The organism is Sphingobium sp. TomTYG72 (genome assembly GCF_055394715.1).
This window is the reverse complement of sequence record NZ_AP027337.1, coordinates 295001-352671: the sequence shown is the minus strand read 5'-3', so window position 1 is coordinate 352671 and position 57671 is coordinate 295001. Positions and strand designations below refer to the sequence as shown.

The following is a 57671-nucleotide window of genomic DNA, read 5'->3' as shown; positions in this document are numbered from 1 at the left end:
TGCGCTGGGCGCATCCGTCCTGTCCAACTTGATCCGCAACGGCTTTCCCGGCGACATCCACCTCATCAATCCCAAGCGCGCCGAAATCGGCGGACGGCCATGCCTGCCCTCGGTCAATGCCCTGCCCGATAGCGTTGATGCCGCCGTCCTCGCCATCCCGCGCGCTGCGGTGCTCGATACGGTGAAGGCGCTGGCCGCACGCAATGTCGGCGCCGCCGTCATCTTTTCCGCCGGATTTGCCGAAGGCGGTGAGGAAGGTCTGGCGGAGCAGCGAGAGATTGGCCGAATCGCCGACCAGACCGGCATGGTCGTCGAAGGGCCAAACTGCCTTGGCATGACGAACTTCATTGATCGCGTACCGCTGACCTTCGTTGAAACCGACGCGAAGCGGCTGGGCGATCGTCCCGGCATTGGCGTCGTGTCGCAAAGCGGAGCGATGGCCTGCGTCCTGTGCACCACGCTCGCTTCGCGTGATTTGGGCCTTTCCTTCTCCATCTCGACCGGCAACGAAGCGGCATCAGGCGTCGAGGATTATGTCGATTACCTGCTGGAAGACAGTTCGACGCGCGTCATCGCCATGATCGTGGAACAGTTCCGCAAGCCCCAGCGCTTCCTGGCCGCCGCCCGCCGCGCCCGGGCACTGGGCAAGACCATCGTCCTCCTGCACCCGGGCCGGTCGGCCGCCGCGCGTGAGTCCGCCGCGACCCACACAGGGGCGATGGCGGGCGACTATCAGGTGATGCGGGTGAAGGTGGAACGGGCGGGCGTCATCCTGGCCGAGACGCTTGAGGAGCTGGGCGATATCGCCGAAATCGCGCTGCGCTGTCCAACCATCCCGGCGGGCGGCGTCGCGGTGCTGGGCGAAAGCGGCGCGTTCAAGGCGCTGACCCTTGACCTTTGCGAAACACTCGGCCTCGACCTGCCGCAGGTCAATGACGGCAACGCTCCAGCGCTGCGCGAGGCGCTGCCCGAGTTCGTGCCGGTCTCAAACCCGCTGGACCTGACGGCGCAGGGCCTCGTCGATCCCGACCTCTATCGCCGGACGCTGGCGGCGCTGTTCACCGACGACCGGTTCGGCAGCATCGTCGCGGGCATCATCCAGACCGATCCCGTGACCGTCGGCATCAAGCTGCCGCCCATCCTGTGCGCCGTTGACGAATTGCGGCCGGACAAGCCGATCATCTTCACCGGGCTGGACGAAGGCGCTCCGGTTCCGTCCAATTATCTTGATCAGTTGCGCGCGCTTGGCATCCCCTATTTCCCTTCGACCGAACGCGCCTTCCGCGCCCTTAAGCACCTCAACGACCATGCGCGTCGGGACTTCAGCGAAGCGCCGACCACCCCCCTGCTCGCCTCCGGCCTCGCCGGGCACAGCGGCGTCATCCCGGAATATCGCGCCAAGGCGATACTCGCCCCGCTCGGCATCCCGTTCCCCCGGGGCGCCTTCTTCACCAGCATCGACGACGCGCTTCGCGCTGCGCAAGCGGTCGGCTATCCGGTCGCGCTCAAGGCACAATCGGCCCGTCTAAGCCACAAGAGCGATGCGGGCGGCGTGGTGTTGAACCTCTCCAACGGCGACGAACTGCGCGCGGGCTGGGACCGGCTATATGCCGATGTCGCCGCCTATGATGCAACCATCGCGCTCGACGGCGTCCTGCTCGAAGCCATGGGCGAACGCGGCGTCGAACTTATCATCGGCGCGAAGAACGATCCAGACTGGGGGCCGGTCATCCTGTGCGGGTTCGGCGGGGTCACGGCGGAAATCCTCCAGGACGTGCGCCTGATCACCCCCGGCCTCTCGGTCGATGCCATCGCCGCTGAACTGCATAAGCTCAAGCAAGCGCCTCTGCTGCGCGGCTTTCGCGGATCGCCCGCGCTGGATGTGGAGGCAGCAGCGGGGATTATCCATAGGCTTGGCCGCATCCTTCTCGCCGAACCTTCAATTCGGGAGATCGATCTTAATCCGGTGATCGTCTATCCGCAGGGTAAAGGCGCGATCGCCCTCGACGCCCTTATGCTGACAGCTCCGGAAGGCGCCTGACCAAGGCAATAACCAGATCGACAATCATTTCAGGGGAGGTGAGGATGGCGCAGAACGGAACGGACATCAGGCAATTACTTGATGAAGCGCCCATGGGCCGCCTGCAAATCGCGGCTGTAGCGTTGTGCATCATGCTGAACGCGCTTGATGGCTTTGATGTGCTGGCGATCAGCTTCGCGTCACCCGGCATTGCCGCGGAGTGGGGCATTGATCGCGCCGCATTGGGCGTCGTGCTTTCGATGGAACTGATCGGCATGGCTGTGGGATCCGTGCTGCTCGGCGGCCTGGCTGATCGCATCGGCCGTCGGCCCACCATCCTGCTCTGCCTCGTGATCATGGCGACAGGTATGTTAGCCGCGACCTTTTCATTCAGCATTGTCTCCCTGTCGGTGATACGGCTTGTCACTGGCCTCGGCATTGGCGGCATGCTGGCTTGCACCAACGCCATCGTCGCAGAGCTTGCCAACGCGCGCACCCGCAGCCTGGCCGTTGCCCTCATGGCGGCGGGCTATCCGATCGGCGCGATCCTTGGCGGCTCGGCCGCTTCGATGCTGCTGATGTCGGGCGAATGGCGTGACATATTCCTTCTGGGAGGCGTCGTCACTGCAATCTTCTTGCCGCTGACGTTCCTGCTGCTCCCTGAATCGATCGGCTTCCTCCTTCAACGACGCCCGGCCAATGCGCTGGACCGGATCAATCAGCTGATGGGCCGGATGGGACACCACGCACTGGATGCTTTGCCACCTTCAAATGCAGCGGCACCCAAGGCGTCCTTTGCCGCGCTGTTCAGTCCCGGCCTCGCACGCACAACGGTGCTGCTGACGGCCGCCTATTTCTTTCACATCATGACCTTTTACTTCATTCTCAAATGGCTGCCCAAGATCGTCGTGGACATGGGTTATGCACCCTCGTCCGCTGGTGGCGTGCTAGTATGGGCCAATGTAGGCGGCTTGCTAGGCGCGCTTTCGCTCAGTGCCCTCAGTTGGCGACTGGATGTCCGCATATTGGTGATCGCCACCCTCTTACTGTCGATGGCAATGGTGACTGTCTTCGGACAGGGACAAGCCAGCCTTTTCGGCTTGGCCGTGGTAGCTGCGGCGGCGGGATATTTCACCAACGCGGCCGTCGTCGGCCTCTATGCCATCATTGCGCAATCTTTCCCAACGGCCGTCCGGGCAGGCGGCACGGGAATAGTGATCGGCCTCGGCCGTGGAGGAGCTGCTTTGGGTCCCATCCTTGCTGGTTTCCTTTTCACTCTCGATTTCAAGCTTCCCGCCGTGGCGCTGACCATGGCATCAGGATCGCTGATCGCAGCATGCGCTTTAGCCCTTCTCGTGACCGGAGGACGGCACAGCAATTCGTCCAAGGTTTACGAATGAACCGCTGTTCCCTTCATTGCCCGCCCGCCGCTCGCGCTCTTCTTTGACATCTTCATAAGGACGAAAGACTGCCCATGTCGCCACAGCGCTATTCCATGACGGCAATCGCGTTGCATTGGTCGATCGCGGCAGCCCTTAGCTTTCAACTCGTCCTGGGCTGGCAATTGTCCGGCATCGCGCCGGGGCTGGGCCAATTTGCCGCCTATCAGCTGCACAAGTCGATCGGGATCGCCATCCTGCTGCTCACCTTTCTGCGGGTTGGCATCCGCCTGGCCCACCCCCGCCCCCCGGCACTGGCGGATGATCGGATATCTGCGTTCGCGGCAAAGGTGACGCATCAATTGCTCTACGCCGTCATGCTCCTCGCCCCGCTCAGCGGCTGGGCGCTGGTCTCAACCAGCAAGCTGCAGGTGCCGACGCTGCTGTTCGGCACGATCGCCTGGCCGCATCTGCCAATCCCTCTTGGCCTCAATGGAATAGCCTATGACACACATCGCCTGGCCGCTTATGTCCTGGCCGGATTGGTCGTGCTGCATGTCGCTGGAGCTATTCGCCATCAATTCTACAAGCGTGAGGATCTGCTTGCTCGCATGATCCCGGGCTTGGCGCCGGGGCTTGCGCTGCTGGTTGCGCTAGGAACATTGGCATTGGCAGGTGTGGCATCATTCTTTCTTACCGGAACGCCCACCAGAGCCGTGGCGCAGCGGCAAGGAACGCCCGCGCCGATCAAGATAGCGCCGCCTTCACCCGGCTCCACCCCAGCGCAGCGGCCTGCCACGACCCCGATGGCCCCAAAAGCTACGCCGGTGCCCATGGCCAATTCACAACAACTTCCCTTGTCGCGGTGGCGCGTCGTGGGGCAGGGAAGGCTCGGCTTTATCGCCATGTGGAGCGGCGCGGCGGTGGACGGGTCCTTCCTTAACTGGAAATCGGACATCCGCTACAGCCCAGACGATCTGCCCGGCAGCGCAATCCTGGTGACGATCGACCTGTCCTCCGCCGTCACGGGCGACGCACAACGCGACGAAACGCTGCGAGGCCCCGATTATTTCGACATAGCGGCGCATCCGCATGCAGTATTCCGCGCCAAGGGTTTCCGGCCACGGGGCGGCGACCTGTACGAAGCCAGAGGCACGCTGGACCTGAACGGACGCCGCCGCCCGGTCACGCTACGCTTCACGCTGCGTCAGGATGGGGACACGGCCAGAGCCGAAGGCCGAGCAGATCTTGACCGGAACATGTTTGATGTCGGTTCAGCCACCGATGAAACGATCGCTGCGAAGGTCACGGTAAACTTCAGCTTAACCGCGCACCGTCAGGACCAGTGATGATGCGGGTTTCGAGGCAATTTCCAGGGAGCACTTTGTCATTCAGTTTGTCCAAGACAAAAAATTGCCGTTCTTTTCCTCGCGTCACGCCGCCTTTAGGCGCAAGCCGACCATCAACTGCCAATAAGGTGGTTATTCTATTCCTGACATTTGCAGACCCGCATCGAGGTGAACCTTAGTGACCCAGCGCAAATACGCCCTTGAGCAGCTTTCGGCACTGGAACTGGGACCGCTCAGCTTTGTCGAGGTCGCCGCACGGAGCGGCTATGACGGTATCGGCCTGTTTCTTGAGGGCCTGCCGGTCCCCCATGCCGCATCTTACAGCCTGGTGTCGGACCACCATCTGTTCGAGACATTCGCTCAAGCGATCAAGGACGCCGGTCTCTTCGTCCATGTCGTCGAGCCGTTCCTGATAACGCCCGACATCAGCCGCGAGGAACATCTGCGCAACCTCGACCTGGCGGCGCGCCTGGGTGCACGGGTCTGCGGGACGCTCGCCTTCGACGATAATGAGAGCCGCCGCAACGACCGGCTGGCGGAACTCGCGAATGAGGCTGGGAAGCGTGGCCTTGCATTGACCATAGAGCCCTATCTGGAATCGAGCTGGCAGACGCTGTCGCAAGCGGCGGCAGCGGCCGATGCGGCCGGAGATCACGCTGGCGTGACCCTTGACGTCCTCCATGTCATCCGTGGCGGTGAGCATTGGGAGGCGGTGCGGGCAATGGCTCCCACCAAGATCAAGACGATCCAGATCAGCGACGGCACATTGGCAAAGCCCGCAGACTGGCCCCTCGCGGCAGTAACCGACCGCGCGGTGCCGGGCGAGGGCGAATATGATCTGGCGGCGCTGGTGCCCTTGCTCCCGGCAGGCATCCCGATCGGCATCGAAGTGCCCTCGCTTGATCTGGCTGCGCGTATGCCCGCCGAAGAACGGGTGGCCTATCTGCTGCAAAAAACCCGCCAGATCATGGGCGACGCAGCCTGAACAGCGCCGGGTCTCACCGCATGGTGAGGCCTCCATCCACCGAAATGGTCTGGCCGTTGATCCATTCCCCATCGGTAGATGCCAGCATCGCGACCATGGCGGCGATGTCCTCGCTTCGCCCCAGCCTCGGCGCGGGCGTCTCGCTCTGGAACTGGGCCAGAAGCTCCGCAGGCGCATGGTCGCGCATCAGCGGCGTGATGATGTATCCCGGCAGGATCGCGTTGGCGCGGATATTCTCGCGGCCCCAGCGGTTCGCGACATGGCGCACCAGCGCGCCGATGCCAGCCTTGGCCATCGCATAATAGGGCCGCACCGTCTGACCCATGGTCGCCGCCGCCGACGAGCTATAGATCATGGCGCCGCCGCCCCGCGCGAGCAGATGGGGCAGCGCATGCCGGGTCGCCCGCGCCATCCCCTTGAGGTTCACGTCGAGCGTGCGGTCCATCACGGCATCCGTCGCGTCGATGATGTCGCTATCCTCCAGCAAAATCGCCTGATCGGCGAAATTGGCATGGAAAACATCGATCCCGCCAAATGCGACGATGGCCGTATCGCAGAGCGCCGCGAAGCTCGCATCGTCGGCCGCATCGAACAGCGCGCCGATCGCGCGCCCACCGCCGCGCCCAATATCGGCGGCGACCGCCTCCACCGCAGCTTCCTCGGACGGCGGGCCAGCGACGACTACGGATGCGCCCTCGCTAGCCAACCTTCTCGCCGTAACCTCGCCAATGCCGCGACTTGCGCCAGCGACGACCACGACCTTGCCTGATAGACGATGCAAAACGCCGTCCACCTGCTCCATCTTCTCTCCTTTACCGCGATGGCGTCATGAAATGGCCGGCGCGGCCAGTCCATGATCTTCGAAGAACGTCGGTGCGGTATAGAGCTTAGGACCGGCGAACGCGACAGCGTCCGGCGAATCCATCATCCATGCCACGGTGCGGCCGGTGTCCGCCGGTGTGTAGCTCGGCAATCCGCCGCCGAAGTTGAGGGCGGCGTCGCCATATTTGGCCGTCAGCGTCTCGGTGATGGTCAGCCCAGGCTGGATGTGAAAGCTGACGATGCCACGGTCGCGATATTCCAGATCGACAAACTCGGCGAGCTTGGAAAAGGCGGCTTTGCCCGCAGCATAGAGAAAACCCCATCCCCCTTCTTCGAGTTTGCGCTCGCACAGGGTGGTGCCAGCACCGCTGGTGATGAACACGATGCGCCCAGCCCCTTGCGACAACATCGGCTGCAACACTTTCTGGGTGATGTGCAGATGATTGATCATCAACCCCGCCATCGTCTGCTCCGCCTTCGTGGCATCAACCGCATCGATCGGCGCCATCAGATAGGGACTTTGGGCAAGCGCGTTGTTGAACAGGCCGTCGATCCGGCCCCATGTCTCCAGCACGGTATCGACCGCAGCGTCGATGCTGGTGCGGTCCAATATGTCCATCGGGACGCCGATGGCCCGGCCTCCCATAGCCTCGATTTCCCGCACCGTCGTTTCCAGGCTGCCGGGAAGGGCGATGGAAGCCGAGCCGGTCTCCTCTTCGGCCTTCCCTTCGCCTTCCTTGCGCGTCCGACCAGTCACCGCGACGGCGAACCCTCGGCGGGCAAGCTCGATCGCCGCCGCCTTCCCTATGCCGCGCGTGCCGCCCGTTACCAAAGCTACCTTGGTCATCATGCTCTCCCGTGCTTCAGCCAACGCGCAGTTCGGCGAGGTCTTCAGGCGACAGCCTGACCGCTGCGGCCTTGACGCTTTCGGCGATGCGGGCGGGGCTGGATGCGCCGAAAATGGGAATGGTCTGCTGCGGCTGATTGACCAGATAGGCCAGCACGACGTCGCTGACCGAAACGCCATAACGCTCGGCCACGCGCTTGGCGACCTCGAACCGCTGCTGGTTGGCGGGGTTGTCGTAAAAGCCCTTGAGGTGATCGGGAACCTGCCCCTTCTCCAGGAAGGAGAAGAAACCACGGCTCTGCGCGCAATAAGGAATAACGGTCAGGTCGCTGCCCTGAAGCGCGCCGCCATGATCCTCGAAATAGAGCTGATAGCCCTGCGCCGTCGCCGCTTCCTCGTTCGGCTTGGCCAGACCCCAGAAGGGTTCGACCGCAACAAAGCCAGCATTGCCCTTGGATTGCGCATAGGCATTCGCCTCGAGCACACGGGCTGCGGTCCAGTTGGACGCGCCGAAATAGCGGATCTTGCCCGCCTGCTGCGCCGCGATCAGCGTGTCGATGATGGGGCCGACCGGCGCTTCCGCATTGTCCATGTGCACCCAATAGAGATCGATCGTATCGACGCCCAGATGCTCCAGGCTCTCTGCAAGGTCACTGTTGATGTCGGCGGGCGTGACGCGGTTGCGATAATCGCCGACGCGCAGGTCGAAGAAGCCGCCCTTGGTGGCGATCACGAAGTCGGCGCGGTTGCGCCCCTTCAGCCATGCGCCAATCGCCCGCTCGCTCGCCCCCTTGGGCGCGTCGGGAATCCAGTCGCCATAGGACCGGGCGGTGTCGATGAAATTGCCGCCCAGTTCCACGAACTTATCCAGAATGGCGTTGGCTCCCGCCTGATCGATGGCAGTGCCGAGCATGTTCGTGCCGTAGCACAAACGGCTAACGGACAGGTCGGTCTTGGCGAGCTTGACCTTCGACAGCATGATTATTCTCCAACTTGGCAACAAAGTAAAAATTGCCGGGGTCGAAACCCTGGGGCGGCGACGCGCGATCAGCCGAACGAACGGCTGATCTGGATACGATGGCCATCGGGATCGGCGATCACATGGCCCTTGCTGTTCTTGTAATAGTTCTTGGCGCGCGGATGCCCCCATATCATCTGCTGCATCTGCGCCTGCACGCGTTCGTTGAAGTCATCACGGGCGGCTTCTGTCGCCGCGTCGACAAGCTCGCCGCGCGCCGGTCCGGGCGTAACGAGCACCGCGCGGGCCAGGTAGGCATCCTCGGCAAGCGGCAATGAAGGCCGCCAGCTGACTGCGGCAGAATTTTGATCGGGCTCGTCACCGGCATTGCTCTCACTCGTCCCTCATGCTGCCCTCCAGAAAGGCAGCGCGAAAACCTTTATAACGACGAATTATCGAGATATTGTCGAAAAAGCAATGACACTAGCGACAACGATGGATTAAAGGACGTCTGTTTAGTTGGAGAGGAACCCCAAGAATGCCGACAGCATCGGATTATGTGATCCGCCCGGTCGCGGAACCCCGCCTGATCGACAATGTATATTCCGACGATCAATATGCTCGCCTGATGAAGTTGATCCGCGAACAGGGTCCGTGGAAGATGATCCTGGCGCTCCATTTCAAGAGCCCGGAAGAAGTGGTCGCGACCACGTCTGGCGCCGTACCTGAAGGCGTGGAACTGACCTGGGACATGTTCCTGTCACCCTACTTTCGCGGCTATCTCGCACAGGCCAGCGTCAGCCTGTATCCAGAGATGGACGACCTGTTTTACAATCCGAAGCATCTGGCGCAGATCCGCTCCTACTGGAACGCGCAATATGCGATCCCGGACAATATGAACTTCGTCATGCAGGGTCCGGCCGAGTCCTCCGATCCTGGGCATCTGGACGCCGCCGCATTCCGTGGCATTTCGCAGAACGACACGCCGATCTGGCTAATGAACACGATGGCGAAGTCCGGCCTGTTCCAGAAATGGTCGCTCAAGAAGGGTCAGGTCGTCGCGTGGTTCTATCCCGGCTCTATCGGCGGCGGCTTCACTTACTGGCCCGAAGGCCCGCAGGCCGCGCCCAAGCGGATCGCACAACCGATGTGGAACCAGGCCGTCGTCGCGCAGAACGAGATGATGTTCCACCGTGGCGAATCCTGCGGTCCACTCGACAGGCGCCGTCCGCAGGGCCTCAGCATCGACTCGATGCTGTATCCGGACCCGGACGCCGAAAACGCCTGGCTGATCAAGACAGGCGACACGGTGATCCAGAAAGTCCCCGCGAGCGAATCGCGTCTGATGGTCCACTGGGGCGGCAACGTCTTCCAGGATATGGACGAGATGAAGATGGTGCTGGAACATAAGGACGATCTGACCCAAGATCAGGTGTTCGACATGTTCATCAAGGATTTGCGGGCGAAAGGACTTCAGTTCGAGACCCCGTCTGAACCGCTTCACGACAAGGCTTTCATCAGCATGCTGACGCGTACCTATGACGTTGGTATGCCGCGTATGTATCCCGCCGAAGCGCCCCGTCCGCATCAGGATCGCCTCGCGGCTTGAACATAAGCAGGCCAGAGACAGACGATGGAAGGGCGGTCATTTGATCGCCCTTCCTCTTTTTTGCGCCTGACCCTTCTCGCCTCAGTCGCCAGCCGCAGCGAATATGTCCTCGATCAGTCTGCTGTCGATCGTCTCGCCACGATCGGCAGCCACTCTTTCGAGAAATTGCACGATGCTGCGCTGCCAGACTGGCGCGCGTGCGGCGAAGATAGCTTTTTCGCTTGCAAGAAGGGGGACCTCGCCCGCCCGGGTATCCAGCACCTTGAGCGCGGCCTGTTCAAAAGAATGCCCCACCTGCTCAAGCGCCCTGATCTGTAACAGGATGACCGCTGCGCCAATGACAATCTCACCCATCTGACGATGGACCATGAGAGCCTCGGCTACCGTGAATCCGGAAGCGGTCATTTTTTCGAGCCACGCCTCGGTGCGGTCAATTTCCACTTCCGCGCCCAGGCCACCTGTAAGGAAATGGGCCAGCAGCTTGCCGGGGCCGGTCAGCGTCTTATGGAGGGCGATTGCAGCCTCCGCGACAAAGGCGAACCAGGGCTGCCCTGTGTCCGTAGCCTGAACGTCTTCCTGCACCAGTTGAGCCGCCACGAGGCGAACGAGATCGTCGCGGGTCGCGATATAGCCATAAAGAACCGTTCCATTGACCCCCAGCCGCTTTGCAACCGCAGTCATGGTCAGATTTTCCAGGCCTATCTCCTTCGCGACCTGCACAATCTGGGAGAGGGTCAGGCGTCGGGGCCGACCCAGCGGTCTATTGGCGCGAGCTTTGTGGTCCACCTTCATACCCCTGCGATGTCAGCAAACGACGAGCACTTCAAGACAGGGAAACATCAACATTTTCGAGAGTATGTCGAAAAACGTTGATAAGTGGATCGCTATTGTCATAAATGCTGGCAAAATCCGGCGAAGAGATTGGGGCTGCCAATCCCGCCATCTTCGTCGTGCTTGGAGAGTGTGCAGTAACATGAAATCCGTTGAAAATCCCGGCGTGAGCGCGCGCCCCCATGCACAACAAGGCCAGCGTTACAGATTGACATGCTCGACCGGCGTGACCGCAACAGCCTCACGCCTGTCCGACATCTCTCACCAGCTGCCATCAGGAACATCTGTGCTCGTTGCCGAGGTTTGTCACGGCGATGGGCGTGCCAGGATCAGCAGTCCCGCTGGGTGGCTCGACAGCGATCTGCTGGAACCCATCGGCCCTGCCCGCCCTCGCAAGCGCGCATTCGAGCAATTTCGTCAGAACCATCTGGAAATCGCCCCCGGCGATCAGCACGGGCTGGATTTCCCGATATCTCTCGACATGGTTTGGGAGTTCGGCCCCGAGTTCCTGACGAAGGCTTTTCGATCGGCGGGCACAATCTCGCCCGACAATGCTGTCACGCAGATCGTCTCCATCCAGCCGCTGGACGTTCCGGGCGCTTCGGGAAATGCCATCCTCACGGTCTCCTATGCAAAGGCGGAACCCGGCATCGAGAACGATCTGTTCATCAAATTCCCGCCTAAGGATGTCGAGTTCAAATATAGCCTCGCGCATATGGCGCACGGCGAAGTGACAATGCTGCAATTTGCGCGCGAGCGTAACTTGCCCGTCCGCGTCCCCTATCTCTACTTTGGCGATTATTCCTCGCTGACCAACAATTACATACTCATCACCGAACGACTGCGATTCGGCGAAGGCGCCATCGAACCTGCTTATCGCAAGGGCTTCGACCATGAGGTGCCGCATATCGAGGAACATTACCGCACCCTGGCAAAGGCGATGGCGAGCCTCACCGCCGCTCACAAAACCGGGGCGCTCGGGAATGAGCTCGAAAGCGTCTTTCCCTTCAAGGGAGCGGCACGCGATTACAGTTTTCTTGAGGACCCGACCCCCAAGATCGATCGCCTGATCGACTTTATCGGCCGCATCGCTCCGCAACTATTTGCCGCCGAGGCGTCCAATCCCGCCTTCCTGAAAACCTTTCGCGAAGACCTGCTGTACGGTTTCGCGCACAAGGACGCCGTGTTGGCTTACCTGCACGGAAAGGTTGATTATACGGGGATGTGCCATCCCAATCTGAACATCGACAATGCGTGGTTCTGGCGCGATGCCGATGGTACGTTGCAGGCCGGATTATTCGATTGGGCTGGCGCCGGGCAGATGAGCATGGCGCAAGCCATGAGCGGCATGTTGATGATGCAGATTCCAGAAAAGCACATCGACATCGTGGCCGACGCCCACCGGACATATATTGATGAATATCATCGCCTCGGCGGTCCTCGACTTGATTATGATGAGCTTCATTTCCAATACAAGGCGTCGCTGTTCTCCACGGCCCTCTATGTCATTGTCGCATGGGTGTCCGACTACTTCTTTGAACGGCTGACGGAAGAAGAGTATCGCGGCATTGCCAACCGCTTTGATGATCGGATCGTCCAAAATGGCCTATATCAGGGCACGGTGTGGATCGATTGCATGCTGCGCGAATGGCTCCAGCCGGTCACGCCGGGCGACGTTTGCCGTAGCATCGTAACACGGAAAGCAAAGGGAACGGGTGTCGACGGGAAAGAGGCGATAACGCCAGCTTAAAAAAGGCGCGGCCCAGTAGGATCGTTCGCCATGGAGTATATCCCAACCCTTCTTTCGCAGAAATTTCCCAATGGCGGAGGCTCAGGTCGCCGAATGGCCCTTCCCTTCGCCGATGGACGTTTCCGTCTTCGCCTTACCGGCTATCGTGGACATCGCGCACGGGATAACTGACGTCCGCAGCTTTATGCAGACGGGATCAAGTCTGCGATTCAGGAACACGAATGGTAATGCCGTCCATTTGCTGATTTAGAATCAACTGGCAAGTCAGGCGGCTGTTCGGCCGCACGTCGATACAGCCCTCCAGCATCTCCTTTTCCAGTTCAGAGGGCGGCGGCAAGCGGGACACCCAATCTTCCGCGACATAGCCATGACAGGTCGCGCAGGCGAGCGCTCCGCCGCATTCACCAACGATACCGGGGATGTAGTGATGTGTAGCGCACCGCATCACGCTTTCGCCGGGTTCAGCGGCGACCAGATGTTCGTTTCCCTGCGGATCGACAAACTTGATCTTCATTATTCTTCCCCTTTCATGCCGCGCCGTAGGGTTGAACCCACAATTCCCTGGGACCCCGAAGCACCGCGCTTACAAATTCGACCTCCTTGCCGGGAGACAGGCGAATGTCGGGAAAGCGCTCAAGGACGACCCGCAGCGCCACCTCCAGTTCGCGCCGGGCGAGATGCATGCCCACGCAGAAATGCCTGCCCCGCCCAAAGCTGATCAGTTCGCGATTGTCGCGGAACGGATCGAACCGGCGCGGGTCCTGGAATATTTTCGGATCGCTGTTGGCCGCCGTGATGCCGAACAAGACCCAGTCACCCTTGCTGATCTGCGCACCGCTAAGGTCCACGTCTGCGGACGCCATTCGCGGCAATAGGGCCGTTGGCGGCTGCCAGCGTAGTCCTTCCGTCACGATTGCCGCGCGCTCCGCTTCGCCTTTCAAAGCAAGGCTGCGCAGGCTGGGGTCTGCCAGGACACAGGCGAACAGGCTCCCTCCGGCTTTGTAGGTGGTGTCTGACCCAGCCGGGAAAAGTAAGCGGAAGAGGGACAGGATACGCTCATTGTCGAGCTTTTCCCCCTGAAATTCAGCCGCGATGAGCATCGATACGAAGTCATCGCCGGTCTGCCGCCGACGCTCCTCGATGATCGCCTCCATATAGGCGTCGAAGCCTGCCTTGGCTTCCATCGACCCTTGCGGATCCCAGGGATAATCGATCAGCTTGACGGCCCACCGCAAAAGCAGGCTTTCGTCACTGACGGGAATGCTCAACAACCGGGTGATGACCGAAAAGGGGAACAGCCGCGTGAATGCCTCCACGAATTCGACCTCCCGTTGCCCTTCGATGCGGTCGAGCAGTTCGTGCGCTACGGGCTCGATCAGGTTTTCGACATAGCTGCGGGTACGCGCGGGGAGAAAGGAAGGGGCGACCATTGCGCGGGTCACGCGATGCTCCTCCCCCGTCAGCGCCAGCAAATTGCGGCCCATGGGAATTTCGGTCATGGCGAGATACCCGTCGCTGGGATCGAAATGCACCTCGTCGGTGAACGCGCGATTCAGTTCGGCGTGGTCCAATATGAGCCAGGTCGGCGCGCCATGGTTCTTGACGGAAACCACAGCCCCATAGGCCCGTAGCTCTTCGAGGATGTCGTGCAGGTTCGGAAGCTCATCATAGGCGAAGTCGATGTGCGGCATCAGGGGCGCAGGGGCAGGCATCCATTCTCTCCATCCGAAACGGCCATGTCGTTCCGTCCGGAGTGCCCTAAAGCGCTATACGCCGCCATTCTGCCTCCAAATGGAGACAGTTCACAACAAGCCCCTAAGTTCAGACAAGGCTGGCAAGACTGCTGAGCAGCAGACGGACAAGTTCTGTCTGCCGCGTTGTCCCCGTTTTCGTGAGCGCGCGCTTGCAGTAAGTACGGGCCGTCGTGACGGTCACGCCAAGGAGGGATGCGGCTTCACCGATGCTGTGGCCATTGGTGAGCAATATCGCGAGCCGCGCCTCTGCTTTGCTGAGGCCAAAGTGGTCAGACACGTAATCGACTGCCGTCGCTGGCAGGGATTGGGCGTCGCGTTTCAGATAAACGACAAAGGCGATTTCGGAGCCGCTTTTCTGCCCGGCCAACCCTTCGGCAGAACGGATGATCAGGCTGACCGAAGACAAGCCGTCCTGTCCGGCAATAGCGTGCGCGGCGGGTGTTGGCGCGCTTCCAAGCTGCCGCAGGGCGTTGACGAACTCCTGTTGCGCCGAACCCGACAGACAAAGCCTGCGGCCGAGGCGACGGACCGAAGACTGCCCGGCGAGAATAGCTTCCGCCTCGGCATTGATCTCCAGGATTTCCCCTTGATGATCGAGCATCACAATGCCCACAGCCAGCGCCGACACGCCATGGGCGTAGATCGCCGACTGATCCTCCAGCTGGCGCAATCGCCGCTGCATCAGAACCGCGCGCGAAAGATGTGGAAGAAACTGACGAACCGACGCCATTTCGGGCGCCGAGAATGGCCCGGTGGCGCCGCCGCGGGAGCCGTTTAGCCAGACATCCGTGCCGCCATATCGCCCGACAAAGGCGAAATAAGCATGTTCGATGTCGAGTGGGCGGCACAGCTCGCGATAATAGTCCGACGCCCTGAAGGTCTGCCGGTCTATCAACGCCTCCAGCTGACGCACCTCTCCACCGGGGATGCCGCCATAGTAGACCGGATCTTTCCATTGATAGATCCGCCGATAGGCCTCGGTAGGCCTATCAGGATCGCGGTCGTTCTCCGGGCAGGCCGAATCTGTGTATATCGCGCTGCAACCCCCGCCATTGATCGGCGTGAACTTCAGCATCAACCGATGAGCCCCGGTTAGACGGCGCAGCTTCGGCAGAGCGGCCGCCCAGGGCCGATCGGCCAAAGGGCCATCATAGATCGCGCTGATCAGGTCGTCGTGCATGCCCTTATCCTTGGATCGCCGCTTCAGGCCAAGAACGCCCTTATATGCCGATGCCAAGTCCCGGGGAATTGCTTTGCTTATCTAATGTCGCGCTTGGCTTATCCAATGAGCGAGAGGGACGGGCCAAGAGCCGCCAGCCAGACGACAGGAGGGCCAGGCGTGAAAGCGCGGAGCGGTCACCCGTGCGCGCAAGCATCAAGGGGTGAGCAAACGCCGACGCATCGGTCGGCGTCTGGCGAACAAATCCTGAGCATAATGCCGCTCGGGCACTGAGCGGGGCGGCTCAAATTACCAGCCGGTGAAAGCGGTCAATCCACCATCGACGACGAGCTCGGTGCCCGTGATGTAGCGCGCCTCATCGGAGCATAGGAAAAGCACTGCGTTCGCGATGTCCCAGGCGTCCCCCATGCGGCCCATCGGCACCTGTGCATTGCGCTTCGCCACCATACTCTCATAGTCACCGCCGTTATAGCGTTCAGCGAGCCGCTTTACGAGCGGGGTGAGCATCAGTCCGGGCGTGACACAGTTCAAGCGCACGCCCTGGGCAGCAAAGGCGACCGCCGTCACCTTGGTGAACTGAACGAGGCCCGCCTTGGCTGCGGCATAGCCGACCTGATCCTTGCCCACCCAGCGCAGTCCAGCGACCGAGGAAATGTTGACAATGGAGCCGCCGACCTCCGTCATCGCGGGAATCGCTGCCTTGGATGTCAGAAACGCACTGGTCAGGTTAAGGTCAAGCTGTGCCTTCCAAACATCCTCGTCCATCGTCACGGGATTGCCCGGCTCCGACCGACCGACATTGTTTATCAAGATATCGAGCCGACCGAACCGCGCAACACAATCGGCAATGATCGCGTCAACATCGGCTTTGCGCGTGACGTCACACACAGCGACATGCATCGTGCCGCCTTCGCCCTCCACAATGGCTCGCGTCTCTTCCGCCGCCTCAAGCGTCAGATCGACGCCATAGATCGTCGCCCCCTGCCGGGCGAGCAGAGCGGCGATCGCCTTACCATTGCCCCATCCGGGCGCAAAGGATCCGCATCCCGTCACGATGGCTACACGCCCGTCGAGTCTCAGCATGTCATCCTCACCAAAAGTCGCCGGGGTAAAGAGACGTTGATTATACCTGTGTCAATCAGCACCGTTGCCAATCAACCCGTCAACGGCGTAGGGCGGCTGAAAATAAAGGAGCCATGGTGAATACAGGATCGCGTATCATTCTGATCAGCGCACTGGCGCAGTCGCCTGGTCCCGCTATGGCAGCGATGCGGGAAGAATGGCCGGATGCGACGGCAACAAACCTCATCGACGATTCCCTCGCCAGTGATTTTGCCGCAATAGGATCGATAACTCCGGATATTTACGACCGCTTCCTGACGCTCGGCCGCTACGCCGCCGCCTCGCATAACGGCACGGTACGCACGGCGGGGCTGCTGTTCACCTGCTCCGCCTTTCGGCCAGCTATCGAAAGGGTCAAGGCCGACCTGTCCATTCCCGTCGTCACGCCCAATGAGGGCGCATTCGACGAAGCGCTGGCGCTCTGCCGGGGACGGGAAGAAGGCGGACGCATCGGTCTGCTGCTTACTTTTCAGGGATCGGTGGCGCCGCTGACCGGCGAAATTCATGCGATGGCGGACGCTCTTGGCCAGGCGCGTCCCCAGATCGTCCCGTCGGTCGCGGAGGGTGCGCTGGAGGCGCTTCAGGCGGGCGACAGCGATCTGCACGACCGGCTGAGCGTGGCCGCCGCCGAGGCTTTACCGTCCGTCGATGTGGTCGTGATCGGGCAGTTCTCAATGGCCCGCGCTGCCCCGCTTATAACGGCATGCCGCCGCGAGCCGGTGCTGACCACGCCCCATATGGCCGCGCGCAAGCTGAAGCGCCTAGTGGAGGCGGCGTCCATATCTTCATGATCCCCAACAACGGCGGGGGTTCAGATGCGAAGAATTTTGATAGCTCGACGCCCGCGCTTCAAGGGGTTTCGACCGTCTGTCCGTGCCGCTTTCAAATCACTCCATCTATCATCTGTCTGGCGAAGCGCGGCATGAGTGGGAGCATAGCATCGTGGGCATGGAGAGGTGCCGCTGGTCGATCACCTTCCGCTCGCTTTCGGCCAAGGGCATCCTGATGGGACGTGCCGGTTCAGCCGACGTTCCCGCCTGACCCTTGTTCCAACCAAATCCGCGCCCATATCCCTATTATCGTCAACAACGGAAAGGAGGTGGTCTGATGTCTCATTGTCACATGCCGGTCATGGCAGAAACGAAGAGTCTGACCGCCGCTGCGGGGGTCCGCCTCTTCTGAGCGCGTCCAATCGGCTGACAATGGAAAGGCCGTCCGGGATCAACCGGGCGGCCTTTTACCTTGGCGGCGTCTGAAAGCCTTCAGTCGCTTGTGATCGCCAACCTCTCGAGCGCAATTCGTCTGATCCGTCTTCGCTTTAGCCTGAGGCTTGTTCCCGCCGCCATCGAACCAATTGAGCCGCAGAACGTCTAACTGCTCAGAGCCATGAAAATCGCGACCTATAATGTGAACGGCGTCAACGGGCGTCTCCCGCTACTGTTGCGATGGCTCGAACAGGCCGCGCCTGACATCCTGTGCCTGCAGGAATTGAAGGCGCCGCAGGAGAATTTCCCGGAGCAGGCAATCCGGAACGCGGGATATGACGCGGTATGGCACGGGCAAAGCCGATGGAATGGTGTCGCGATCTTGAGCCGGGTCGGGACCATTCATGAAACCCGGCGCGGCTTGCCCGGCGATCCTGAAGATGCGCAAAGCCGCTATATCGAAGCGGCTGTGAACGGCGTCCTTATCGCCTGCCTATACCTTCCAAACGGCAACCCCCGTCCCGGCACCAAATTCGACTTCAAACTTCGATGGTTCGAGCGGCTACACACGCATTTGGCCTCGCTGATCGAACTCGATGCCCCGGTGATCGTGACAGGCGATTATAATGTGATGCCGACCGATCTCGACGTCTATGCTCCCGATCGCTGGCGCGATGACGCGTTGTTCGCGCCCGAAGTCCGCGCCGCCTATCAGCGCCTGCTCGATCAGGGATGGAGTGACGCGATCCGGCAACTGCATCCGGACGAGGTCATCTACAGCTTCTGGAAATATTGGCGTGGCGCATTTGAACGCAATGCCGGGCTACGGATCGATCATGCGCTGCTAAACCCGGTAGCCGCTCGCAAGCTGGTCGCTGCCGAAGTCGATACCCGGCCCCGCGCATGGGAAAAGACAAGCGATCATGCGCCGGTCGTGATCACGCTGGATATCGGGCAGGGGGAGACATGACCCGGCCAACTGCTACCTCAGACGAAGATCAGCCGATCCTCCTTCCATTGCCGATGGAAGCGCGTCTGGTTGCCGAACTGCCCGTGCCGCCCGGCTGGCAATATGAACCCAAATGGGATGGTTTTCGCGCTGTGGTCGGCCGTGATGGAACGCGCGCCGCCATACGCTCCAAGTCCGGAAAGTCGTTGGCCCGGTTCTTCCCGGAAATTGTTGAAGCTCTGCTGGCGACGGCTGAGCGCCGCTATATTCTCGACGGCGAGTTGATCCTCCCTCTGAATGGCACGCTTTCCTTCGATGCGCTTCAGCAGCGGCTGCATCCAGCGGAAAGCAGGATTCAGCGTTTGTCACGAGAGACCCCGGCGCAGCTCATGCTCTTCGACTGTCTGGCGCTAGGCAACAGCGAACTTATGGATGCGCCTTTGCAGGATCGCCGCACTGCCTTGGTGCGCTTTCACGCCAGGAATGGGACAGGGATGCTGCGGCTGTCGCCAGCGAGCGACCGGATAGAGGATGCGACGCGCTGGCTAGAACGGAGCGGCGGTGCGCTGGACGGGATCATCGCCAAACCGCTCGACCTGCCCTATCGCTCCGGCGAGCGCGCTATGATGAAGATGAAGAACTACCGGAGTGCTGACTGCGTCGTCGGCGGCTTTCGTCGAACTAGGGACGGGCAAGGCGCTGCTTCATTGCTGCTGGGGCTTTATGATGAGACAGGCGCGCTGCACCATGTCGGTTTCACCTCCAGCTTCAAGGCCAGCGAGCGTTCGCTTCTTTTGCAGCAGCTCGAACCGTTCGCAGGCGGGCCGGGCTTCACGGGCAAGGCACCGGGTGGACCCAGCCGCTGGAACCGGGGCGAGGAAAGCGCATGGGAACCGCTGCGTCCGGAATTGGTAGTGGAAGTGAATTATGATCAAGTGACCGCAGGCCGCTTCCGCCACGGCACGCGCTTTCTGCGCTGGCGTCCGGACAAAGCTGCGGATCAATGCTCATGCGATCAGTTGCAAGCAGAGCTGCGGCCTGCCGAGGTCGATCAGCTGTTGAAAGGCTGACTCACGCGCTGCTGCGCCCGCAGCGCTATGCTGCCATCCTGCCCAGCGAAGAACTATGCCCGCTACTAGTAGAACCGGACGGTCAGATGCCCGGGATCGCGCAACTCAACTCACGAAATCAGCCACTCTTCTGACTAGGTGTTTGGTCCCGACATTCGGTCGAGGACGGTGTCGCACCTGCTCAATATCGACGAGACACTGGCGGTGAAGGTGGCCGATGGCCTTGGCCTGCCTCTGCCCGATCCGGCCGTGGCCGCGCGCAAGCCTATCACGGACCTGCCGCCCTCCGACAAGCTCAGCATCGTCAAAAATGGTCCGAAGAGTTTTCGCGGTCGAAAGCTGGGCGTCCTGCTGAGCGACGGAGCGGACGCAAAATTGCTCAAGGCGCTGATCGATGCAGTGGAGGCAGAAGGCGCCATCTTCGAGATCATCGCCCCGAAGATTGGCGGGGTAACCCTGTCCGATGGGACGCGGATAGCTGACAAGCACAAAATTGACGGTGGGCCGTCGGTGCTGTTCGATGCCGTCGCCATCATCGTGTCCGCTGAGGGGGCAGCGCTGCTGTCGCTCGACGCGGCAGCCAAGGATTTCGTCACCGACGCTTTTGCCCATTGCAAATTCATCGGGATCAGTGCTGAGGCAGAGGCGATTTTCGCTAAGGCGGGTATAGCCGACGATCTGGACGAGGCTTGCCTGCCGATCGGCACTGCCGACGACGCCCGCACCTTCATCGCGGCGTGCCGCACGCTTCGCCTCTGGCGACGTGAACTGAAGGTGGACCTTGACGCCCACCCTCAAGCATAAAGCACCGCGGCGCAGTCTTAGGGCTTGATGAAAATGTTGAATCGGGATGGGGACCCACGTGAGCAGGTGAACCGACCCTTTGTCGCCGTTCAAAGGTAGAACGCAGCGCCCTAACAGCGGCCCCTCCCCTCACCGGATTTTGCATGATCATCTTTCACAAGGGGGCAGCCGATGGTGGCACATGTTCGGTACGAACAGCAGATGACCGTTGACAACTTTGCTCGCTGGCTGGCTCTGTGGCAGCAGGCCAGCAGCGAGTTGCTCTCCTCCGCCGCAGGCGCAGCCTTTCAGGAGAAGGCGGAGCGGATCGCCAAAAGCCTCCAACTCGGCATCCAGTTCTGCCGCGAAAGGAATGAAGGATGATCAAGCACCTTCCTGACGGTGTGACGCCATATAAACGCACCCCAACCTTCACTGAGGAGAATATCCCGGCGGGTCTTCTGAATGACCATCAAACCAAAGAAGGCACCTGGGGCCTGATCTGCGTGGAGGAAGGCCAATTGCGCTATGTCGTGACTGATCCGCGCAGGACGCCAGCAGAGACAAAGTTGAGCAAAGATGCGCCCCCCGGCATTGTCGAACCAACAATTCTTCACCGGATCGAGCCACTCGGCACCGTTCGCTTCCATGTCGAATTTTTCAGGCTGGAGCGCTGATTTGCGTAAGCGGGGTCTGACGGCCGCCTTGCGCCGCGCCCGTTCGCCGGGATGATTGCCGCTCTTTGAACGGGGTGGCTGGTGTCGGACGAGATCGAGGATTCAGCGAGCGGTGCAGCGACTACTCATACGAGCGGTCGTATGAGTAGTCGGATAGAGATCGTTAGCCGGGTGTCGGGTCGGCGGCGGTGGACGGTGGAGCAGAAGCTGGCCGTCCTGCGGGATGCATTTGGCCCCGAGGGTTGCGTGCGCTCGGCCTGTGAACGTCATGATGTCGGCAGCGGATCGATCTACACATGGCGGCGACAGGCAATGTCTGGCGAGCTTGCCGGGGTGCGCAAGCCGATCGAGCCTGCCTTTGCGGAGGTGCAGATCTGCGACCAGCTAGCCTTGCCTGCGCCGGCGGTCGCGGCGCGCAGCGTCGGCGTGATCGGCATCGAGCTGCCGTCGGGCATCAGGGTGAGTGTGGACGCCACGGTAGATGCCGATGCCCTGTCGCGGGTAATCGGCGTTCTGACGCAATGATCCCGCTGCCGCCCTCAACGCGGATATTCCTGGCCTGCGGGGCGACGGACATGCGCAAGGGCTTTGACGGCCTGGCCGTGATGGCGCAGCAGGTTCTGGAGCAGAGCCCGCATTCCGGTGCGCTGTTCGCCTTTCGAGGGAAGCGCGGTGATCTGGTGAAGCTGCTCTGGTATGACGGTCAGGGCATGTGCCTTTTCTCCAAACGGATGGACCGTGGCCGGTTCGTGTGGCCATCGACCAAGACCGGGTCGGTGGTGATGACCGCGGCCCAGCTTTCCATGTTATTGGAAGGCATTGACTGGCGACGGCCGGAGCGCACTTTTACCCCTTCGCTCGCGGGATAAAGCGCCCATTTTCCGGCACTTTTTCTGGCATTGCAGCCCCTGATCCGCTATAGGATCGCAGTGTCGGACGCAGGCCTTTCCACCGCTGACAAAGACGCTCGGATCGCCGAGCTCGAAGCTGCTTTGGCGGCCGCCCACGCCGATATTTCTGCCCGCGACATCTTGATCGACACGCTGCGCGTGCAGATCGCGCGCCTCAAGCGGATGCAGTTCGGCAAGTCGTCCGAGAAGCTCGATACCCAGATCGCACAGCTTGAGCTGGCCCTTGAAGAACTCGAAGGCGAGGCGATCGTCGCCGCCGCGCGTCGGGCCGATCCGGCAGAGGTTGATCGGCCGTCGCCTGTTCGTGCGCTACCCGCTCATCTGCCGCGGGAGGAACAGCGGATCGAGCCCGAACAGGGCAGTTGCACCTGTCCAGATTGCGGCGGAGCGCTGCGGCCTCTGGGGCAGGATAGCGACGAGATGCTCGATGCCGTGCCAGTGCAATGGCGTGTCGTTCGGACCATCCGGCCCAAGTATAGCTGCCGGTCCTGCGAGAAGATCGTGCAGGCGCCCGCGCCGGTAAAAGCCATTGCCCGGGGCAAGGCGACCTTCGGCACGCTGGCTCACGTCGTCGTCTCCAAGTTCGATCATCATCTGCCGCTGTACCGGCAGGCCGAGATCATGGCGGCACAGGGCATCGAGATCGACCGCTCGACGCTCGCAGGCTGGGTGGGACAGGCATCCGTGCTGCTCGACCCGATCATCAGTCGTATCCGAGAGGTCGGCCTCACCGCCTCGAAGATTCATACCGACGATACGCCGGTTCCCATGCTTGATCCGGGGCGGGGCAAGACGGCGACCGGTAGGCTTTGGGCGTATGCCATCGACGATCGGGGTTCTGGCGCCACGACCCCGCCGCTGGTCTGGTATGAGTTCACCACCGATCGCACCGGTGCGCATCCCCAGCGGCAGCTGGCCAACTTCACGGGCTATCTCCAGGCCGACGGCTATGCCGGTTATGACAAGCTCTACAACACCAACCGCGTCACCGAGGTTGCTTGCTGGGCGCATTTCCGGCGGAAGATATTCGACATCCACGCCTCCAAGCCGACGCCGCTCACCACCGACCTGCTGGAACGTATCGGCCAACTCTATGAGATTGAGGCAGAGGTTCGAGGCCAGCAACCCGAGATCCGCCGACGAAGCCGGCACGACCGCACTAAGCCGTTGATCGATGATCTGCGGCAAGCAATTGATGATGCCCTGCGCCGCCTCTCGCCCAAGTCCGAGATGGCGAAAGCGATAGCCTATGGTCGCAAGCGCTGGGTGGCGCTCACGCGCTTCCTCGATGATGGGCGTCTGGAGATCGATAACAACATCGCGGAGCGTGCCATGCGGTGCGTGGCCCTGGGCCGTAAAAACTGGCTGTTCGCCGGCTCAAAGGCGGGCGGCGATCGGGCGGCGGCCATCTACTCCGTCATCGAAACCGCAAAGCTCAATGGCCTCGAACCGCAGACTTATATCGCAGATGTCATCGCCAAGATCGCTGGCGACTGGCCTGCTGCCCGCTGGGATGAACTCCTGCCCTGGAACTGGCGGCCAGATCAGCAACCGATCGCCGAAGCCGCCTGATCTGCGGCCTCCAGCCCACGCTTACTGATTTGCCGCCCATAGTGCTGCGCGACTGCTCGCTGAAACGACTCTTATGAGAGGTTTGGCGATGGATTCTCTCCAGCAGTAGACGTTCAGCTTACTTCGCGGCCGTCACAGGACTGGTCATTCATCGCTTTAAATCGAACTGCGTCAAAGTCACTGTCGACCAGCTCGTGGACCAACAGCGATGAACGACCACTATCACCAACCGCTTCACCCGCTCTTTTCACTACTCACTGTGCGCAGCCCATTCGCCTATGTTGGTTTCCTGACCGATCAGCGCCAGTCCATGGGCGATCGACGTCAGTTCATTGCCCGAGGCGATGCGATTAGCTGGGAAACGCTCTTCAAAAATGCGTCGTACCGCAGGGATTAGCGAGGAACCGCCGGTAAGAAAAATATGATCTATCCGTCCGGCTGAAAGACCCGCCTTGGCAAGCGTCTCGTCCACTGTCGCGCCGATGCGGTCGAGATCCGGAGCGATCCACTTCTCGAAATCGGTGCGGCTGACGTCCGCCTCCACATACACGCCGGCGCTATCAAAATGAAAATGTGCATGCTCTTGGGTCGAGAGTGTCCGCTTCAATTGGGCAACCGCGTTATAGAGGGGGTAGCCAAGCTCATTTTCCACAACGGCGATCATTCGACATATTGCAGCGGGATCGGTCGCAGCTCGCTTCAGCTTCTGCAATTCAGCGAGCGTACGGCGATTATGCATCAGCGCAAGGCGAGCCCAGTCCCCAAAATCGGCGAAATGGCCCGCTGGTATCTCCAGCGTCTTGCCCATGGACGCATATGTGCCGCCTTTACCCAGCATGGGGAGTACCAACTTGTCCATGATGCGATAGTCGAAACGATCGCCCGCTATGCCGATCCCGGCGGACCCAAGCGGTATGCAGCGTTGCGCCGTGCCCGGCGCCTCGATCCGCACAACGGAAAAATCGCTCGTACCGCCCCCGAAGTCGGCGACCAGCAAGGTTGCGGGTTCAGTGAGCCGCGCGGCGAAGCTGAAAGCCGCCCCCAGTGGTTCGTAAACATAATGCACTTCCCGCTCGAGGGCCGCGAACATGAGGTCGTAGCGCTGGCGAGCGAGCCTGTTGTCCGGCCGTTGCCCTGCATAGCGAACCGGGCGGCCAACAACGACGCGCGGCGGCAACAGCTTCAGTGCATCGGCCGCACGTGCCCGCAGCCGCTCCAGAAAAACATGGCCCAGCTCCTCGAAGCGCAATCGCTTGTCGAAAATGGTTGCATGCTCGAACGCCCTGCTTGCAGCGACGGACTTGAAGGATTGCAGGAAACGGCTGCCTTGAGGGAAATCCAGAAACTCGGCGATGGCCCATGGTCCTGCTTCCCGCGCAATGCCGCCCGGCACGCCGCTATCCTCCCAGAAGCAAAGCGCGGAGCGAAAGATGGGGCCGGAATTGCCGGGCGCCGGGTAATCGACCAACCTTGCGCCACCGTCAGTATTGCCCAATGCCACAACGGAATTGGTTGTTCCAAAGTCGATCCCGATTGAACAAGCACGCGAAGTCATGTCATTTCCATGTAATTTGGCGGAAGGTCACCTTGACCGGTGGGGCGGGCGCCTATCACAGGCATGGGCGCGCGGTGCAACCTTTACGATATCCCGGCCGAGTTGTTATCGCTCCGCACATCACCTCAAATCGGCCATGATCGCGCGAACTGCGATGGCATTGCCGATTGAAGCGCTCGTAACGGGCTTTCCCGTTGGAGAGATCACTACGCCACCCATTTTAAGGGCAGCGGTCGGCCAAAAGAATATCGGCCGTGATGACCATTGTTCCCGCCGTCACCCGCGCGGCGATCCAGTCGTCCGCCGCGTCGAAGCCGTCACTGACCACCGTGCGGCTGATCAGCGGATGACCGGATATCCGCAAGGAATCTGGATCATCGGGAAACCACATTCATGCAGCATTGCAAGTCATTGTCCGCCACGCTCGGCCTGGGCAAGGCGCCGTCCGGTGATTACCGTCTGGATGATGAACAGCAGGATCAGGATCATCCCGACCGCCCCCACAAAGACATCGAAGCCCGACACCGCGCCAAAGATGCCGGGACCGGACCCAAGCGCCATCATCATCAGGGTCAGGGCAATCAGCACCAATCGCAATTCCGTGGGACCAGCGGCTAGATAGGACAGCTTGAACTCTCCTAGAACACGGGCGGAAAGATAGGCGTGGATCGAAAGCAACAGATAACCGGCCAGCGCCACCAGCGCGACATCCATGGTCACGAAGGGGCTAAGGCCAATGCCTGCAAGGATCAGCAATGTCGCCAGACCATCGCAGCTGTGATCGATAAAATAACCGTAGGAAGGACGTTCGATATGGCGATAACGCGCGATGCTGCCATCCATCGAGTCCCCGAACCATTGGACGACATAGCCGACGATGGCAAGGAGCAGCCAGGAGGCCCCCACACTGCTGGCGACATACCCCAGGAAGGTCATGAGTGCGCCAACCATGCCAAGTGAGGTCAGGCGATCAGGCGTCACCCACTGCGGCATTCGGCCGCATAGCCAGTTGAGCAATCGCCGTTCTTTGGCGGCTAACCAATTTTCCTGAATTCTCGAAAGCGAAGGCACAGTCTGTGATTGGATTTTCATACGATCTTATGAAGCCATGCCTTTCGATGAGCAACGTCCGAAATACCGGCAAATCAGATTATGTGACAATGGGGCGAACAGCGAGTGGGTGAACGGGTAGCTTGTGGCGGTTAGGCAACGACTTTTGTAATGATCACCTGGTCAGAACAGATGACTGGCACCGACATATTTCTGCCTCAGACCCCTTGGCGCCACTCAGCCGACGATTATCGATCCCTAGGTGCAGACGCGGGGCTTTTCCGCAATGGATGCCCAACCTGCCGTCATGAGGTCTACCGTTCAGCGCGAACTAAGGCCGATCGACATTCAGAGCATGGTGATCCATGCGTCGAGCCCAGGTGTCGCTAAAGATGGCGAGGGCATGCGCGCTTGCGAACCTCCCCCGCCAGCCGACATGTTCGAAAGATTTCCGGCGTCGGTAGCAATCAATCAATAGCCTGATGGGTGGATGCCACAATCGATCGCCGCCCGATCGCTATTTCTGCCGCCGCGACTGGCAGGCATTTGCCCATGCTTATAGAGTCTGCCTGTTGAGTCTGAGAGCATTGGTGACGACGCTGACGGATGACAGCGCCATCGCGGCCGCCGCAATCATGGGTGAAAGCAGGATGCCGAATAGTGGGTAGAGCAGGCCCGCCGCGATCGGGATACCGGCAGCATTGTAGATGAAGGCGAAGACGAGGTTTTGCCGAATGTTCGACATGGTCGCCCGGCTAAGGAGCCGGGCGCGGACGATGCCGTTGAGATCGCCCTTGAGCAAGGTCACGCCTGCGCTCTCGATGGCGACATCCGTTCCAGAGCCCATGGCAATGCCGACATCGGCGGCGGCAAGGGCTGGAGCATCGTTCACGCCGTCACCGGCCATGGCGACCACCCGGCCTTCGCGCTTGAGCTTGGCGATGACCGCGTTCTTTTGATCGGGCAGCACGTCCGCCTCGACCTCGTCGATGCCCAGACGGGCCGCCACCGCCTGCGCCGTGGTCTTGTTGTCGCCCGTCAGCATCACCACGCGGATTCCCTCATCGCGCAGTGCGGCGAGTGCTTCCGGGGTCGTCTGCTTGACGGGATCTGCGATGGCAATAATCCCTGCCGCTTCGCCGTCGATACCAACGAAGATCGCGGTCGCGCCGTCCCTCCGCAGATCGTCGGCGGCAGCGGCGAGCGCACTGGTATCGACGCCCTGATCATCAAGAAAGGTCGCGTTACCAAGGACAATCCTGCGCCCTTCGACGATGCCGGTCGCTCCGCGTCCGGTCGGAGAATCGAACGTGCTGACCTGAGGCAAGGCCATCGACCGAGCGCGGGCGGCTTCGACAATGGCAAGAGCAAGCGGATGCTCCGAAGCCCGTTCGACCGAGGCGGCGAAGCGTAGTAACTCGGCCTCCATCTGGCCCGCAGTCGACACTATCGCAATCACGGCCGGGCGCCCTTCCGTAAGCGTGCCGGTCTTGTCGACGACCAGTGTGTCGACCTTCTCCATATGCTCCAGCGCCTCGGCATTCTTGATGAGGACGCCCAGGCCCGCGCCTCGGCCCACGCCCACCATGATAGACATCGGGGTTGCCAGACCCAGCGCACAGGGGCAGGCGATAATGAGCACCGCGACCGCCGCGACGAGACCGTAGGCGAAGCGCGGCTCCGGCCCCCAGATACCCCAACCGGCAAAAGCAAGGACGGCGACGGCGATGACGACCGGCACGAACCAGCCCGAAACCTGATCGGCCATGCGCTGAATCGGCGCGCGCGAGCGCTGTGCCTCGGCGACCATCTGCACGATGCGAGCCAGCATCGTGTCGCGGCCAACCTTGGTCGCCACGACGACAAGCGCGCCGGTCTGGTTGAGTGTACCGCCGATGACGCTGTCGCCCTTGGCCTTGGTGACCGGCATGGATTCTCCCGTCACCATGGACTCGTCGAGTGATGAACGTCCGTCCTCGACAGTCCCATCTACGGGCACCTTTTCGCCCGGTCGTACCCGAAATCGGTCGCCAACGCCGACGAGATCGAGACTGACCTCCTCGTCCTCGCCATTTGCGAGCAGACGGCGGGCCGTCTTGGGGGCAAGGCGGAGGAGTGCCTTGATCGCACCTGAGGTTCGCTCGCGCGCGCGCAGTTCAAGAAGCTGGCCGAGCAGGACGAGGACAGTGATCACCGCCGCTGCCTCGAAATACACAGCCACCGTGCCATCGGCGTTGCGGAAGGCTGGAGGGAACAGTTCAGGGGTAAGTGCGGCGACCATGCTGTAAGCCCATGCGACACCCGTGCCCATGGCAATCAGGGTGAACATGTTCAGGTTGCGGGTCTTGAGCGAGGCCCAGCCCCGCGTGAAAAACGGCCATCCGGCCCACAGCACGACGGGCGTCGCCAGCACCAGCTGGATCCATGTTGAAACCGGCATGGGCACGAAATGATGAAGAGCGGGAAACAGATGCCCGCCCATTTCCAGCACGAACACGGGAAAGGCGAGGATGAGGCCAATCCAGAAGCGACGTGTCATGTCAGCCAGCTCCGGACTGGGGTCACTCTCCGCACGCGCCATTTCCGGTTCGAGAGCCATGCCGCAGATCGGACAGGCGCCGGGATGATCCTGTCGCACTTCCGGGTGCATCGGGCAGGTCCAGATCGTGCCCTCAGGGTTTGCGTTCGGGACGGGCGGCGCTTCGCCAATATAGCGCAGGGGATCGGCCGCGAACTTTGCCTGGCACTTGCTGCTGCAAAAATAGAAAGTCTTGCCGCCATGCTCGGCGCGATGCGCCGTGCCATGCGGATCGACCATCATACCGCAGACGGGATCGCGCACGTCCTGCTCCACCTTGGAGGCGTGATGATCGTGACGGGCATGGTCCATCTCAGTTCCTCGTCTGATCTGTCCCTGCTGCTCGACAGCGTGTTGACGTCAATAAGCCAAGGCGGGGGCTTTGAATGCTTAAAATAGGGCGGTCGCGTTGGGCGCGCGCTACGGTACGATACTTATATCGCGCGCATGGCTGACGGTCGATGAGCGCCGCATTTCAATTTCGCGAGGACAGGAAGATGAAACATTCGGCGGAGGGATGCTCATGCTCCCACGACGGCCACGTCGGCTTTCGCTCAGCAGGCCGATCCGCAGGCAGATGATCAACCCGCCGCGCAGGCAACCCTGTCAGAGAAACCTGTTCCGAACGCGCCTGCGCGAAGATCAACCTCGTTCACCGCACGACACGACCCTATACCCCGCAAACCAATGGCATGGTCGAACGCTTCAACGGCCGCATCGCCAGCGAAGTGATGGGCATCAACGTCGCCGGCCATGCTGATCTGGAAATCCTGCTGACCGGCTTCAACCGTGCCTACAATCGGCGACGACAGCGCGTGCTCCTCGGCAGCTCACCATGCCAGAAGGTAGAGGAGCGGATCGGCCTTATGCCCGCGCTCGCCAATCCTCTTTACAAGCCGACGGCACCGGACGATCTTATGACCAAAGTCGACGACATACTATATTACGCCAATGATGTGTCGCAACCAGACAGCTAGCAGAAGGGTGTCATCTATATCCGGCGCTTACAGCCGGTCGAAGCAATGATAATGATTATGTTAGTCGAAACACCGGCTGTCCATGTAAACTGTGTCCACCCTCAGAGGACATTTGTGGTTCGCTCGTGCAATGACCTATTTCAGAACGTCACCTTTAGAATGGCGAGGGCCGTCAATCCTGGCAAGGCGCCTCTATTTCCGTGACGATATGCCACTGGTTCTCAGCCTTGACCACGACGTAGTTCCAGCCAGGCTTAATGCAGGCGGTGACGGAGTGGCCATCACCATCGGTTATCGACCAGCGCGCCTGCAGCAGCACAGTGTTCCGGCCCAAGGCTACTGCCTTGACATTGGCAAGGTGGCTATTCTTCCAGCCAGCCTTGGTCCAGGGTTCCACATATTCGGTATAAAGGGCTGCTTCTAAATCGCCGCGATTTAGTATCCGGGCCTCGTTCCCCCGGATGAACTGTACCTGGGCAAGATAGTGACCGTAGAAATTCGGGCTGCCGCTAACGAAATCCGCCGCGTAGACCCGCTCGTACCACCGGTTTGCCTCGTCAGCGAGAGAAGATGGAGTCTGTGCCGCGGCCTCGCCCGTAACGGCGACCAGTGCGGAAACGGCAATAGTAAGCAATGCTGTTCTCATTCTTACCCTCAGGGATGATGTTCCGATGTTAGTGAAGCGCCTTGAGATAGCAGATCGCGGCTGCCCGGGCGGCCGCATCCTTGACCCCACCAAATGCCATGCGCGTACCGCTCACGAAGGTTTGCGGATTGGCCAAGAAGGAGTCGAGAGTCTTCTCGTCCCATGTTATACCTTTCGCCTTCAGCGCAGGCGAATAGGCGAACCCTTCCATCGAAGCCGCTTTGCGGCCGACAACATCCCACAGATCGGGACCGGTCATATTAGGCTGGCCCTTCTGAAGGCTGTGGCACACCTCACACTGGATGACAGTGGTCTTGGCCAGTGCCTGATCGCACTCGGGATCAAGCTTTACCTCCTTTGGTAGCGGAGGCGCAGCATCCTGGCTTGCGACACTGCCGCCTGAGCTTTCCGATTCTGAATGGCTAGCCTGCTTCGGCTGCCCGCCGCAGCCGCCCAAGGCTAGTGCGACAGTCATGGCGGTTACCGCGATGCGGTAATGAGCAATCTTCATCCTTCTTCCTTTTCCGTCCGTCAGGCCTTGACCAGGTCCTTCGCGATCTGCTGACCGGTGCTGACACCCATCTCGATACCGCCGTCCATCCAACCGCGCCACATGGTCGCAATATCAGAGGTGGCAAAATGGATATTGCCCTCAGGCTTCTGCAGTTCTGGTATCAGTGCGAACTGATGCGGTCGCAGCGTGCACCATGTCCCCTTCGAGAATGGATCGAACGCCCACTGGTAGCCAAAGGTCGCCTCCAGCTCGAGATCAGGAATGAAGGTGCGCAGCATGGTCTGGACCGCCTCGAGATTATTGACATCGAAGCTGCCATCAAGGCCATAGGACAGCAGTGTCGTCCCCTCCGGCCCGGACTTTTCAGTATACCCATATTGCAGCGGTCCGAAACTGTCATCGGCGGTAAGAAAGATATTGCCCAGTTCGGCCTTGGTCTTAACGTGAAGCTTGTTGCCGTTGCCGACATGCCGTTCCTTCGACGTCTTCAGCTTAACTTCGGCAAGGGCGGGTTCAAATTCGAAATCGGCCCATGTATTAAGCGGAGCGGCAAGGACCACCTTACGGGCAGTCAAGGTCTGCCCTTCCTCGGTAGTGACCTTTACCCTGTCCCCTTTCTGCTCGATCCGCTTGACCGGGGTACTCAATTTCACTTCGGTTTTGCCGTCGTTGATCATTGCGTCGATGAGCGAGATAGTACCCTTCTCAAACTTGTAACGGGAGGTGGCATTGTTGAAATCGGTCGAATTGCTGCCGAGGTTAGCCCACCAGCGGAGCATTTCGAGAAAGCCGCCCTCATTGCACTTGGCATGAGACATGGCCGACCAGATGGCGTTCACATTGATGCGGACATCCTCATCCAATCCCATCTGGTTCAACCGGTCCTGGATCGAAAGGTTCTGATAGGGCTTCCACTTGTCGTTGAAGAAGGTGTCATAGGGCCGTTCGAATACCTCGCGAGACATGCCGCAATAATCGGTCAGCGCCCTATCGACCTTGGGCCAGAGGGTGGCGATGTCCGCCTCAACTGCCTTCCCGTTCTTGAGGTAGATCCACCGTTCGGGAGCGACAGCCGCTGGCGTGTCAATAATCGGCAGCTGGTAACGGTTTACTTCCGCCCAGATATGCGGTTGCAGCCAGTAGAGATAGTTAGCGCCGAGTTCCACTTTCTCGTCGCCGAACGGGGCAAAGAAGGTGCGTCCGCCAAGGCGGTTGCGGGCTTCAAGTAGTATAGTTTTAAGACCTGCCTTGGAGGTTTCGCGAGCGGCGCTGACACCAGCCATGCCGCCCCCCACGACTATAACGTCGTAGTCCGAACCACCGCCGCCATTGACGGCAGAGCAGCCCGATAGGGCGACTGACGTGGCAACAGTGGCGACAGAAACACTAGCGATGAAATCCCGGCGGGAAACGGTTTCAGCGGTTTCCGCTGCGGCAATGGATCTGCTTCTCGCCTTTTTGAACTTGATCACTGCCTTCTCCGATTGATGCCCACTTCAAGTCAGGACGGCAGCCTTAGCCCACTTCTGCCAGCTGTAATGGCCCCGCCTTTACACTGAAGTGTGATCTGATGTGACGAAGCATCAATACCTCTTTGAGGGTATTGTAAAGCAGGCGCTCAGCCCTGAATTTCAATTCCTGCCTCGCGGAAAGAGGCCTGGGGCGCAGAAGCCTAAAATTCAGAAAAAATAGTTCTGTGGGGAAAATTATGAGAAAGTCATATTTCTGTCAAGGTGCGGCATTTTGCGCGTTCTTCATGTCCGGCATCTCGCCGCTTTATGCCCAGGAGGTGGATACATCTTCCGGGCTGGGGGATATAGTCGTCACCGCTCAGAAGCGCGCGCAATCCGTGCAGGATGTTGGCATTTCGATCTCCGCTTTTTCCGGTCAGGACATCGCACAGATGGGCTGGTCCAGCTCGGAAAATATCGCTGCGCAGACTCCTGGCCTGGTCGCCACGTCCTTTTCCGGCGGCGGTTCCACCGGCCTCTTCTCGATCCGTGGCATTTCGCAGAACGACTTCGCGGACCATCAGGAAGCACCGAGTGCCGTCTATGTGGACGGGGTCTATATGGCGCTAACCGGCTCGGCAACGGCGGAAATGTTCGACGTCGATCATGTCGAGGTGTTGCGCGGCCCGCAGGGCACGCTGTTCGGCAGAAACGCGACCGGCGGGCTCGTCCATATCGTCACTAAGGACCCGACGCGAGAGTTCGAGGGTTATACCGATATCACGCTCGCCAAATATGGGCAGATGCGCTTCGAAGGAGCACTTTCCGGACCGTTGTCCGACACGGTGCGCGCGCGGATCGCCTTTGTATCGAACAAATCCGATGGTTATTTCAAGCATTCAGGAACCGGACTGGCAACCAACGCTGGTGAGATTTTCGGTGAATTTCCTGAAAAGGCAAAGGCGACCAAGGCAGACAGATTTCGCAATTTCGATAATCAAAACATCCGCGCGAAGGTGGATTGGGACGTCACCGATGCCGTGACCGCTGGTTTCACCTTCAACTATGGCAGGGTCAACAATGTCGGAAACGCGTATGACACTGTGCCTACGCCAAACGGTGTCATCGACCTCAACGCCACGGACTTTTTCGGCTCTCCTTTCGATCCGAAAATCAACTCGGAAGCTCCAAATATTCGCGGTTTCGTTGATAAGGAATCCTATTCCTACACTGGCGACCTAACCTATACTGCAGATGACTGGAATCTGACCGCTATCGTCAATTATTCTAAGAGTAAAAAGTCATATCTCGAAGATGATGATGGAGGTCCGTATAATATTGCTGCGTTCGGAACGGATCAGGATGCTAATACGTTTAGCGCCGAAGTCCGTGCCAATGGAAAGTCTGACAGTTTTACATGGACAGCCGGACTATATTACCTGGTTATAGATGGTAATTATTTTGGAACTTTCCAGTTTCCTGGCGTGACAGGGGCGACAGACAGTGTTACCGGCGATCCGATTCCCGGCTATGGTTATGGCATTGATCTCGACTATGGACTCAAGACGAAGGCTTTCGCTGCCTTCGCCCAGGGAGAATATGAGTTGACCGATCAACTCAAGCTGATCCTCGGCCTGCGTTGGACGGATGACCGCAAGCAATATAATATCAAGGCCAACTGCGTCGATATTCCCGGTGGCCTTAGCACCTGCGCGGATGTCACCATCCCTGGGTCGCTGCTGGCCGAAACGGATCGCTCCCATCTCAAGCTGAACAGCAGTTTCTTCACCTGGAAGGGCCAGCTCGAATATTCGCCCAATCGGAATCTGATGTTCTATCTCGGTTATAACCGAGGGGTGAAGGCGGGCAGCTTCACAGCGCCTCTCGACGGCCTGCTCAGTGTTTCAGAGCTGCCGTTCAAGCCTGAGACGCTGGATGCCTATGAAGTGGGCATGAAAGCTGATCTCATCGATGGCGTGATGCGCCTCAACATGAGCGGCTTCTATTACGACTACAAGAACTATCAGGGCTTCATCTTTACTGGCCTTTCCTCAATCGTGAAGAATTTCCCCGCGACGATCTACGGCGGCGAAGCGGAACTGACCATTCGTCCGTTGGACGGTCTAGAAACCCGGTTTGGCGTCGCGGCGATGTCTGCGAGTGTCAAGGATGTCGAGGTGGCACCGGGAACATTCGCCAAGCAGCATATGATCCTCGCGCCCGATCTTACCGCCAATTGGCTGTTGCGCTACGAGCAACCGGTCGCCAATGGCACCCTGTCGTTCCAGTATGATGGCTCTTATACAAGCCGCCAACATTACAACACAATCAACGGACCACTGGTTAGCGGCAAGGGGTATGCGCTGATGAACGCGCGCGTCGGCTACAAATTCCCGCTGGGGAATAAGGATGCCGAAGTGTCCTTGTTTGTACAGAACCTCGCTAACAAGAAGAATCAGACCTACGCTTTCGACTTGACGTCCTTTTTTGGCAACACCATTCAGGTCTATGGTCCCCCGCGCATCTTTGGCGGCACGGTACGCGTGAATTTCTGACCCTGCCACCATGGCTCCCGGTTCCGGTGGTAAGCATCGTGACCGGGAGTCGAGTGGATCTGCGGACGGCTATTTGCCGGGCTCAGAGACGGTTTCGAAATTCGGCGGTAGGCACTCGCCGTCGGGCATCCCCCCCATCTAGAGCATGATCCGATCAGATTGAATCGAATCATGCTCTATTTGTCTTTGTTTTCCGCATTTTCCGGGCCAGCAGATGATGCCATCTGCTTCGAAAATGCTCTAGCACGCCGCCAGTTCCTCCTCACGTTGCAAACTTGGATAGCATCACTTCTACCATCTGAAGGGTATTGTGAGGTACGAGAGAGGTCGAGATAATGGCCTGTTCGGCCAGGTGGGGCACCGCCGACATGCAGTCAGACCAGGAGTTTCCATGAACGAAGAGTTGCAGGCGAAGGTTCGTCCAAAGCCGACATGGGCGATCCTGCCCGATGACTGGAGCCTTCTCTTCGTATGCTTTGCTTTTTCGCAAGCTATCGGCCTGATCACCTATTGGGTGCTGCCACTGCTGGCAGGCTCGCTCATGGCTGGATTGCACCTTAGTGCAACGCAGGTCGGATTTCTGGGAACAATTGAATTTTCCGGCCTATTTTTGAGTTCCCTTGCGCTTGCCCCTTTCATGGATCGCGGCATTCGACGACAGGCCGCCTGGGCGAGCGTCATCATAGTCATCAGCATCAATTTACTCTGTGGGACACTCGAACTCGACATGACCAGTTTTGCGGTCCTGCGGTTCATTGCCGGGCTGGGCGCCGGTATCGCCCTGACAATTGGCAATGCCTCGATCGCGAACGGCGTGAACCCGGAAAAACTGTCGGGACATCTTACCCTGCTGCTGGTCGGATTCATGATGATCCTGATGCCGACCTTTGCCTTCATCAGCGAACATTATGGCCATCGGGGCGTGTTTTTAGCGCTGGCCGGAACGGTTGCGCTTGGGGCGCTCGCCACACCCTTCGTGCCACGCAGGCCGAATGAAGAGGCAGCGGCTATGGCCGACGCGGAACAGGGCGGACCACATGTATTGCTGGGCCTCAACGGTATCATGCTGATGCTGGTTGCGTTGTTTTTCGGCCTGAGAGACACGCTGCCATGGCTCGTCGCCGAGCAGATCGGCACCAAGACTGGAATGAGCCTCCAGCAGATAGGTACACTATTCTCGGTCATGTATGGTATCAGCATCATTGGTCCGGTCATGCAGTTGTTCCTATCGCGAACCATGCCGCCGAAATTTCTGCTGGCGCTTTCGCTCGTTGTCGCCGGGTTGTTCCTGTGGCTCTTCACCCTCGCCAATGGAAGTGCGATCCAGTTTAGCATCGGCATCGTCGCCTGGGCGACGATATACTTCATGGCTTATGCCCAGCTTTATGCGGTGGCGGCGCTGGTCGATAGAAAAGGCAGGCTGGCGTCAGCGCTCGGCGGGGCGTTCATCGGCGGCATCGCTATCGCGCCCTTTATTGGCGGTTATCTCAATGACATGGGCGGATATGATGCGATCGGCTATGCCGAGATCGGCCTGACCCTCCTGATGGCGATCTTCGCCATGACCATGGTTTCGCGCGGAGGCCTGGCTTGGGGGGCGTCGGACAGAGGAAGGAAGGCCGCGATTCCAGCCTGTCCTCACGACGTGTGTGCCGATCGGCAGTAAAGGATCGGGGAAGAAACGCCATCAATCCTGGCGAGACGCCTCCACACTGTGGCGGTAGTCACTGGTCACCAGTCTTGACCTGGTAAGGGGGGCGCAGAGCCAGCCATTGATGTTGTCGGCATTATTTGTCCAGACTTGGTTGGAACGAGCAGCCTTGCCGTGACGGAAAGCGCGCAAGCCTCAAGCAACTTCTGGAGGACCAAAAGCGTAATGGGGACCCTTATCACCAGATCTTGGCCGTGAGCGCCCGGCTGCGCCCTGCTCGGCGGCGAGATTGCGGTTGCGTGGTGGCGATTTACAACGCAGCCCGTCCACGATGCTCGCGAGATCCTCGCTGCTGGGTTGAGCCCCACCCGATGTCGAATGCGCTGATCCCGTTGGGCAACCGCGCCACATCATCCGCCGTCAAATCCGGCAGCGCGCGGCGATCGAACGCGCGCTGAATCGTCGCCCGCCAGATGTGACCAACCGGGGCCGAATGGAGAGCCCTCCCCCTCCTGATCGCAATTGCTACGCCCGACGCTGAGCAGCCGCGCACCGGAGCGGTCGATTCATCCTCGACAACGATCGCCACCAACCCCGACGCGCGCAGTCGGCTCTGTCGCAAAAATTTGGCAATGGGACAACGGGATGGCCGAACGCCCCGGGGGGAGATGGAAAGACATTGTTTCGAGGGCGGCATCCGCGCGGATCATGCCACGATCTACCGTCGGGTGAAGCATTATGCGCTGCGGTTTGCTCGTGCGACCAGGCGACCGACAAGCGATCGGCGATATAGGTAGCGAGTTCGGGTTTTCGCGCAATCTTATCGCCGCGAACGCGGCGCTCGCGGGCCAGGTTTTGCGCGACGGTGGGGAAATAACCTCGAAACAGCGGATGCTCATCCAGGTGCCGGGTGCGCTTGAACTCGCGAGAAATCGTCGACGGATGACGGCGGAGCGCTGCTGCAACCTCCCGCACGAACCGACCGGTCGCCACCAAACGATAAACGTCGCGCCGCTCGTCCAAACCCAGATGCTGATAGCTGTTCATCATGTGCCTTCCTGGAAAGGGGATCAAACCCCTATAAAACCTAGGATTTCGCACTTCGAAATAGAATCCACCGGCAAATAGAGCGCTCGATCGATAAAGGCGTGACCCCGTGCCGACACATAGGCGGCGAACACGCCAATCTGGCAGTTCGTGTCTTGCTCGCCGACCCGATTTGTTGACGCGCAACACCACAGGATGCCTTGCCCTGCTTGAGGAATCCGGTCTCATCAATGACCAGAACTCCGTCCTGTGTGTCGAGGTTCTCGACAACAAACTCCCGCACAATGTCGCGAAGCCCGTCCGCGTCCCAGCGCCCGGCACAAATAGCCTGATTCGCCAAGGCCTCGGATCACCCGCCGCCTCAGCGCGCATCCAACCCGTCTTACGACGCTCGTCGCTCAGCAGGAAAACGCTGACGCTGCAACTCGTTACTGCGTGAACAAGCCGCGCATACGACCCTTCACGTCGCGAAGCGACGGTGCCCACAGCTCCAGCGTGGTCTCAATCGATGCATCCGTCATCCACGGCCTCCTTACAATGGAGACCCTTTGATTCAGAGTTTCAATCGATATGCAACTGTAATGCGAGCCTTTCTGTAATTTCTTTCACGAACTAAGACAAAATCGGGATTTCACTTCTCGCCGCCGAACGCTTCGGCGTCAGCATAAGGGAACCACCAGAAATCATGGGATGAGCAGGACGGGTCGATCATCACCATCTTAGAATGCCGGAACTGGTCCAGGCCTTCCGCTCCTAGCTGGCCACCCATGCCGGAGATCTTGCGGCCGCCGAACGGCGCGGCGTTATTGTCCATCAGTGGCGCGTTGATCCAGGTCATGCCGCTTTCAAGCTCTTCGATGGCGCGATGCGTTTCGCCAAGGTCCGTGGTGTAGACCGTCGATCCCAGACCATATTCCGAACGATTGGCGAGCGTGAGGGCTTCGTCGAAATCAGCGACGCGGCAAATGGACATCACCGGGCCGAAGCTTTCGACGTTCAGGATTTCCGCGTCCGGCTGGACGTCCGTCAAGACCGTGGGTTCGACGAAATAGCCCGCGTTGAGGTGAGACGGACGCGCGCCGCCTGTCGCCACCTTGGCCCCTGCCTTGATCGCACGGGAGACAAGTCCTTCGTAGCGACTCCGCTCGCGCTCCGACACCATCGGCCCCATATCGACCTTGTCCAGGCCGTTGCCGATACGAATCTTTCGCGTCAGCCCGACCACCTTGTCGATGAAGGCCTGGTGGATGTCCTGATGGATATAAAAGCGCTCGCCCGATGTGCAGACCTGACCCGCATTGAGATTGGCGGCGAAGACGGCGGCGCGCGCAGCAATATCAAGATTCGCCGACGGCATGACGATGAACGGGTCGTTGCCTGACGTTTCGATCAGAGCCTTTTTGAAATTTTCGGCGCACCCCTTCGCGACGGCCCGGCCCGCGCCCACGCTGCCAGTGAAAGCGATGCCATGAATGTCCTTATGTGCCACCATCGCCGTACCGACGCGGACGCCGCCCGTGATCATACCGATCAGGCCAGCCGGGAGGTGCGGCATCATCGTCTTGAGGAAAAGGATCGAGGAGACTGACGTGTGGTCGGACGGCTTCAGGATCACGGCATTCCCGGCGCCCAGCGCCGCCGCCGCTTCCCAGGAAAAGAGGCAGTAAGGGAAATTGAAGGCCATGATGATGCCGACGACGCCGAGCGGATGCTTGGTGACGAGGTTCATATGACCGGCCACGACCGGCCCGACGACGCGGCCATGATCATGACGGGACACTTCGGCATAGTAACGGAACGCCCATACGGACCATGTGACCTCGTCAAAGGCTTCCTTGTAAGGCTTGCCCATTTCGCGGGTCATCGATTCAGCCAGCAACGGCCGGTTGTCCTCGATCGCCTGTGCGACCTTATGAAGCGCTTCGGTACGCTCCAGCGCCGAAAGCTTGAGCCATGCGCGTTGCGCCTGCATGGCGCTGGCGACCGCCTGATCGAGTTCGGCGTCGGTCGCGTCCGATACGCTCGCAACCACTTGTTCCGTGGCGGGATCGATCACGTCAAGCGCGGTCGTGGAAGCACTTCGCCGCAGCTCTCCGTTCACCAGGATATGGTTGCTATAGTCGGCAAATGGCTTGAACCCAGACATCAGAATGCTCCCAGAAAGACTATGGTAAAGTTCAGTTGCGCGTCGCTCTCGCGCGCCCGGTCAAGCTCCAAGCCAACCCCCACCGACGGCATAGGTGTAGCCTGTGCAGTATGATGAGGCGCCGGACGCCAGGAAGAGAGCCGCGCCTCGCCGTTCCTGCGGCGGGCGTAGCGCTTTATCGGCGGACGAGCCAACAGTTCGGCCTGGAGTCGGCGAACGTCTGGCGACATTAACCGGGGCTATCGAATCTGCCCGGATGCCATCGGGAGCGAGCATGGCGCCCAGCGGGCGCGCAAGCTGCACGACCCCGCCCGTCGTCGCCGCGTAGCCGATGGAGCCTCCGCCACGATCCTTCATCACCTTGGCCGCCGCCAGAGATCGGCAGAATAAACAATCGCGCCAGCGTGAGACAGGGCGGTGCCAAGCTCAAAGCCGATGCCGCGCGCGCGCCCCGTTACGAGAGCAACTCTCCTTTTGAGCTTGAACAAATCCATCATGTTCACGCGCCACCTGGCCTTCTAACTTCCAAAGTTATGAAAACTCTGTTCTTTTTTAAAAGTGCACGCTTTTCTTCAAAGCAGCGAAAATTACGACAGCCGCTGGAAGACGACTTCCTTCAATAACTGGAAAACAACTATACCCTAATTCGCCCGTTGGTGCCGGTGGCGACCTTGATCGGCAATACCTCTGCGAGGGTATAAACGAAGCCCTGCCGTCAAGGCCAACTCCGCGGTCTCCAAAACACGAAAGGAAAAATCACCAGTTCAACCCTCGCCCCGCAACGCTTCCATTGCTATGGATTGTTTTAGCCTCCTGGCTGCCGCAGCACCGCGTTGCGGAGGCGGTGCAAGCAAAACCAGGTTCCGGTCAGTATGAGCGGCGTCGCGACGGACACGATCGCCGAAGCGTGCAGAGCAGGCGCGAAGGGCTCTATCCCTTCAAGCATATGCCCCAGCAGCGACACGCTATAATAGCTGATGGCGACCACAGACAATCCCTCGACCAGTTGTTGAAGCCTCAGCGTCATGCTGGCGTTTCGTTCGAGCGAGGTCAGAAGTCTGGCATTCTGATTTTCGATCCGCGTTTCGATCCGGGTCCTCAGCAAATTGGAAAGATGGGCAGCGACATTGGCGATCTGGTGCGACCGTTTAGTGAAGCTCGCACATGTGCGCACCGCCGGAAGAAAGCGGCGCTGGGTGAAATCAATGAGCGACTGACACCCCCTTATCGGTCGGGGAGCCAGTTCGGCCAGCCGCTCATCAACCAGTTGAGCGTATGCTGCGGTCGCGCTCATTCTATAGTTTGTTGCGCCAGCGACGGCGCCGATCTCCAACGAAAGCTGACACAACTCGTCCAGCAGATCGTCATCACGGACCTCCGGATGACTCAGCATCTGGCCAAGCTCCCCCAATTTGGCTTCGGCTTCGAGCAGCAATCGCGATTGCGCTTGGGCCACCGGCAAGCCCATAAGGGCCAGATTGCGGTAGTTCCCCAGTTCCTGAAAACGCTGCACGGTACGTGTGAGGTCGCCATCACTGGCGCCGTTTGCGGCCACCAGAAGCCTGCCATATCCTTCAGGCCCGATACGAAAATCGGACCAGATACGAATACCGTCGCCTACATGGCAGGATACCAGTTCATCGCCAAAGAACGCCATATCCTCCAAGCGGGTCTGAGCCTTCTCCTCATCTTCGACGATCTCGATCCTGGTTGCGCGTATCGCCGCCCCCGGCAATTTTTCCATTTGCGAAACAGCATGGTCCGTCGAGTCCGCTTGGCCGGAGTCTATAAAAAGAGTGATAGTGCTTGCTTCGCTGTGACGCTCCCAGGTGTAAGCTATCCCGTCATGCAGCGTTCCTGAAACATGGCTGGCGCCGGGGAGACAAGCTGGCTTCCCACTGAATTGAGCGACGAAATCGCGTTCCTGCGCCCGATCACCTTCATCTAGAATGTTGAGTATCTGCACGATCTCCATCGACGCTGAAAGCCGTGGCCAGCGCCGCAAATGCATTTCTCCGACGACCCGCTTGCGGAACTCATGTTCTCTCACGCTCCCCGTCCCCTCACTTGGCCATCCTCTTCAAACACCTTTCTCGAAACGGCGCATCCGCAGATTTTTGCTGTTCATCCCACTAGATAGAAGGGTGGCGGGCTTGACCCGCGTCCTAAATCAGTTCTGGACGCTCAGGCCCGCCACTCTTTCGCCGTGACAGACCTATAGCTGACGCGGGATGGCCATGCTCCTACCCTCATCGGAGTAGTTACCCAGTCGCAGACTTCACCTTCGACCATTGCTGCCCCTGAGAAATGCGGCCTGCGAGACGTTGGGTTACGAGAGACGGATGCCACACTTCTATCTGATGGTGGCCAAGAGCAGCCGCCTTTTCGGTTGGCGCACCCTCTAGGTGGCCCGTGCTCGCCCCAGCCGCGCCCGCATATACTACCCCGAGCGGGGTATTGTTACACCAGTCCGTCATCAGCACAATGCCATCTACACAATAGATTTCTTCCTGATGGGTGCGTCGTTCCAATAGCGGATAAACAGTTTGCCGGACATTCAAACGCTCCGATCAAAATTTAAAGACCTGCTGCCGGGTGATGACTTGATGGACCGGCAACCTCTTCACATGCGCATGTGAATACCTCTGCGCACTCGCCATATCGCAGACATCTGGAGTGTTTTTCGTGACGTCATATCCGAGTTCCGCCGAAGTCGTAATCATCGGTGGCGGCATCGCAGGATGCTCCATAGCGTACCATTTGACCAAATTAGGCATTTCCGACGTAGTGCTGTGCGAGCGCAAGCAACTGACCTGTGGCACGACCTGGCATGCGGCGGGATTGGTCACACAACTCCGCGCAAATCGAAGGATGACGGAGCTTGCCTATTATACGGGGCAGTTGTTCGGGCAGCTGGAGGCCGAAACGGGCATGGCCACCGGCTATATGCAACGGGGTTCGCTGCGCCTTGCCAAAACGCCCGAACGGCTTGAAGAGCTTGCCCGCGGCGCATCGATGGGGCGCAATTTCGGTTTGCCTGTCGAACCCGTAACCCCCGGCCAGATCAAGGAGCGCTGGTCGCCAGTAAACATCGACGGCATCGTCGGCGGATTCTGGTTCCCCAATGACGGTCAGGTCAACCCCATCGACGTAACGATGGCCTATGCCAAAGGCGCGCGCATGGGCGGCGCCAAGATCCTTGAGCAATGCTTGGTCAAGAACATCATCGTCGAAGGCGGCAAGGCTGTCGGCGTCATGACAGAGCAAGGTGAAATCCGGGCGAAGAAGGTCGTCATCACCGGCGGCATGTGGTCGCGCGATCTGGCGGCGCAAATCGGCGTAAGCCTTCCCCTGCATGCCGCAGAGCATTTCTACATCGTCACCGAGGCTATCCCGGAACTTCCCCGCAACCTGCCTGTCATGTTCGTCACCGATGAGCATGCCTATTATAAGGAAGATGCGGGCAAGCTCCTGCTCGGCTGCTTTGAACCTAACGCCAAGCCTTGGGGAATGGACGGCATCTCGCCCGATTTCTGCTTCGACACGCTGCCCGAAGATTTCGACCATTTCGAGCCGATCCTGGAACTCGCGGTAAACCGTGTGCCACTGCTGGCCAATGCGGGTATCCAGCTGTTTTTCAACGGACCTGAGAGCTTTACCCCCGACGACCGTTACCTGCTTGGCGAAACGCCCGAGGTGCGCGGCCTGTTCACCGCTTGCGGCTTCAACTCGGTAGGCATCTTGTCATCGGGCGGCGTCGGCAAGGTTCTTGCGGACTGGATCAATGACGGCATGCCGCCGGTCGAGCTGGTCGATGTCGATGTCCGTCGCACGGTCTCATTCCAGACGAACAAGAAATATCTCCACGACCGGACGACGGAAACACTGGGCGCCATGTACAACATGCATTGGCCCAACCTGCAGATGGAGACCGCGCGCAACGTGCGCCGCAGCCCCTTCCACGATCGCCTGATCGCCAAGGGCGCATGGATGACCGAAATGAACGGCTATGAACGGCCCGGCTTCTTCGGCGGCACAGGAACGGCGCCAAAAGTAGAATATTCCTATCATAAGCCAAGCTGGTTCGACGACACTGCTGCCGAATGCCGCAACACGGCGGAGAATGTGTCGGTCTTCGACCTCAGCTGCTATGTCAAATATCTGATGGAGGGCCGCGACGCTCTCAAGGTTCTCAACCGGCTTTCCGCCAATGAGATCGACGTGCCCGTCGGCAAGCTGGTCTATACCCAATGGCTCAATCCCAAGGGCGGTATCGAGGCCGACGTCACCATCACGCGCCTGTCCGAAACATCCTTCATGATCGTCACGATCGCTGCGTCCCAGCGCCGCGACATGGCCTGGCTGAAGCGGCATATCCCGGATGACGCGCATGCCCATGTGGTCGACATCACGTCTGGATTGCCGATGCTGGCCGTGATGGGACCCAAGTCACGCGAGCTGCTGCAGAAGATTTCGCCCGCCGACTTCTCCAACGAAGCCTTTCCCTTCGGCACCAGTCTGGAAATCGACCTTGGCTACGCGAAAGTCCGCGCCAGCCGCGTCACCTTTGTCGGCGAACTGGGTTGGGAACTCTACATGCCGGCCGAATTCGCCCAGCATGTGTATGATGTCCTTGTCGAAGCGGGAACGGAGTTTGGACTTCGCGACGCTGGCTTCTTCGCCCTCAATTCCCTCCGCATGGAAAAGGGGTATCGCCACTGGGCGCACGACATCGGCGAGGAGGATACGCCACTGGAAGGCGGCCTGGGTTTCGCGGTCGCGCTGGACAAGCCGGGCGGGTTCATCGGCCGAGATGTGCTTCTGCGTCAGAAGGAAGCAGGCAAGCTCACCAAACGCCTCGTCCAGTTCAAGCTGAAGGACCCGGACGCCCCCTTCGTCTTCCACAACGAGCCGCTGTGGATCGGTGACCGAATAGTCGGCGACATCTCTTCGGGCGCTTATGGCCATCGCATCGGGGCTTCGCTGGGGATGGGTTATGTCCATCACGAAGATGGCGTCGACAAGGCGTTTCTGGAAGGGAGCAGCTTCGAGGTCGAGATCGCATGGAAACGGCATGAGGTGGAGGCGCAGTTGGGGCCTTGGTATGATCCAAAGGGCCTGCGCATCAAGGCTTGAGCCGCCAAAGCCACCTTTCTCACATCAGCAGTTGCATCTTGAAGGCGCTTAGCGTCGCCGGGAGGATATCATGCGCATTCTCGTTCCCGTGAAGCGGGTCATAGATTTCAATGTAAGGCCCAGGGTCAAGGCGGACGGAAGCGGCGTTGACCTTGCCAACGTCAAGATGGCCATGAATCCCTTCGATGAAATCGCCCTTGAGGAAGCGATCCGCCTCAAGGAATCGGGTCAGGCAGCCGAGGTCATCGCCGTGTCCATCGGCCCCGCCAAGGCGCAGGACACGTTGCGCACGGCGCTGGCCATGGGGGCGGACCGCGCCATCCTTGTCGAGACCGACACGGACGTCGAACCACTCGCCGTCGCGAAGATTCTGAAAGAGATCGTGGCGGAGACCGACCCGGGTCTCGTCATCCTCGGAAAACAGGCGATCGACGACGATGCAAATCAGACGGGGCAGATGCTCGCGGGACTCATGAACCGGCCGCAGGGCGTCTTTGCAAGCCGGATCAGCGTCGATGGCGACGCAATCGATGTGACGCGGGAGATCGACGGTGGCCAGGAAACGGTAAGGCTGTCCCTGCCAGCGATCATCACTGCCGATCTCAGGCTGAACGATCCGCGCTATGCCTCGCTTCCCAACATCATGAAGGCGAAAAAACAGCCTGTCACGATCAAGAGTCCCGCGGACTACGGGGTGGATTGCACGCCACGCATCAAGACCCTGAAGCTGGCCGAGCCGCCAGCCCGCTCCGCCGGTATCAAAGTCGCCGATACGGACGCTCTGGCTGTCAAAATCAAGGAAATGGGAGTTGCCTGAGATGAGAACTCTCCTTTTGGTCGAGCATGATAATGGCGCGGTAAAGGACGCTACCCTGTCCGCCGTCACGGCCGCTGCCAAACTCGGCCCCGTCGACCTGCTGGTGACCGGATTTGCGTGCCGTGCCGTGGCAGAAGCCGCCGCACGGATCGCGGGCGTCGATAAAATCCTTCTCGCTGATGCCCCCTGTTACGAGCACGCGCTGCCGGAAAATGTCGCGCCGCTGGTGGCAGCCCTTATGACCAACCGTGACGCGTTTCTCGCCCCGGCGACAAGCATGGGGAAGAATGTAGCCCCGCGCGTCGCCGCGCTGCTCGATGTCATGCAGATTTCGGAGATCCTCTCCGTGGAAGGCGAAAAAAGCTTCACCCGCGCGATCTACGCCGGAAATGTCATCGCGACCGTCCAATCCACAGATCCCAAGCTGGTGATCACCGTGCGGGGTTCGGCCTTTCCCATGGCGTCCGCGACAGGCGGTTCCGCCGCGATCGAAGAGGTTTCCATCGGGGCCGACGCAGGTCTATCGACTTTTGTCGGTGCGGAAATCGCAAAGCTGGAACGCCCTGAACTGACCTCCGCCAAGATCGTGGTTTCCGGCGGCCGCGCGCTCAAGGATGCGCAGACCTTCGAACAGATCATCATGCCATTGGCCGACAAGCTGGGTGCAGGCGTGGGCGCCAGCCGCGCCGCCGTCGACGCGGGTTATGCCCCCAACGACTATCAGGTGGGGCAAACGGGCAAGATCGTTGCTCCCGAACTTTATATCGCGGTCGGCATATCGGGCGCGATCCAGCATCTGGCTGGCATGAAGGACAGCAAGACCATCATCGCCATCAATCAGGACGAGGACGCGCCGATTTTTCAGGTCGCCGATATCGGGCTCGTCGCCGATCTTTTCACCGCCGTCCCTGAACTGACCGCGAAGCTGTGAAGCCCACGGCGCGCAACTGGGCATAGAATTTTGGAGAAGAATGTGACGACCGATATCCTCACCGTATCCTGTCCGTCAAAGCGCGGGATCGTGGCCGCCATTTCCAGCTATCTGGCGAGCCAGGGATGCAGCATCTCGGATTCCTCGCAATTCGATGATGTGGAAACCGGCACCTTCTTCATGCGGGTCAGCTTCGTCTCCGAAGAGGGCAAGTCGCTTTCGGAAATCGCGGAGGGCTTCTCCCCGATCGGCGCAGAGTGGAATATGAATTTCGAATTTCATGATTCCACAGTCAGAATGAAGGTCATCCTGATGGTGTCCCGCTTTGGACATTGCCTGAACGACATTCTGTATCGCTGGAAGATCGGCATGCTGCCGATCGACATCGTGGGCGTCATCTCCAACCATTTCGATTATCAGCATCTTGTACTCAGTCACGATCTGCCGTTCCACCATATCAAGGTGACCAAGGATAATAAGGCTGAGGCGGAAGCCGAACTGATGGCAATCGTCGAGCGCACGCAAGCCGATCTCATCGTCCTTGCCCGCTATATGCAGGTGCTTTCGGACGAACTGTGCCGCAGGATGCCGGGCCGGGTCATCAACATCCATCACAGCTTCCTGCCCGGATTCAAGGGTGCGAAGCCCTATCACCAGGCCCACAAGCGCGGCGTGAAACTCATCGGTGCCACCGCCCATTACGTTACTGCGGAACTGGATGAAGGCCCGATCATCGAACAGGAAACCATAGCCGTCACGCATGCGCAGAGCGCGGACGATTATGTATCCATCGGACGGGATGTGGAGAGCCGCACATTGGCCCGCGCGATCCACGCTCACATACATCATCGCGTATTCGTGAACGGCGACCGGACGATCGTTTTTCCCGCCAGTCCGGACAGTTACGCCGCCGATCGCGTGGGCTGAAATCACCGTCGGCACCCGGCTGTCCACAACACCCGAATGACAAGGCTGACCATGGCGAAGATCATTGACGGCAAAATGATGGCCGATGGCATTCTAGAGACCGTTCGCCACGACGTGGACGCCTTTCGGACACGCTGTGGCATCGCGCCCACCTTGGCGGTCATTCTGGTGGGTGATGATCCGGCGAGCCATGTCTATGTCTCGCGCAAGTTGAAGGCATCCAAGCGGGTCGGCATAACGTCGATCGAGCGGCGCCTGCCGAGCGAAACGACCCAGGATGCCCTTCTGGCGGAGATCGATGCGCTGAACATCGATCCCACCGTGCATGGCATATTGGTCCAGCTACCGCTGCCGCAGCATATTGACGCAAGCGTGGTGCTGGACCGCATTTGCCCATCGAAGGACGTGGACGGCTTCCATCCCGTGAATGTCGGCCGACTGTCTACGGGTACTCACGGACTGATCCCCTGCACGCCGCTCGGTTGTCTTCTTCTGCTTGAAAGCGTGGTGCAAGATTTTTGCGGCCTCAAGGCTGTCGTCATCGGAAAGTCCAACATCGTCGGCAAGCCTGTCGCCCTGCTTTTGCTGGAAAGAGAATGCACCGTCACCGTCACGCACATCAACACGCGTAATCTGCCGTCCATCGTTTCAACCGCCGACATCGTGATCGTGGCCGCGGGCAGTCCCGGCCTGGTGCGCGGCGGCTGGGTCAAGCCCGGAGCGATCGTGATAGACATCGGCATCAACAAGATTGTCGACAAGGATGGCCGGAGCATAATCGTGGGTGATGCGGTGACTTCAGAGCTGGATCATGCCGCCGCCGTCACCCCTGTGCCGGGCGGCGTCGGACCCATGACCATCGCATGCCTGCTTTCGAATACAGTCCGCGCAGCCAACATGATGACGGCTGGTTCGTCACCGGATGTTCAAGGGGCCATATCCGTCCCTCGCGTGGCCTAGAGCATTTTCGAAGCAGATGGCATCATCTGCTGGCTCGGAAAATGCGGAAAACAAAAGACAAATAGAGCATGAGCGCGCAGGTCAGTCAGTTGCTGCGGGGCACCTGCCCATATTGAAGCAACGGATCGGCATCCAGGCCGACATTCACTTCCCCAACCACGTCGATGAACAGCGAAAACAGTTCCGCCATCGAACTGATATCCAGCTTGGCGTATATATTCCTCCGATGCACCTTCGCCGTGCCCTCGGCCATTTTCAGCCGTTTCGCGATCACATCTATCGGATATCCTCTCAGCATCATTTGAACGACTTCGAACTCGCGATCGGTCAATAGCGAGCGGCCGAAATTATCGCGGGCTCTTTTAAGATCGTCGTGCAGCTTCACTTCTTCGGGCGAAGGAGGAGCAAATAGTTTCGGATCGGCAAAATGTCGCCAGCTCGAGGAAAGCGTGCCGAAGACAATCGGAGCAATCGCCTTGGCCAGTTCCAATTCCTTATCCGAATAACGCCCCGCATCACGGGAGCGCGCGAAGGAAAGCAATATGTGCCCGCCCTGCCCCTCCGACATGCAATAGCACATCTCATCGACAAGATCGGTGTCCACATAGTGCCGAACGAAAAAATCGCTGGCTTGAAAATCATCCTGATCTACCACGTCCTTAAGGCTGATCGCCTGATTTTCGATGGACCGCTCAATGGCGAGATAGAATGGATCAGTAAGGTAAAATCCGTTTTTATAGTCGTCGACCTGCTGCTGCCTGACAGAATTCAGCGTGCGATGTTCCACCACCTCTGGTCCAACATTTTCCCGAAAATGAAACAACATCATCTCGTCTGATCGGAGCGCGGCCGAGAACATGTCAAACAGCGCCTCTGCTCTCGCCTTACCTTCCAAAGCGATAAGCTGGGCGATCTTGCCATTCCACTCAGGGGAAGCCAGATATTCCAGTGACAACATTTCAGACATTTCCCCCTGCCCTGACTTCAAAACGAAACATGTTCAGGCAAACGCGTCCCGGCCAGCCCGTTGAAGACGCGTCAATATGCCGGGTCCGCGCTGAATTGCGCCGCAAGCCAGCGTCTGAAACGGACGATTGATGGGTCCGACCACCGATTGGCAGGGCCTCTGAAAACATAAGCTCCCAGTGTCACGGGCACAAATTCCTTTTCACGAGGCACGACCTTCACCAGTCTACCCGCCGCAAGATCTTCGGCAATGAGATAGTGATTGCCAAGCGCGATCCCTTGGCCAGCGCGCGCGGCGGCTAGCGCCAGATGGGCATGACCGTATCTGCCGGTCGGGGTGTTCGGCGGAAGATCGATAGATTGCGCTTGCATCCACATGCGCCATTCCACATCGCTGCGTTCCTCGATCAGCGGCAATTTGGCCAGGTCTTCCGCCGAACGGATTTTATCGCCCCAGCGAGAAACGAACATCGGCGAGGCCAACGGAAAGACATGCGGCCTCGCCAGTTCAAGCGTTCGCACACCGCGCTTCCGGTCCAGCGTCTGGCTATCGCCTATATATCGAATGTCGCCATCAACGGCGTTGTTCGAGAGGTCGAGGAGCCCATCTTCCGACCGAAGATCGACCGGCGGCATCCCGTTTCGACCAGACGACATCGCCAGCCGCGTCGCGAGCCAATGCAACGCCAACCCGCCGACGCAGGATATTACGAGCTTGCCATCGGTTCTGCCCCGAACGGCATCCGTTGCTTCCCTCAATTCATTGAAAACCCTCACCAGGCGGCCATGATAATCAACGCCGACCGCTGTCAGCTGCCCGCTTTCCCGGTCAAGCAAGGTAACGCCCAAGCGCTCTTCCAGCCCCCTTACGTGACGGCTGACAATGGCATGGCTTACGCCAAGGGCCTTCGCTGCTCGTCGGATACCGCCCAATCGGCCCACTGCCTCAAAGGCCCTGAGAGCGGAGAACGGAGGCAATGGTGAATTCATCGCGTTCAGCCATAGGAGTAGATGGTGACCTGAGGTTACCAAACTGACCGCCGAAAGCAACTGCTTCCGGGATGCGGAATCCCCTAATGTGTCAGCATCAGGAAAGATTCCAGAAACCATCATGAAGGTCGTCAGATGCGGAACGCCGAATATAACGCCCGTCGCAAGGAAGCCATCCCGCAGGGCGTCGCCACCGCCACCAATATTATCGCCAGCAGGGCCGAGAACGCCACCATCTGGGATGTCGAAGGCAATGCCTATATCGATTTTGCGGGCGGGATCGCGGTTCTCAACGTGGGCCATCGTCATCCCAAGGTGATCGCGGCGGTTCGCGACCAGATCGACAAATACACGCACACGGCATTTCAGGTGGTTGCCTATCCGCCTTATATCGAATTGGCTGAGCGGCTGAACGCTTTGGCGCCCGTCGATGGCGATGCCAAAACCATCTTTTTCACGACCGGCGCGGAAGCGACCGAAAACGCAGTCAAGATCGCACGCGCAGCCACCGGCCGCCCCGGCATCATAGCCTTTGCGGGCGGCTTCCATGGCCGGACCCTGCTGACATCTGCCATGACCGGCAAGGTTTCGCCCTACAAAAAGGGTCTGGGACCCTTTCCTGGGGAAATCTACCATCTCCCCTATCCCAGCCCGACCACAGGGGTCAGCGTTGAGGAGACGCTCAAGGCTCTCAACTTCCTGTTTGCGGCCGACATCGAACCAGAGCGCATCGCGGCTTTCATCATCGAGCCGGTCCAGGGCGAAGGTGGTTTCCACAGCCCGCCGCCCGAATTTTTCCAGGCGCTAGATGATATCCGGCGGCGTCATGGCATTCTGCTGATCGCGGACGAAGTTCAGACCGGCTTCGCCCGAACCGGCAAGATGTTCGGCATTGAACATGCGCCGATCAAGCCGGACCTCCTTACCGTCGCGAAGTCGCTGGGCGGCGGCTTTCCGATTTCCGGGGTCATAGGGCGCGCTGATGTGATGGACGTCATCGGCCCTGGCGGTCTGGGAGGAACCTATGGCGGCTCTCCCGTCGGGCTGGCCGCAGCCTTGGCGGTGCTGGATGTTATCGAGGATGAACGCCTCCTCGACCGCGCCAATGTCATCGGCCACAGACTTCGCGAACGGATTACGCAGTTCGCCGAGAACAAGGATCTGGTGAAAATCACCGGCCTGCGCGGCCCAGGGGCGATGATTGCCTTCGACATCGTCGATGAACATGGCCAGCCCGACGGCGTTGAGGCAAAGCGCGTCTGCTCTCGCGCGCTCGAACAAGGGCTGATATTGCTAAGCTGCGGCCAGTCCGGTCAGGCTATAAGGATATTGGTGCCGCTAACTGTTGAGGACGAAACATTGGAGCAAGGCCTGAATATTCTGGAGAAGGCGCTGACAGTTTCCGCGAGGGAGGTGGCGTGACCCTCCCGAACACACTCTCTCGACCGGACCTGCTTAAGGAAGCGGCTTTCATCGACGGGCAATGGATCAAGGGGACGGCGAAGATCGCCGTCACCAATCCCGCAATCGGCTCTGAACTGGGGACTGTGCCCAATCTGGGCGCGGACGAAACACAACAGGCGGTTGCTTCCGCCTGGCGGGCGCAGGTCGATTGGCGGAAGCTGGCTGCAAAGGCGCGCGGCGCCATACTGCGGCGGTGGGGCGAGCTGATGCTCACGCACCAGGACGATCTGGCGACAATTTTGACGCTGGAGCAGGGCAAGCCTTTTGCCGAGGCCAAAGGCGAGGTCGCCTATGCAGCGTCCTTTCTGGAATGGTTCGCGGAGGAAGCCCGGCGGATCAATGGCGAACTGATCCAGCCTCACGCATCCGATCGTCGCCTGGCCGTGCGCAAGGAGCCGGTTGGCGTCGTCGCCGCCGTCACGCCCTGGAACTTCCCCCTCGCAATGATCACGCGCAAGGCAGGGCCTGCTTTGGCCGCCGGTTGCTCGATGGTGCTCAAGCCCTCTGAACTCACACCCTTTTCGGCACTGGCGCTCGCCGTGTTGGCGGAGGAGGCAGGGGTGCCTGCGGGGATATTCAACGTCGTGACCGGCGATGCGGCACCGATCGGGGAAATCCTGACCACGGACCCGCGAGTGCGAAAATTCACGTTTACGGGTTCGACGGGCGTGGGCAAAATGCTGGCGGCACGCTGCATGTCGACAGTGAAGCGTGTTTCCCTGGAACTGGGCGGCAACGCGCCCTTCATCGTCTTCGATGACGCCGATGTCGAAAGCGCGGTTGAAGGCGCTCTCATTTCAAAATTTCGGAACACCGGCCAAACCTGCGTCTGCGCGAATCGCTTCCTCGTTCAGGATGGCATTTTCGACGTATTTGCGAAGCGCTTGGCTGAACGCGTCAGCCAATTCGTGGTAGGCGCGGGCATGAGCGGTCCCACAGACCAAGGGCCCCTGATTGACACGCGGGCAGTGGCCAAGGCATCCGCTCATGTCGATGACGCAGTGACGCGTGGGGCGCATATTCTGACCGGCGGTCATGCGATCGAGGGCGAAGGCAATTTCTTCCTTCCCACGGTATTGGCGGATGTTCCCGCCGACGCGCTGCTTTGCAAGGAGGAAACATTCGGCCCGGTCGCCGGTCTGGTACGGTTCCAAAGCGAGGCTGAAGCGATCGCGATGGCCAACGACACTTCGGCCGGCCTCGCCAGCTACATCTACACGCGGGATTTGGATCGAAGCATTCGCGTTTCGGAAGCGCTGGAATATGGAATGGTCGGCCTTAACACCGGACTGATCTCGACGGAGGTCGCGCCATTCGGCGGCGTCAAGGAATCAGGCCTTGGGCGCGAAGGCTCCCACTGGGGCATTGATGATTATGTGGAATTGAAGTTGATCTGCACGGGCTTATGAGACCTCACATGACGATATTGAGGTCAAGGGGCATTAAGGTGGCATCGACTGGCTGCGCTTGGCGGGATCGAGCCCGCGTTCGAACAGCGTGCCTAGGATCGAGGGATCGATCTGGCTCCAGTCGCGCCGCGCGGCGCTGAGCAACTGGTCGATATCCTCGCTCGCGACCGGCAGCACACTGGCATCGGTGAACAGCCCGCCGTTGAACCATTCGATCGGCTCGAAATCGATGTCGCCGCCGATCGCCATCGCGCTGAACAGCTTGGCGGCATTGCCCTCGAACCGCTCGGGGCGCACCCGGCTGGCGCTCAACATCTTGGTGAACAGATGGTCGGGCAGCAGGCCGACATCCTCGGCGAACATGCAGAAGACGAGCTGGTTGACGAAATGGGCCACCCGGTGCGGCTCGTGCCCCCGGTCGCGAAGCCGCTGGGCGATGCCGACGAATTCGCGCGCGGTCTCCTCGGTCATTTCTTGGCGCGACTTGGCGGGCCTGAACTGCTCGAAATCGGTGAAGGCGGCCCTCAGCCGATCGCGCACCGCGCCGTCGGTCAGGTCCTCCAGCGCGATCTCGTGCGTTTCCTGGACGCTGTTGGTCCAGTTGGTGCGGATCACGATCCGGTTCATGTCGGATACGATCAACAGCGGCGGATTTTCCAGCGCCACCGATATTGCAGCAGCTGGCCATAGGCCTTGTCGAGATTGGCGTGGCGGCCCTTATATTCCCAGCCAAAGCATTCGCGCCGCCAGACGTCCGCCCAGCCCTGGTCCGCGAGCTGGTGACTGGAACGCTTCTACGATCCGCAGCAACCCGAAAAAGGCAACCGGCATCCTCAACAATCCGCTTTATGTTGGCAGGTTGGTCTGGGGGCGGCGCCAATGGCGGCGCAATCCGGATAGTGAACGGCGAGAACGGCTTCGGGATCAAAGCGAGTGGATCGACATCCCCGTTCCCCAACTTCGCATCATCGATAATGCCTCGTGGGACGCGGTTCAGGCTGAAATCAAGCAGCGTCAGCGCACCACCGATACAAGATCCCCGGCCGGTCAACCGCGCAAAAAGCATCTTTTGTCCGGCCTCATCCGCTGCTCCTGCTGCGGCGCCGGTTCCACCATCAGTGGAAAGGATTATTATCGCTGTGCGAGCCAGAAGGAGCGTGGGACTTGCCGGAACAAGGTCTCGGTTCGGAAAGGCGCGTTGGAACATGCGACATTGGCGGTCCTACGTCATCAACTTTTCACCGAGGACCATGCCCGCCTTTTTGTCGAGACTTTTAACAAGGAGGTCGGGCGCATCACTGAGACACAAGCCGAGCGCGATCGGGATCTGATGATCCGTCTGAAGCAGGTTGAAGCCGAACTCGCCAACCTCGCAGCCAATCTTGCTGCGGGGGTCGTCAGCACGACTCTAGCAAAAATGCTCATAGAACGGGAAGGGGAGAAGGCGGAACTGCAGGCGCGCCTGGCACGCACTACTCCTTCGCAGCGGAGCGCCGATATTGTTCCGCATCCCGAACTCCTCAGCCTATTCGGCAAGAAGGTGGCGGCGCTGCAGGAAAGCCTCGACGACGATAATGTGCGCGCGGAAGCAGCGGAACTGATCAGCGAATTGATTGAGAGCGTGACGATCTATCCCGATGGCGCTGACGGCCCGGAGGCAGAGGTGGTTTCGAAGGTGGCGAACCTGGCGGCATTCGCCCTGAACGACAACGCCGCCCCTTTTAGGGGCGGCGTTATGTCAGCGACCAGTTCCATGGCGGTGGTTGCGGGAGCAGGATTTGAACCTGCGACCTTCAGGTTATGAGCCTGACGAGCTACCGGGCTGCTCCATCCCGCGTCACCAAAGGCAAAAGGGCGGCTTTATGGGCCGCCCTTTTGTGAGATTGTGATGGGTTTTTATTTCAAAGCGCAAGCTGTAATGCCTGGCGACGCCCTACTCTTCCGGGGCTTGAGCCACAGTACCATCGGCGCAGACTGGTTTCACGGCCGAGTTCGGGATGGGATCGGGTGGGTCACAGACGCTATGGTCACCAAGCAATAGAGCTTGCGCTTTGGGTTATAATCGATACCGTGCACGGTATTTGATGTTTGTATGTGTTATCTGGCTTGAGGTTGATCACCACTTATCGCTGACGTTTTGCTGTTGCCAGCACTGTCATTGATGGTGGGACTCTCAGGCGCGATCAGAGCAATTAGGACCGGTTAGCTCCATATGTTACCACACTTCTACATCCGGCCTATCAAGGTCGTGGTCTACGACCGCTCGAAGAAATCTTATCTTGAGGGAGGCTTCCCGCTTAGATGCTTTCAGCGGTTATCCCGTCCATACATAGCTACCCTGCTGCGCCCTTGGCAGGACGACAGGTACACCAGAGGTATGTTCAACCCGGTCCTCTCGTACTAGGGTCAACTCCTCTCAAATTTCGACGCCCACGGCAGATAGGGACCAAACTGTCTCGCGACGTTCTGAACCCAGCTCACGTACCACTTTAATTGGCGAACAGCCAAACCCTTGGGACCTGCTCCAGCCCCAGGATGTGATGAGCCGACATCGAGGTGCCAAACGATTCCGTCGATATGAGCTCTTGGGAATCATCAGCCTGTTATCCCCGGCGTACCTTTTATCCGTTGAGCGATGGCCCTTCCACGAGGGACCACCGGATCACTATGACCGACTTTCGTCTCTGCTCGACTTGTCAGTCTCGCAGTCAGGCGGGCTTATGCCATTGCACTCTAACAGACGGTTTCCAACCGTCCTGAGCCCACCATCGCGCGCCTCCGTTACTCTTTAGGAGGCGACCGCCCCAGTCAAACTACCCGCCACAGAGGGTCCCTGCACCGGATAACGGTGCGAGGTTAGACATCAGAAAACAACAGGGTGGTATTTCACCTATGGCTCCACGACAACTGGCGTCATCGCTTCAAAGCCTCCCACCTATGCTACACAGTTCTTTCCTAATGCCACTCTGAAGCTGCAGTAAAGGTGCACGGGGTCTTTCCGTCTAACCGCGGGTACTCCGCATCTTCACGGAGAATTCAATTTCGCTGAGCATATCCTGGAGACAGTGGGGAAGTCGTTACGCCATTCGTGCAGGTCGGAACTTACCCGACAAGGAATTTCGCTACCTTAGGACCGTTATAGTTACGGCCGCCGTTTACCTGGGCTTCAATTCAGAGCTTGCACTCCTCCTCTTAACCTTCAGGCACCGGGCAGGCGTCAGGCCCTATACGTCGTCTTGAAGCCGACTTAGCAGAGCCCTGTGTTTTTGCTAAACAGTCGCTACCCCCTGGCCTGTGCCCCCCACAAAAAGTTGCCTTGATGTGGGGCCTCCTTCTTCCGAAGGTACGGAGGCAATTTGCCGAGTTCCTTCAGGATACTTCTCTCAAACGCCTTGGTATACTCTACCATTCCACCTGTGTCGGTTTAGGGTACGGTCTATACGGAGGGGCTATTTCCTGGGACAACTTCACAGCCTGGACCAATCCAATAAGGCCAGACCATTTACGCCATCCGTCACACACCTCCAGGCCCACGAATATTAACGTGGTTCCCATCGACTACCCCCTTCGGGCTCGTCTTAGGGGCCGGCTTACCCTGCTCAGATTAGCTTTAAGCAGGAACCCTTGGAATTTCGGCGACAGTGCATCTCACACTGTTAATCGCTACTCATGTCTGCATTCGCACTTCCGATACCTCCACGACCCATTACCAGATCGCTTCAACGGCCTACGGAACGCTCCGCTACCGCGTGATCGTAAACGATCACACCCTAAGCTTCGGTGCACGTCTTGAGCCCCGTTACATCTTCGCCGCAGAACCTCTTATTTAGACCAGTGAGCTGTTACGCTTTCTTTAAAGGATGGCTGCTTCTAAGCCAACCTCCTGGTTGTTTTGGAAGTTCCACATGCTTTCCCACTTAGACGTGACTTGGGGACCTTAGCTGTAGGTTAGGGCTGTTTCCCTTTTGACGACGGACCTTAGCACCCGCCGTCTGTCTGCCGAACTAGACTCGTTGGTATTCGGAGTTTGGTTAGTATTGGTAGATCTCGCGACCCCCGCAACCATCCAGTGCTCTACCCCCAACGGCAATCATTCGACGCTCTACCTCAATAGATTTCGCGGAGAAC

General features: G+C 59.6%; 46 protein-coding genes, 1 tRNA gene, 2 rRNA genes and 7 pseudogenes (2 of these 56 running past the window's edge). 27 read left to right on the top strand and 29 right to left on the bottom strand.

Annotated elements, in window-relative coordinates:
• From ACZ5U1_RS15030 to ACZ5U1_RS15015, 4 genes are all read left to right on the top strand, one after another.
• A protein-coding gene (locus ACZ5U1_RS15030) for an acetate--CoA ligase family protein (RefSeq protein ID WP_464780690.1) crosses the window boundary here: on the top strand, window positions 1–2041 show its 3' portion. 113 nt of this gene lie to the left of the window's left edge; only the last 2041 of its 2154 coding nucleotides appear in the window; the start codon falls outside the window, past its left edge; its stop codon occupies window positions 2039–2041.
• Window positions 2042–2085: 44 nt separating this feature from the next.
• Entirely contained in the window at window positions 2086–3420 is a 1335-nt protein-coding gene (locus tag ACZ5U1_RS15025; RefSeq protein WP_464780689.1) for an MFS transporter, read from the top strand.
• A 74-nt stretch (window positions 3421–3494) separates the two neighbouring features.
• Window positions 3495–4748: a cytochrome b/b6 domain-containing protein gene (locus ACZ5U1_RS15020; protein WP_464780688.1), complete on the top strand. Its 1254-nt coding sequence runs from the start codon at window positions 3495–3497 to the stop codon at window positions 4746–4748.
• 178 nt (window positions 4749–4926) lie between these two features.
• A complete protein-coding gene (locus ACZ5U1_RS15015) occupies window positions 4927–5733 on the top strand; it encodes a sugar phosphate isomerase/epimerase family protein (RefSeq protein WP_464780687.1) in 807 nt (268 codons plus the stop codon).
• Between the two features lie 13 nt (window positions 5734–5746).
• Here ACZ5U1_RS15015 and ACZ5U1_RS15010 read toward each other — a convergent pair whose 3' ends face one another.
• From ACZ5U1_RS15010 to ACZ5U1_RS14995, 4 genes are all read right to left on the bottom strand, one after another.
• On the bottom strand, window positions 5747–6535 hold the full coding sequence (locus ACZ5U1_RS15010) for an SDR family NAD(P)-dependent oxidoreductase (protein WP_464780686.1): 789 nt from the start codon (window positions 6533–6535) through the stop codon (window positions 5747–5749).
• Window positions 6536–6559: 24 nt separating this feature from the next.
• Window positions 6560–7405, bottom strand: coding sequence for an SDR family oxidoreductase (locus tag ACZ5U1_RS15005; protein WP_464780685.1), 846 nt, complete (start codon window positions 7403–7405; stop codon window positions 6560–6562).
• A gap of 13 nt (window positions 7406–7418) precedes the next feature.
• Window positions 7419–8381: an aldo/keto reductase gene (locus ACZ5U1_RS15000; RefSeq protein WP_464780684.1), complete on the bottom strand. Its 963-nt coding sequence runs from the start codon at window positions 8379–8381 to the stop codon at window positions 7419–7421.
• Between the two features lie 68 nt (window positions 8382–8449).
• Entirely contained in the window at window positions 8450–8695 is a 246-nt protein-coding gene (locus ACZ5U1_RS14995) for a hypothetical protein (RefSeq protein WP_464780683.1), read from the bottom strand.
• Window positions 8696–8898: 203 nt separating this feature from the next.
• Here ACZ5U1_RS14995 and ACZ5U1_RS14990 point away from each other — a divergent pair, with 203 nt between their 5' ends.
• A complete protein-coding gene (locus tag ACZ5U1_RS14990; protein ID WP_464780682.1) occupies window positions 8899–9969 on the top strand; it encodes a hypothetical protein in 1071 nt (356 codons plus the stop codon).
• 81 nt (window positions 9970–10050) lie between these two features.
• On the opposite strand, the gene ACZ5U1_RS14985 is transcribed toward ACZ5U1_RS14990, so the two are convergent.
• Window positions 10051–10755, bottom strand: coding sequence for a hypothetical protein (locus ACZ5U1_RS14985; RefSeq protein WP_464780681.1), 705 nt, complete (start codon window positions 10753–10755; stop codon window positions 10051–10053).
• Between ACZ5U1_RS14985 and ACZ5U1_RS14980 the strand changes: the two genes are divergently transcribed.
• The gene (locus tag ACZ5U1_RS14980) at window positions 10745–12550 is read left to right on the top strand and encodes a hypothetical protein (protein WP_464780680.1); all 1806 of its coding nucleotides are present in this window, start codon (window positions 10745–10747) and stop codon (window positions 12548–12550) included. The two genes, ACZ5U1_RS14985 and ACZ5U1_RS14980, sit on opposite strands and share 11 nt — an antisense overlap.
• A 196-nt stretch (window positions 12551–12746) precedes the next feature.
• Here the strand turns inward: ACZ5U1_RS14980 and ACZ5U1_RS14975 are convergent, their stop codons facing one another.
• The 4 genes from ACZ5U1_RS14975 to ACZ5U1_RS14960 all read right to left on the bottom strand — a co-directional run bounded on the left by ACZ5U1_RS14975 (window position 12747) and on the right by ACZ5U1_RS14960 (window position 16567).
• Window positions 12747–13064, bottom strand: coding sequence for a 2Fe-2S iron-sulfur cluster-binding protein (locus tag ACZ5U1_RS14975; RefSeq protein WP_464780679.1), 318 nt, complete (start codon window positions 13062–13064; stop codon window positions 12747–12749).
• 13 nt (window positions 13065–13077) lie between these two features.
• Window positions 13078–14262, bottom strand: coding sequence for a cytochrome P450 (locus tag ACZ5U1_RS14970; RefSeq protein ID WP_464780678.1), 1185 nt, complete (start codon window positions 14260–14262; stop codon window positions 13078–13080).
• A 109-nt stretch (window positions 14263–14371) separates the two neighbouring features.
• Complete coding sequence (locus tag ACZ5U1_RS14965; RefSeq protein ID WP_464780677.1) at window positions 14372–15484, bottom strand: helix-turn-helix transcriptional regulator; 1113 nt, start codon at window positions 15482–15484, stop codon at window positions 14372–14374.
• 288 nt (window positions 15485–15772) lie between these two features.
• On the bottom strand, window positions 15773–16567 hold the full coding sequence (locus ACZ5U1_RS14960; RefSeq protein WP_464780676.1) for an SDR family NAD(P)-dependent oxidoreductase: 795 nt from the start codon (window positions 16565–16567) through the stop codon (window positions 15773–15775).
• A 113-nt stretch (window positions 16568–16680) separates the two neighbouring features.
• Between ACZ5U1_RS14960 and ACZ5U1_RS14955 the strand changes: the two genes are divergently transcribed.
• From ACZ5U1_RS14955 to tnpC, 10 genes and pseudogenes are all read left to right on the top strand, one after another.
• Complete coding sequence (locus ACZ5U1_RS14955) at window positions 16681–17397, top strand: aspartate/glutamate racemase family protein (RefSeq protein WP_464780675.1); 717 nt, start codon at window positions 16681–16683, stop codon at window positions 17395–17397.
• A gap of 82 nt (window positions 17398–17479) precedes the next feature.
• Window positions 17480–17647, top strand: a complete 168-nt coding sequence (locus tag ACZ5U1_RS14950) for a hypothetical protein (protein ID WP_464780674.1) — start codon at window positions 17480–17482, stop codon at window positions 17645–17647.
• Window positions 17648–17992: 345 nt separating this feature from the next.
• Entirely contained in the window at window positions 17993–18781 is a 789-nt protein-coding gene (gene xth / locus ACZ5U1_RS14945) for an exodeoxyribonuclease III (protein ID WP_464780673.1), read from the top strand.
• Entirely contained in the window at window positions 18778–19830 is a 1053-nt protein-coding gene (locus ACZ5U1_RS14940; RefSeq protein WP_464780672.1) for an ATP-dependent DNA ligase, read from the top strand. Before xth ends, ACZ5U1_RS14940 begins: the two co-directional genes overlap by 4 nt.
• A gap of 147 nt (window positions 19831–19977) precedes the next feature.
• Window positions 19978–20634: pseudogene (locus ACZ5U1_RS14935) on the top strand (catalase); the annotation flags it as partial.
• 201 nt (window positions 20635–20835) lie between these two features.
• Entirely contained in the window at window positions 20836–20997 is a 162-nt protein-coding gene (locus ACZ5U1_RS14930) for a globin family protein (protein ID WP_464780671.1), read from the top strand.
• The gene (locus ACZ5U1_RS14925; protein WP_464780670.1) at window positions 20994–21290 is read left to right on the top strand and encodes a TehB family protein; all 297 of its coding nucleotides are present in this window, start codon (window positions 20994–20996) and stop codon (window positions 21288–21290) included. Before ACZ5U1_RS14930 ends, ACZ5U1_RS14925 begins: the two co-directional genes overlap by 4 nt.
• Before the next feature lie 141 nt (window positions 21291–21431).
• On the top strand, window positions 21432–21815 hold the full coding sequence (gene tnpA, locus ACZ5U1_RS14920) for an IS66-like element accessory protein TnpA (RefSeq protein WP_464777950.1): 384 nt from the start codon (window positions 21432–21434) through the stop codon (window positions 21813–21815).
• On the top strand, window positions 21812–22159 hold the full coding sequence (tnpB, locus tag ACZ5U1_RS14915) for an IS66 family insertion sequence element accessory protein TnpB (protein ID WP_065847213.1): 348 nt from the start codon (window positions 21812–21814) through the stop codon (window positions 22157–22159). The genes tnpA and tnpB overlap by 4 nt, the downstream gene beginning before the upstream one ends.
• 60 nt (window positions 22160–22219) lie before the next feature.
• Window positions 22220–23773 (top strand): IS66 family transposase, encoded by a 1554-nt coding sequence (gene tnpC / locus ACZ5U1_RS14910; protein WP_464777949.1) that lies wholly within the window; start codon window positions 22220–22222, stop codon window positions 23771–23773.
• Window positions 23774–24023: 250 nt separating this feature from the next.
• On the opposite strand, the gene ACZ5U1_RS14905 is transcribed toward tnpC, so the two are convergent.
• The 4 genes and pseudogenes from ACZ5U1_RS14905 to ACZ5U1_RS14890 form a co-directional block, all read right to left on the bottom strand.
• On the bottom strand, window positions 24024–25328 hold the full coding sequence (locus ACZ5U1_RS14905) for an Hsp70 family protein (protein WP_464780669.1): 1305 nt from the start codon (window positions 25326–25328) through the stop codon (window positions 24024–24026).
• Between the two features lie 123 nt (window positions 25329–25451).
• Window positions 25452–25692: pseudogene (locus ACZ5U1_RS14900) on the bottom strand (DUF188 domain-containing protein); the annotation flags it as partial.
• A 44-nt stretch (window positions 25693–25736) separates the two neighbouring features.
• Window positions 25737–26420 carry a CDP-alcohol phosphatidyltransferase family protein gene (locus ACZ5U1_RS14895; RefSeq protein WP_464780668.1) on the bottom strand — a complete coding sequence of 228 codons (684 nt, stop codon included), beginning with the start codon at window positions 26418–26420 and terminating at the stop codon, window positions 25737–25739.
• Between the two features lie 514 nt (window positions 26421–26934).
• Window positions 26935–29268 (bottom strand): heavy metal translocating P-type ATPase, encoded by a 2334-nt coding sequence (locus ACZ5U1_RS14890; protein ID WP_464780667.1) that lies wholly within the window; start codon window positions 29266–29268, stop codon window positions 26935–26937.
• Between the two features lie 311 nt (window positions 29269–29579).
• On the opposite strand from ACZ5U1_RS14890, the pseudogene ACZ5U1_RS14885 reads away from it, so the two are divergent.
• Window positions 29580–29933, top strand: a pseudogene (locus tag ACZ5U1_RS14885) (integrase core domain-containing protein); the annotation flags it as partial.
• Window positions 29934–30105: 172 nt separating this feature from the next.
• Here the strand turns inward: ACZ5U1_RS14885 and ACZ5U1_RS14880 are convergent.
• The 3 genes from ACZ5U1_RS14880 to ACZ5U1_RS14870 are packed head-to-tail and all read right to left on the bottom strand — an operon-like array spanning window position 30106 to window position 32565.
• Window positions 30106–30579 (bottom strand): hypothetical protein, encoded by a 474-nt coding sequence (locus ACZ5U1_RS14880; RefSeq protein ID WP_464780666.1) that lies wholly within the window; start codon window positions 30577–30579, stop codon window positions 30106–30108.
• 28 nt (window positions 30580–30607) lie between these two features.
• Window positions 30608–31090, bottom strand: a complete 483-nt coding sequence (locus ACZ5U1_RS14875; RefSeq protein ID WP_464780665.1) for a c-type cytochrome — start codon at window positions 31088–31090, stop codon at window positions 30608–30610.
• Between the two features lie 20 nt (window positions 31091–31110).
• On the bottom strand, window positions 31111–32565 hold the full coding sequence (locus ACZ5U1_RS14870) for a flavin monoamine oxidase family protein (protein ID WP_464780664.1): 1455 nt from the start codon (window positions 32563–32565) through the stop codon (window positions 31111–31113).
• A gap of 236 nt (window positions 32566–32801) precedes the next feature.
• On the opposite strand from ACZ5U1_RS14870, the gene ACZ5U1_RS14865 reads away from it, so the two are divergent.
• Together ACZ5U1_RS14865 and ACZ5U1_RS14860 are read left to right on the top strand one after the other, a co-directional pair.
• Window positions 32802–35099, top strand: a complete 2298-nt coding sequence (locus ACZ5U1_RS14865) for a TonB-dependent receptor (RefSeq protein ID WP_464780663.1) — start codon at window positions 32802–32804, stop codon at window positions 35097–35099.
• Between the two features lie 391 nt (window positions 35100–35490).
• Window positions 35491–36765, top strand: a complete 1275-nt coding sequence (locus ACZ5U1_RS14860; protein WP_464780662.1) for an MFS transporter — start codon at window positions 35491–35493, stop codon at window positions 36763–36765.
• Between the two features lie 180 nt (window positions 36766–36945).
• On the opposite strand, the pseudogene ACZ5U1_RS14855 reads toward ACZ5U1_RS14860, so the two are convergent.
• The 6 genes and pseudogenes from ACZ5U1_RS14855 to ACZ5U1_RS14830 all read right to left on the bottom strand — a co-directional run.
• A pseudogene (locus ACZ5U1_RS14855) lies at window positions 36946–37252 on the bottom strand (hypothetical protein); the annotation flags it as partial.
• Window positions 37253–37488: 236 nt separating this feature from the next.
• Window positions 37489–37797, bottom strand: a pseudogene (locus tag ACZ5U1_RS14850) (helix-turn-helix domain-containing protein); the annotation flags it as partial.
• Window positions 37798–37868: 71 nt separating this feature from the next.
• Window positions 37869–38318, bottom strand: a pseudogene (locus ACZ5U1_RS14845) (transposase); the annotation flags it as partial.
• 110 nt (window positions 38319–38428) lie between these two features.
• The gene (locus ACZ5U1_RS14840) at window positions 38429–39943 is read right to left on the bottom strand and encodes an aldehyde dehydrogenase family protein (protein WP_464780661.1); all 1515 of its coding nucleotides are present in this window, start codon (window positions 39941–39943) and stop codon (window positions 38429–38431) included.
• Window positions 39944–40003: 60 nt separating this feature from the next.
• Window positions 40004–40300 (bottom strand): SDR family oxidoreductase, encoded by a 297-nt coding sequence (locus tag ACZ5U1_RS14835; protein ID WP_464780817.1) that lies wholly within the window; start codon window positions 40298–40300, stop codon window positions 40004–40006.
• Window positions 40301–40748: 448 nt separating this feature from the next.
• Window positions 40749–41993, bottom strand: a complete 1245-nt coding sequence (locus ACZ5U1_RS14830) for a DUF3422 domain-containing protein (RefSeq protein ID WP_464780660.1) — start codon at window positions 41991–41993, stop codon at window positions 40749–40751.
• A gap of 635 nt (window positions 41994–42628) precedes the next feature.
• Between ACZ5U1_RS14830 and ACZ5U1_RS14825 the strand changes: the two genes are divergently transcribed.
• From ACZ5U1_RS14825 to ACZ5U1_RS14805, 5 genes are all read left to right on the top strand, one after another.
• Window positions 42629–45079, top strand: coding sequence for a GcvT family protein (locus ACZ5U1_RS14825; protein WP_464780659.1), 2451 nt, complete (start codon window positions 42629–42631; stop codon window positions 45077–45079).
• 70 nt (window positions 45080–45149) lie between these two features.
• Window positions 45150–45896, top strand: coding sequence for an electron transfer flavoprotein subunit beta/FixA family protein (locus tag ACZ5U1_RS14820; protein WP_464780658.1), 747 nt, complete (start codon window positions 45150–45152; stop codon window positions 45894–45896).
• Between the two features lies 1 nt (window position 45897).
• Window positions 45898–46827, top strand: coding sequence for an electron transfer flavoprotein subunit alpha/FixB family protein (locus tag ACZ5U1_RS14815; RefSeq protein WP_464780657.1), 930 nt, complete (start codon window positions 45898–45900; stop codon window positions 46825–46827).
• A gap of 42 nt (window positions 46828–46869) precedes the next feature.
• Entirely contained in the window at window positions 46870–47754 is an 885-nt protein-coding gene (gene purU, locus ACZ5U1_RS14810) for a formyltetrahydrofolate deformylase (RefSeq protein ID WP_464780656.1), read from the top strand.
• Window positions 47755–47805: 51 nt separating this feature from the next.
• Entirely contained in the window at window positions 47806–48714 is a 909-nt protein-coding gene (locus ACZ5U1_RS14805) for a bifunctional 5,10-methylenetetrahydrofolate dehydrogenase/5,10-methenyltetrahydrofolate cyclohydrolase (protein ID WP_464780655.1), read from the top strand.
• An 85-nt stretch (window positions 48715–48799) separates the two neighbouring features.
• On the opposite strand, the gene ACZ5U1_RS14800 is transcribed toward ACZ5U1_RS14805, so the two are convergent.
• From ACZ5U1_RS14800 to ACZ5U1_RS14790, 3 genes and pseudogenes are all read right to left on the bottom strand, one after another.
• Window positions 48800–49681 (bottom strand): helix-turn-helix transcriptional regulator, encoded by an 882-nt coding sequence (locus tag ACZ5U1_RS14800; RefSeq protein WP_464780654.1) that lies wholly within the window; start codon window positions 49679–49681, stop codon window positions 48800–48802.
• A 71-nt stretch (window positions 49682–49752) separates the two neighbouring features.
• Entirely contained in the window at window positions 49753–50529 is a 777-nt protein-coding gene (locus tag ACZ5U1_RS14795; RefSeq protein WP_464780816.1) for a LysR substrate-binding domain-containing protein, read from the bottom strand.
• Between the two features lie 9 nt (window positions 50530–50538).
• A pseudogene (locus ACZ5U1_RS14790) lies at window positions 50539–50670 on the bottom strand (LysR family transcriptional regulator); the annotation flags it as partial.
• Between the two features lie 135 nt (window positions 50671–50805).
• Here ACZ5U1_RS14790 and gabT point away from each other — a divergent pair.
• Entirely contained in the window at window positions 50806–52092 is a 1287-nt protein-coding gene (gene gabT / locus ACZ5U1_RS14785; RefSeq protein ID WP_464780653.1) for a 4-aminobutyrate--2-oxoglutarate transaminase, read from the top strand.
• Complete coding sequence (locus ACZ5U1_RS14780) at window positions 52089–53543, top strand: NAD-dependent succinate-semialdehyde dehydrogenase (RefSeq protein WP_464780652.1); 1455 nt, start codon at window positions 52089–52091, stop codon at window positions 53541–53543. The genes gabT and ACZ5U1_RS14780 overlap by 4 nt, the downstream gene beginning before the upstream one ends.
• Before the next feature lie 33 nt (window positions 53544–53576).
• Here the strand turns inward: ACZ5U1_RS14780 and ACZ5U1_RS14775 are convergent, their stop codons facing one another.
• Window positions 53577–54209 (bottom strand): type IIL restriction-modification enzyme MmeI, encoded by a 633-nt coding sequence (locus tag ACZ5U1_RS14775; RefSeq protein WP_464780651.1) that lies wholly within the window; start codon window positions 54207–54209, stop codon window positions 53577–53579.
• On the opposite strand from ACZ5U1_RS14775, the gene ACZ5U1_RS14770 reads away from it, so the two are divergent.
• Complete coding sequence (locus tag ACZ5U1_RS14770; protein ID WP_464780815.1) at window positions 54169–55347, top strand: recombinase family protein; 1179 nt, start codon at window positions 54169–54171, stop codon at window positions 55345–55347. The two genes, ACZ5U1_RS14775 and ACZ5U1_RS14770, sit on opposite strands and share 41 nt — an antisense overlap.
• Here ACZ5U1_RS14770 and ACZ5U1_RS14765 read toward each other — a convergent pair.
• From ACZ5U1_RS14765 to ACZ5U1_RS14755, 3 genes are all read right to left on the bottom strand, one after another.
• Window positions 55304–55380: transfer RNA gene (locus ACZ5U1_RS14765), tRNA-Met, on the bottom strand. The two genes, ACZ5U1_RS14770 and ACZ5U1_RS14765, sit on opposite strands and share 44 nt — an antisense overlap.
• Window positions 55381–55463: 83 nt before the next feature.
• Window positions 55464–55578: ribosomal RNA gene (rrf, locus tag ACZ5U1_RS14760) — 5S ribosomal RNA — on the bottom strand.
• 137 nt (window positions 55579–55715) lie between these two features.
• Window positions 55716–57671 (bottom strand): 23S ribosomal RNA (locus tag ACZ5U1_RS14755); it runs 841 nt beyond the window's last position.

What these genes read in the sequence shown, in the direction of transcription:
- ACZ5U1_RS15025 (WP_464780689.1), top strand. Translation starts at nt 2,086, where the DNA reads ATGGCGCAGAACGGAACGGACATCAGGCAATTACTTGATGAAGCGCCC.
- ACZ5U1_RS15020 (WP_464780688.1), top strand. Translation starts at nt 3,495, where the DNA reads ATGTCGCCACAGCGCTATTCCATGACGGCAATCGCGTTGCATTGGTCG.
- ACZ5U1_RS15010 (WP_464780686.1), bottom strand. Translation starts at nt 6,535, where the DNA reads ATGGAGCAGGTGGACGGCGTTTTGCATCGTCTATCAGGCAAGGTCGTG.
- ACZ5U1_RS15005 (WP_464780685.1), bottom strand. Translation starts at nt 7,405, where the DNA reads ATGATGACCAAGGTAGCTTTGGTAACGGGCGGCACGCGCGGCATAGGG.
- ACZ5U1_RS15000 (WP_464780684.1), bottom strand. Translation starts at nt 8,381, where the DNA reads ATGCTGTCGAAGGTCAAGCTCGCCAAGACCGACCTGTCCGTTAGCCGT.
- ACZ5U1_RS14990 (WP_464780682.1), top strand. Translation starts at nt 8,899, where the DNA reads ATGCCGACAGCATCGGATTATGTGATCCGCCCGGTCGCGGAACCCCGC.
- ACZ5U1_RS14975 (WP_464780679.1), bottom strand. Translation starts at nt 13,064, where the DNA reads ATGAAGATCAAGTTTGTCGATCCGCAGGGAAACGAACATCTGGTCGCC.
- ACZ5U1_RS14970 (WP_464780678.1), bottom strand. Translation starts at nt 14,262, where the DNA reads ATGCCTGCCCCTGCGCCCCTGATGCCGCACATCGACTTCGCCTATGAT.
- ACZ5U1_RS14965 (WP_464780677.1), bottom strand. Translation starts at nt 15,484, where the DNA reads ATGCACGACGACCTGATCAGCGCGATCTATGATGGCCCTTTGGCCGAT.
- ACZ5U1_RS14960 (WP_464780676.1), bottom strand. Translation starts at nt 16,567, where the DNA reads ATGCTGAGACTCGACGGGCGTGTAGCCATCGTGACGGGATGCGGATCC.
- ACZ5U1_RS14955 (WP_464780675.1), top strand. Translation starts at nt 16,681, where the DNA reads ATGGTGAATACAGGATCGCGTATCATTCTGATCAGCGCACTGGCGCAG.
- xth (WP_464780673.1), top strand. Translation starts at nt 17,993, where the DNA reads ATGAAAATCGCGACCTATAATGTGAACGGCGTCAACGGGCGTCTCCCG.
- ACZ5U1_RS14940 (WP_464780672.1), top strand. Translation starts at nt 18,778, where the DNA reads ATGACCCGGCCAACTGCTACCTCAGACGAAGATCAGCCGATCCTCCTT.
- ACZ5U1_RS14930 (WP_464780671.1), top strand. Translation starts at nt 20,836, where the DNA reads ATGACCGTTGACAACTTTGCTCGCTGGCTGGCTCTGTGGCAGCAGGCC.
- ACZ5U1_RS14925 (WP_464780670.1), top strand. Translation starts at nt 20,994, where the DNA reads ATGATCAAGCACCTTCCTGACGGTGTGACGCCATATAAACGCACCCCA.
- tnpA (WP_464777950.1), top strand. Translation starts at nt 21,432, where the DNA reads ATGAGTAGTCGGATAGAGATCGTTAGCCGGGTGTCGGGTCGGCGGCGG.
- tnpB (WP_065847213.1), top strand. Translation starts at nt 21,812, where the DNA reads ATGATCCCGCTGCCGCCCTCAACGCGGATATTCCTGGCCTGCGGGGCG.
- ACZ5U1_RS14905 (WP_464780669.1), bottom strand. Translation starts at nt 25,328, where the DNA reads ATGACTTCGCGTGCTTGTTCAATCGGGATCGACTTTGGAACAACCAAT.
- ACZ5U1_RS14895 (WP_464780668.1), bottom strand. Translation starts at nt 26,420, where the DNA reads ATGAAAATCCAATCACAGACTGTGCCTTCGCTTTCGAGAATTCAGGAA.
- ACZ5U1_RS14890 (WP_464780667.1), bottom strand. Translation starts at nt 29,268, where the DNA reads ATGGACCATGCCCGTCACGATCATCACGCCTCCAAGGTGGAGCAGGAC.
- ACZ5U1_RS14880 (WP_464780666.1), bottom strand. Translation starts at nt 30,579, where the DNA reads ATGAGAACAGCATTGCTTACTATTGCCGTTTCCGCACTGGTCGCCGTT.
- ACZ5U1_RS14875 (WP_464780665.1), bottom strand. Translation starts at nt 31,090, where the DNA reads ATGAAGATTGCTCATTACCGCATCGCGGTAACCGCCATGACTGTCGCA.
- ACZ5U1_RS14865 (WP_464780663.1), top strand. Translation starts at nt 32,802, where the DNA reads ATGAGAAAGTCATATTTCTGTCAAGGTGCGGCATTTTGCGCGTTCTTC.
- ACZ5U1_RS14860 (WP_464780662.1), top strand. Translation starts at nt 35,491, where the DNA reads ATGAACGAAGAGTTGCAGGCGAAGGTTCGTCCAAAGCCGACATGGGCG.
- ACZ5U1_RS14840 (WP_464780661.1), bottom strand. Translation starts at nt 39,943, where the DNA reads ATGTCTGGGTTCAAGCCATTTGCCGACTATAGCAACCATATCCTGGTG.
- ACZ5U1_RS14835 (WP_464780817.1), bottom strand. Translation starts at nt 40,300, where the DNA reads ATGAAGGATCGTGGCGGAGGCTCCATCGGCTACGCGGCGACGACGGGC.
- ACZ5U1_RS14820 (WP_464780658.1), top strand. Translation starts at nt 45,150, where the DNA reads ATGCGCATTCTCGTTCCCGTGAAGCGGGTCATAGATTTCAATGTAAGG.
- ACZ5U1_RS14815 (WP_464780657.1), top strand. Translation starts at nt 45,898, where the DNA reads ATGAGAACTCTCCTTTTGGTCGAGCATGATAATGGCGCGGTAAAGGAC.
- ACZ5U1_RS14805 (WP_464780655.1), top strand. Translation starts at nt 47,806, where the DNA reads ATGGCGAAGATCATTGACGGCAAAATGATGGCCGATGGCATTCTAGAG.
- ACZ5U1_RS14800 (WP_464780654.1), bottom strand. Translation starts at nt 49,681, where the DNA reads ATGTCTGAAATGTTGTCACTGGAATATCTGGCTTCCCCTGAGTGGAAT.
- gabT (WP_464780653.1), top strand. Translation starts at nt 50,806, where the DNA reads ATGCGGAACGCCGAATATAACGCCCGTCGCAAGGAAGCCATCCCGCAG.
- ACZ5U1_RS14770 (WP_464780815.1), top strand. Translation starts at nt 54,169, where the DNA reads ATGTCGGATACGATCAACAGCGGCGGATTTTCCAGCGCCACCGATATT.